This is a genomic window from Candidatus Delongbacteria bacterium (genome assembly GCA_041675285.1).
GTDB lineage: Bacteria > CAIWAD01 > CAIWAD01 > CAIWAD01 > CAIWAD01 > CAIWAD01.
This window is the reverse complement of record JBAYTZ010000006.1, coordinates 115,344-173,014: the sequence shown is the minus strand read 5'-3', so window position 1 is coordinate 173,014 and position 57,671 is coordinate 115,344. Positions and strand designations below refer to the sequence as shown.

Annotated in this window: 50 protein-coding genes (2 of these 50 cut by a window edge); 48 read left to right on the top strand and 2 right to left on the bottom strand. The window is 70.1% G+C overall.

What is annotated here, in order from left to right:
• The 9 genes from rpmF to WC326_07960 form a co-directional block, all read left to right on the top strand.
• Positions 1-70, top strand: the 3' end of a protein-coding gene (gene rpmF / locus WC326_08000) for a 50S ribosomal protein L32 (protein ID MFA7330999.1). 107 nt of this gene lie to the left of the window's left edge; only the last 70 of its 177 coding nucleotides appear in the window; its start codon lies beyond the left edge, outside the window; its stop codon occupies positions 68-70.
• A 79-nt stretch (positions 71-149) separates the two neighbouring features.
• Positions 150-1,139 carry a beta-ketoacyl-ACP synthase III gene (locus tag WC326_07995; protein ID MFA7330998.1) on the top strand — a complete coding sequence of 330 codons (990 nt, stop codon included), beginning with the start codon at positions 150-152 and terminating at the stop codon, positions 1,137-1,139.
• A gap of 1 nt (position 1,140) precedes the next feature.
• On the top strand, positions 1,141-2,076 hold the full coding sequence (gene fabD / locus WC326_07990) for an ACP S-malonyltransferase (GenBank protein MFA7330997.1): 936 nt from the start codon (positions 1,141-1,143) through the stop codon (positions 2,074-2,076).
• On the top strand, positions 2,073-2,807 hold the full coding sequence (gene fabG / locus WC326_07985) for a 3-oxoacyl-[acyl-carrier-protein] reductase (protein ID MFA7330996.1): 735 nt from the start codon (positions 2,073-2,075) through the stop codon (positions 2,805-2,807). The genes fabD and fabG overlap by 4 nt, the downstream gene beginning before the upstream one ends.
• Before the next feature lie 148 nt (positions 2,808-2,955).
• The gene (acpP, locus tag WC326_07980) at positions 2,956-3,195 is read left to right on the top strand and encodes an acyl carrier protein (GenBank protein MFA7330995.1); all 240 of its coding nucleotides are present in this window, start codon (positions 2,956-2,958) and stop codon (positions 3,193-3,195) included.
• A 102-nt stretch (positions 3,196-3,297) separates the two neighbouring features.
• Positions 3,298-4,551 carry a beta-ketoacyl-ACP synthase II gene (gene fabF, locus WC326_07975; GenBank protein MFA7330994.1) on the top strand — a complete coding sequence of 418 codons (1,254 nt, stop codon included), beginning with the start codon at positions 3,298-3,300 and terminating at the stop codon, positions 4,549-4,551.
• Positions 4,548-5,327 carry a ribonuclease III gene (rnc, locus tag WC326_07970; protein ID MFA7330993.1) on the top strand — a complete coding sequence of 260 codons (780 nt, stop codon included), beginning with the start codon at positions 4,548-4,550 and terminating at the stop codon, positions 5,325-5,327. Before fabF ends, rnc begins: the two co-directional genes overlap by 4 nt.
• The gene (locus WC326_07965; protein ID MFA7330992.1) at positions 5,317-5,943 is read left to right on the top strand and encodes a YigZ family protein; all 627 of its coding nucleotides are present in this window, start codon (positions 5,317-5,319) and stop codon (positions 5,941-5,943) included. Before rnc ends, WC326_07965 begins: the two co-directional genes overlap by 11 nt.
• Complete coding sequence (locus WC326_07960) at positions 5,931-7,169, top strand: hemolysin family protein (GenBank protein ID MFA7330991.1); 1,239 nt, start codon at positions 5,931-5,933, stop codon at positions 7,167-7,169. Before WC326_07965 ends, WC326_07960 begins: the two co-directional genes overlap by 13 nt.
• Before the next feature lie 11 nt (positions 7,170-7,180).
• Here the strand turns inward: WC326_07960 and WC326_07955 are convergent, their stop codons facing one another.
• Positions 7,181-8,350, bottom strand: a complete 1,170-nt coding sequence (locus tag WC326_07955) for a helix-turn-helix domain-containing protein (protein ID MFA7330990.1) — start codon at positions 8,348-8,350, stop codon at positions 7,181-7,183.
• Between the two features lie 289 nt (positions 8,351-8,639).
• Here WC326_07955 and WC326_07950 point away from each other — a divergent pair, with 289 nt between their 5' ends.
• The 22 genes from WC326_07950 (at position 8,640) to WC326_07845 (ending at position 31,605) form a co-directional block, all read left to right on the top strand.
• The gene (locus tag WC326_07950; protein MFA7330989.1) at positions 8,640-9,323 is read left to right on the top strand and encodes a M23 family metallopeptidase; all 684 of its coding nucleotides are present in this window, start codon (positions 8,640-8,642) and stop codon (positions 9,321-9,323) included.
• The gene (locus WC326_07945; GenBank protein MFA7330988.1) at positions 9,320-9,748 is read left to right on the top strand and encodes a polymer-forming cytoskeletal protein; all 429 of its coding nucleotides are present in this window, start codon (positions 9,320-9,322) and stop codon (positions 9,746-9,748) included. Before WC326_07950 ends, WC326_07945 begins: the two co-directional genes overlap by 4 nt.
• Positions 9,749-9,752: 4 nt before the next feature.
• Complete coding sequence (locus WC326_07940) at positions 9,753-9,980, top strand: AtpZ/AtpI family protein (GenBank protein ID MFA7330987.1); 228 nt, start codon at positions 9,753-9,755, stop codon at positions 9,978-9,980.
• The gene (locus WC326_07935; protein MFA7330986.1) at positions 9,977-10,300 is read left to right on the top strand and encodes a hypothetical protein; all 324 of its coding nucleotides are present in this window, start codon (positions 9,977-9,979) and stop codon (positions 10,298-10,300) included. Before WC326_07940 ends, WC326_07935 begins: the two co-directional genes overlap by 4 nt.
• Positions 10,297-11,403, top strand: a complete 1,107-nt coding sequence (gene atpB / locus WC326_07930) for a F0F1 ATP synthase subunit A (protein ID MFA7330985.1) — start codon at positions 10,297-10,299, stop codon at positions 11,401-11,403. The genes WC326_07935 and atpB overlap by 4 nt, the downstream gene beginning before the upstream one ends.
• 33 nt (positions 11,404-11,436) lie before the next feature.
• On the top strand, positions 11,437-11,658 hold the full coding sequence (atpE, locus tag WC326_07925; GenBank protein ID MFA7330984.1) for an ATP synthase F0 subunit C: 222 nt from the start codon (positions 11,437-11,439) through the stop codon (positions 11,656-11,658).
• Between the two features lie 53 nt (positions 11,659-11,711).
• Positions 11,712-12,215, top strand: a complete 504-nt coding sequence (atpF, locus tag WC326_07920) for a F0F1 ATP synthase subunit B (GenBank protein MFA7330983.1) — start codon at positions 11,712-11,714, stop codon at positions 12,213-12,215.
• Positions 12,212-12,742, top strand: coding sequence for an ATP synthase F1 subunit delta (gene atpH, locus WC326_07915; GenBank protein MFA7330982.1), 531 nt, complete (start codon positions 12,212-12,214; stop codon positions 12,740-12,742). Before atpF ends, atpH begins: the two co-directional genes overlap by 4 nt.
• A 70-nt stretch (positions 12,743-12,812) precedes the next feature.
• A complete protein-coding gene (gene atpA / locus WC326_07910; protein MFA7330981.1) occupies positions 12,813-14,354 on the top strand; it encodes a F0F1 ATP synthase subunit alpha in 1,542 nt (513 codons plus the stop codon).
• Between the two features lie 3 nt (positions 14,355-14,357).
• Positions 14,358-15,224: an ATP synthase F1 subunit gamma gene (atpG, locus tag WC326_07905; GenBank protein ID MFA7330980.1), complete on the top strand. Its 867-nt coding sequence runs from the start codon at positions 14,358-14,360 to the stop codon at positions 15,222-15,224.
• Positions 15,225-15,245: 21 nt separating this feature from the next.
• Positions 15,246-16,724: a F0F1 ATP synthase subunit beta gene (atpD, locus tag WC326_07900; protein MFA7330979.1), complete on the top strand. Its 1,479-nt coding sequence runs from the start codon at positions 15,246-15,248 to the stop codon at positions 16,722-16,724.
• Entirely contained in the window at positions 16,721-17,152 is a 432-nt protein-coding gene (gene atpC / locus WC326_07895; GenBank protein MFA7330978.1) for an ATP synthase F1 subunit epsilon, read from the top strand. The genes atpD and atpC overlap by 4 nt, the downstream gene beginning before the upstream one ends.
• 246 nt (positions 17,153-17,398) lie before the next feature.
• Positions 17,399-19,540: a tetratricopeptide repeat protein gene (locus WC326_07890; GenBank protein ID MFA7330977.1), complete on the top strand. Its 2,142-nt coding sequence runs from the start codon at positions 17,399-17,401 to the stop codon at positions 19,538-19,540.
• The gene (locus WC326_07885; protein MFA7330976.1) at positions 19,537-24,474 is read left to right on the top strand and encodes a tetratricopeptide repeat protein; all 4,938 of its coding nucleotides are present in this window, start codon (positions 19,537-19,539) and stop codon (positions 24,472-24,474) included. The genes WC326_07890 and WC326_07885 overlap by 4 nt, the downstream gene beginning before the upstream one ends.
• A gap of 49 nt (positions 24,475-24,523) precedes the next feature.
• Positions 24,524-24,826, top strand: coding sequence for a hypothetical protein (locus WC326_07880; GenBank protein ID MFA7330975.1), 303 nt, complete (start codon positions 24,524-24,526; stop codon positions 24,824-24,826).
• Complete coding sequence (locus WC326_07875) at positions 24,816-25,193, top strand: hypothetical protein (GenBank protein ID MFA7330974.1); 378 nt, start codon at positions 24,816-24,818, stop codon at positions 25,191-25,193. Before WC326_07880 ends, WC326_07875 begins: the two co-directional genes overlap by 11 nt.
• A 20-nt stretch (positions 25,194-25,213) precedes the next feature.
• The gene (locus WC326_07870) at positions 25,214-25,960 is read left to right on the top strand and encodes a MotA/TolQ/ExbB proton channel family protein (protein MFA7330973.1); all 747 of its coding nucleotides are present in this window, start codon (positions 25,214-25,216) and stop codon (positions 25,958-25,960) included.
• A complete protein-coding gene (locus WC326_07865; protein ID MFA7330972.1) occupies positions 25,961-26,596 on the top strand; it encodes a biopolymer transporter ExbD in 636 nt (211 codons plus the stop codon).
• Between the two features lie 9 nt (positions 26,597-26,605).
• The gene (locus tag WC326_07860; GenBank protein ID MFA7330971.1) at positions 26,606-27,157 is read left to right on the top strand and encodes a biopolymer transporter ExbD; all 552 of its coding nucleotides are present in this window, start codon (positions 26,606-26,608) and stop codon (positions 27,155-27,157) included.
• 10 nt (positions 27,158-27,167) lie between these two features.
• A complete protein-coding gene (locus WC326_07855) occupies positions 27,168-28,226 on the top strand; it encodes an AgmX/PglI C-terminal domain-containing protein (GenBank protein ID MFA7330970.1) in 1,059 nt (352 codons plus the stop codon).
• Positions 28,227-28,360: 134 nt separating this feature from the next.
• Positions 28,361-30,925: a sugar-binding domain-containing protein gene (locus tag WC326_07850; GenBank protein MFA7330969.1), complete on the top strand. Its 2,565-nt coding sequence runs from the start codon at positions 28,361-28,363 to the stop codon at positions 30,923-30,925.
• Positions 30,925-31,605 (top strand): RpiB/LacA/LacB family sugar-phosphate isomerase, encoded by a 681-nt coding sequence (locus WC326_07845; GenBank protein MFA7330968.1) that lies wholly within the window; start codon positions 30,925-30,927, stop codon positions 31,603-31,605. The genes WC326_07850 and WC326_07845 overlap by 1 nt, the downstream gene beginning before the upstream one ends.
• 179 nt (positions 31,606-31,784) lie before the next feature.
• Here WC326_07845 and WC326_07840 read toward each other — a convergent pair whose 3' ends face one another.
• On the bottom strand, positions 31,785-32,018 hold the full coding sequence (locus WC326_07840; protein MFA7330967.1) for a hypothetical protein: 234 nt from the start codon (positions 32,016-32,018) through the stop codon (positions 31,785-31,787).
• Positions 32,019-32,222: 204 nt separating this feature from the next.
• On the opposite strand from WC326_07840, the gene WC326_07835 reads away from it, so the two are divergent.
• The 17 genes from WC326_07835 to WC326_07755 all read left to right on the top strand — a co-directional run.
• Positions 32,223-33,833, top strand: a complete 1,611-nt coding sequence (locus WC326_07835) for a SpoIID/LytB domain-containing protein (protein ID MFA7330966.1) — start codon at positions 32,223-32,225, stop codon at positions 33,831-33,833.
• A gap of 20 nt (positions 33,834-33,853) precedes the next feature.
• Positions 33,854-34,970, top strand: a protein-coding gene (gene prfB / locus WC326_07830) for a peptide chain release factor 2 (GenBank protein MFA7330965.1) whose coding sequence is annotated in 2 segments (ribosomal slippage) — positions 33,854-33,916 and positions 33,918-34,970 — 1,116 coding nt in all. Because the reading frame shifts where the segments join, the coding sequence is not laid out codon by codon here.
• A gap of 10 nt (positions 34,971-34,980) precedes the next feature.
• The gene (gene lysS / locus WC326_07825; GenBank protein MFA7330964.1) at positions 34,981-36,483 is read left to right on the top strand and encodes a lysine--tRNA ligase; all 1,503 of its coding nucleotides are present in this window, start codon (positions 34,981-34,983) and stop codon (positions 36,481-36,483) included.
• Positions 36,480-37,715 (top strand): FtsX-like permease family protein, encoded by a 1,236-nt coding sequence (locus tag WC326_07820; GenBank protein ID MFA7330963.1) that lies wholly within the window; start codon positions 36,480-36,482, stop codon positions 37,713-37,715. The genes lysS and WC326_07820 overlap by 4 nt, the downstream gene beginning before the upstream one ends.
• Positions 37,705-38,385 carry an ABC transporter ATP-binding protein gene (locus tag WC326_07815; GenBank protein MFA7330962.1) on the top strand — a complete coding sequence of 227 codons (681 nt, stop codon included), beginning with the start codon at positions 37,705-37,707 and terminating at the stop codon, positions 38,383-38,385. The genes WC326_07820 and WC326_07815 overlap by 11 nt, the downstream gene beginning before the upstream one ends.
• Positions 38,386-38,422: 37 nt before the next feature.
• Positions 38,423-38,830: a hypothetical protein gene (locus WC326_07810; protein MFA7330961.1), complete on the top strand. Its 408-nt coding sequence runs from the start codon at positions 38,423-38,425 to the stop codon at positions 38,828-38,830.
• Positions 38,831-38,989: 159 nt separating this feature from the next.
• Positions 38,990-40,051: a hypothetical protein gene (locus WC326_07805; GenBank protein ID MFA7330960.1), complete on the top strand. Its 1,062-nt coding sequence runs from the start codon at positions 38,990-38,992 to the stop codon at positions 40,049-40,051.
• A gap of 230 nt (positions 40,052-40,281) precedes the next feature.
• Positions 40,282-42,369 carry a thioredoxin domain-containing protein gene (locus tag WC326_07800; protein ID MFA7330959.1) on the top strand — a complete coding sequence of 696 codons (2,088 nt, stop codon included), beginning with the start codon at positions 40,282-40,284 and terminating at the stop codon, positions 42,367-42,369.
• Positions 42,370-42,480: 111 nt separating this feature from the next.
• Positions 42,481-44,973 (top strand): ATP-dependent Clp protease ATP-binding subunit, encoded by a 2,493-nt coding sequence (locus tag WC326_07795; GenBank protein MFA7330958.1) that lies wholly within the window; start codon positions 42,481-42,483, stop codon positions 44,971-44,973.
• A gap of 60 nt (positions 44,974-45,033) precedes the next feature.
• Positions 45,034-46,437: a 23S rRNA (uracil(1939)-C(5))-methyltransferase RlmD gene (rlmD, locus tag WC326_07790; GenBank protein ID MFA7330957.1), complete on the top strand. Its 1,404-nt coding sequence runs from the start codon at positions 45,034-45,036 to the stop codon at positions 46,435-46,437.
• 551 nt (positions 46,438-46,988) lie between these two features.
• On the top strand, positions 46,989-47,972 hold the full coding sequence (locus WC326_07785) for a bifunctional ADP-heptose synthase (protein MFA7330956.1): 984 nt from the start codon (positions 46,989-46,991) through the stop codon (positions 47,970-47,972).
• A gap of 71 nt (positions 47,973-48,043) precedes the next feature.
• Positions 48,044-48,385, top strand: coding sequence for an SH3 domain-containing protein (locus WC326_07780; protein ID MFA7330955.1), 342 nt, complete (start codon positions 48,044-48,046; stop codon positions 48,383-48,385).
• Complete coding sequence (locus WC326_07775) at positions 48,372-50,894, top strand: S8 family serine peptidase (GenBank protein MFA7330954.1); 2,523 nt, start codon at positions 48,372-48,374, stop codon at positions 50,892-50,894. Before WC326_07780 ends, WC326_07775 begins: the two co-directional genes overlap by 14 nt.
• 68 nt (positions 50,895-50,962) lie before the next feature.
• On the top strand, positions 50,963-51,964 hold the full coding sequence (locus WC326_07770) for a FlgD immunoglobulin-like domain containing protein (GenBank protein MFA7330953.1): 1,002 nt from the start codon (positions 50,963-50,965) through the stop codon (positions 51,962-51,964).
• 113 nt (positions 51,965-52,077) lie between these two features.
• Positions 52,078-54,639, top strand: coding sequence for a TonB-dependent receptor (locus tag WC326_07765; GenBank protein ID MFA7330952.1), 2,562 nt, complete (start codon positions 52,078-52,080; stop codon positions 54,637-54,639).
• A gap of 10 nt (positions 54,640-54,649) precedes the next feature.
• Positions 54,650-57,613 (top strand): hypothetical protein, encoded by a 2,964-nt coding sequence (locus WC326_07760; GenBank protein ID MFA7330951.1) that lies wholly within the window; start codon positions 54,650-54,652, stop codon positions 57,611-57,613.
• A gap of 7 nt (positions 57,614-57,620) precedes the next feature.
• On the top strand, positions 57,621-57,671 hold the 5' portion of the coding sequence (locus WC326_07755; protein MFA7330950.1) for a PorV/PorQ family protein. It continues 948 nt past the right edge of the window; 51 of the gene's 999 nt are visible here — the first part of the coding sequence; it begins with the start codon at positions 57,621-57,623; the stop codon falls past the right edge of the window.

Here is a 57,671-nt window from a genome sequence, read left to right as displayed (position 1 = left end):
CAAGCTCTCCCACCGGGTCTGCCCCAATTGCGGCAGCTACAAGGGCCGGACCATCCTGGCCCGCGGCTAGCGACTTCGGGCCTTCAGGCCCCGACCGGATTGCCCGCAACCCGTCGTCGCTGGGCCTCCACTCAAGCAACGGAGGGCGCATGGCCCTGCGCGCCAAACTCTTGGGCACAGGTCGGGCCGTCGGTCCCACCTGTCTGACCAACGAAGACCTGTGCCGGATCGTGGACACCACCGACGAGTGGATCGTCTCGCGCACCGGGATCCGGGAACGGCACATCGTGGGTCCGGAGGACGGTCTCTGCACTTCCGACCTGTGCGCGGAGGCCGGCCGAAAGGCGCTGGCCGCCGCCGGCCTCGAACCCGGCGACGTGGATTTGATCCTGGTGGGCACGGTGACCGGGGACTGCAAGTTTCCGGCCACGGCCGTGTTCACCCAGGCCAAGCTGGGCGCGCGCAACGCCTCGGCCATGGACATCGCCGCCGCCTGCAGCGGGTTCGTCTACGGCCTGGAGCTGGCGGACGCCCTGATCCGCACGGGTCAGAAGAAGCACGTGCTGCTGATCGGCGCCGAGGTTCTGACCAGCATGGTGGATTGGACCGATCGCGGCACCTGTGTGCTCTTCGGGGACGCGGCGGGCGCCGCGGTCCTGGGACCCTCCGACGACGAGACGGGCGTGCTCTCCACCTACACCAAGAGCAACGGCGAACTGGCCGAGCTGCTCTGGGCGCCGGGTTGCGGCACGCTGCGCCGGCTCAGCCCCGAATCGCTGGAGAACAAGGATCACCTGATCCACATGCAGGGCCGCCACGTCTACGTGAACGCCGTCAAGTGCATGGCCGACGCCACCCAGCAGGCGATGGACCGCGCGGGCCTGACCCCCGCGGACGTGGATCTGCTGATTCCGCACCAGGCGAACATCCGGATCATCGAGGCCACCTGCGAGCGCTTCGGCTTCCCGCTGGAGAAGACCATGATCAACGTGGACCGCTACGGCAACACCTCGGCGGCCTCCATTCCCATCGCCCTGGACGAGGCCCTGGAGATGGGCCGCATCCACAAGGGCCAGGTGGCGCTGTTGACGGTCTTCGGCGGCGGCTTCACCTGGGCCGCCTCGGCCCTGAGGATCTGACATGCAGGCCGCCTGGATCTTTCCCGGCCAGGGAGCCCAGTACGTGGGCATGGCCGCCTCGCTGCTGGAATCTCACGCCGCCGCGCGCCGCCTCTACGACGCGGCCCGGGAGCGCACGGGCGTGGACTTCGCCACGCTCTCCACGCAGGGTCCCAAGGCAGAGCTGGTCAAGACCTCCAACACCCAGCCGGCCATCTACCTGCACAGCGTGGCCCTGGCCCTGCTGCTGCGCGAGCGCGGGCTGCGGCCCGCCGCCGTGGCCGGCCACTCCCTGGGTGAATACAGCGCCCTGGCCGCCGCGGGCTGGCTGGATCCGCTGGACGGACTGGCCCTGGTGCGACGGCGCGGCGAGCTGATGTATCAGGCCGGTCTCGATTGGGCGGGCACCATGGCCGCCGTCATCGGGGCCGAGCCCGAGCTGGTGAACCGGCTCTGTGACCAGGTGGTGGCCGAGGGCGAGGTGGTGCAGGCCGCCAATTTCAACTGTCCGGGACAGATCGCCATCTCCGGCTCGCTGGCCGGTGTGGAACGGGCGAGCGCCCTGTTGAAGGAAAACGGCGTGCGGCTGGTGAAGCGCCTGGAGGTCTCCGGCGCCTTCCACTCGCCCCTGATGGAAGCGGCCCGTGAGGGACTGCTGCAGGAGCTGGACCGGGTGGCCCTCCGGCCCGGCGACGCGCCGCTCTACTGCAACGTCAGCGGCGCGCGGGTGGAGGATCCCGAGGAGATCCGCCGCCTGCTGGGTCGCCAGCTGACCGAGACCGTTCGCTGGCAGTCGGCGATGGAGAACCTCCTGGCCGACGGGGTGGACGAGGTGTGGGAACTGGGTCCGGGGCGCGTGCTCTCGGGCTTGCTGCAGCGCATCGCGCCCACGGCGCGCAGTCGCGCCGCGGACAAGGCCGCCGAGTTGGACGCCCTGCTGGAAGGGGAAACGACATGAGTCGCAGGATTGTCTGGGTGACGGGCGGGTCCCGGGGCATCGGGCTGGAGATCGTGCGGGCCTTCGCCCAGCTGGGCGACAAGGTCTGGTTCAACGACCTGCGCGAAGACCAGGTCCGGGAGACCGAGGCTGCGCTGACGGCCGAGGGCTACGACGTGGCGGGCCGCGCCTGCAGCGTGACGGACTTCGCCGGCCTGGAGCGGCTGGTGGAGGAGATCGTCGCGCGGGACGGCCGGCTGGACGTGCTGGTCAACAACGCGGGCATCACGCGGGACGGCCTGATGATGCGCATGACCGAGGAGCAGTGGAGCCTGGTGATCCACACCAATCTCACCGGCTGCTTCAACACCATCCGGCACGCCATCAAGCCCATGATGAAGCAGCGCGGCGGGCGGATCGTCAACATCGCCAGCGTGGTGGGCGTGATGGGCAACGCGGGCCAGGCCAACTACTCCGCGGCCAAGGCCGGCGTGATCGGGCTGACCAAGACCATGGCCCGCGAGCTGGCCTCGCGCGGCGTGCTGGTCAACGCCGTGGCGCCGGGCTACATCGAGACCGAGATGACCGCCCAGCTCACGGAGGCGGCGCGCGGCGAGCTCACGCGCCAGATCCCGCTGGGCCGCACGGGCCAGGCCGCCGACGTGGCCGAGGTGGTGAAGTTCCTGGCCGGGCCGGCCGCGGGCTACATCACGGGCCAGGTTCTCCAGGTGGACGGCGGCATGCACATGTGATCCGCGCCGCGTGCGCCGGCGGACCCATGACGGGTCACAGATTGCGCGGAGCGGGTGCGGGGAGTTGGCGCCGGGTGATTGACCCCCAGCGCCCGGCGAACTAAGTTGAACGCAATTCCAGAGTGAAACCAGTCTAACAGGAGACATCATGTCCCAGCATTTCGACAAGGTCAAGACCATCATCCTCGAGGTCCTGGATCTGGATGACGCCTCCAAGGTCACCATGGACGCCTCCTTCGACAACGATCTGGGCGCCGACAGCATCGCCAAGTTCGAACTCATCGACATGCTGGAAAAAGAGTTCGACCTGGAGATCACCGACGAGTCGGCCCAGAGCCTGACCACGGTGGGCGCGGTCTGCAAGTTCCTGGACGAGCAGGTCGGCTGACCAGCGGGGCTGGAGATTCGCAGAATCATGGGGCGCTGACCACCGCGGCAGTGCCCCATTCCATTTCGCCCCGCGCCGCGCGGAGGCTGGAAGGAGGACAGGATGGGCAAGGCGGATCGTCGCCGGGCGGTCATCACCGGCGTGGGCGTGCTCAGCCCCCTGGGGCTGGACGTCGAGAGCTTCTGGCAGGCCCTGGTGGCCGGCGTGTCGGGCGCGGGGCCCATCACGCGCTTCGACGCCAGCGCGTTTTCCACGCGCTTCGCCTGCGAGCTGAAGGGCTTCGACGCGAGTCAGTGGCTGCGCAAGCCCGAGCTGCGCCGGATGGATCCTTTCTGCCAGTACGGCATCATCGCCGCGCAACTGGCGCTGGAGGACTCGGGCATCAACCTGGAGCAGGTGGACCTGGAGCGCTTCGGCGTGATCACGGCCTCGGGGATCGGCGGGCTGGTTTCCATCGAGGACGCCCACACCCAGCTGATGGAGAAGGGGCCGGGACGGATTCCGCCCATGTTCATCCCCATGATGATCTCGGACATCCTGCCCGGCCAGATCGCCATGAAGTGGGGCCTCAAGGGACCCAACTTCGGCACGGTGAGCGCCTGCGCCTCCTCGTCCCACGCCATCGGCTGCGCCCTGCAGGCCATCCGCACCGGCCAGGCCGACCGCGTGCTGACGGGCGGCGCCGAGGCTTGTATCACGGCGCTGGGGATCGGGGGCTTCAATGCCCTGCAGGCCATGTCCACGCGCAACGACGACCCCACCCGGGCCAGCCGACCCTTCGACCGGGACCGCGACGGCTTCGTGATGGGCGAGGGCTCGGTGATCCTGCTGCTGGAGGAGCTCGACGCGGCGCGCGAGCGCGGCGCCACCATCCTGGCCGAGGTCTGCGGGCTGGGCTTCACGGCCGATGCCCACCACCTGACGGCCCCCGCCCCCGAGGGCGAGGGCGCCCAGCGCGCCATGAAGTTGGCCATCCGCGACGCCGGGCTGACCCCGGAGGACGTGGACCACATCAACACCCACGGCACCTCCACGCCCGCCGGCGACATCGCCGAGATCCAGGGCATCGCGCGGGTTTTCGGCGAGCACGCCACCCGCCTGGCGATCAACAGCACCAAGTCCATGACCGGGCACCTGCTGGGCGCGGCGGGGGCCATCGAGTGCCTGGCCACGGCCCTGGCGCTCAAGCACGGCGTGGTGCCGCCCACCATCAACCTGGACAACCCCGATCCGGAGCTGACGCTGCCCGTGGTGGCCAACCAGGCGCTCACGCGCCCCCTGCGCCACGCCATCTCCAACACTTTCGGCTTCGGCGGCCACAACGCCAGCCTGCTGCTGGCCCGCTGGGACGAATGAGCCTCTTCGACTGGTTCTCCCGCCCCCGGCCCGCCCCGGCACCTCCGGCGCCCCCGGCGGATGGCCTGGAGGCCGGGATCGGCTATGTCTTCCAGCGTCCCGAGCTGCTGCGCCAGGCTCTGACCCACCGCAGCCACACGGGGCAGTACGAAGGCTCGCGCTCGGCCTCCAACGAACGGTTGGAGTTCCTGGGCGACGCCGTGCTGGACCTCTGCATCAGCCACCACCTCTTCCTGCGCTTTCCGGAGAAGAAGGAAGGGGAGCTGACCAAGCTCAAGTCGATCATCGTGTCCGGGCCCTTCCTGGTGCAGGTGGCGGGCGAGATCGGGTTGGGCCGCCACTTGCGGCTTTCCGAGTCCGAGGACCGCACGGGTGGCCGGCAGCGGGCCAGCATCCTCGAGGACGCTTTCGAGGCGCTGCTGGGCGCCCTCTACCTGGACGGCGGCATGTCGGCGGCCGAGGCCTTCGTGCGCCGGCACATCCTGGACGACCTGGATCTGACCCAGGCCAGCCGGGACAACCGCAACTACAAAAGCCTGCTGCTGGAGCTGAGTCAGGGCCGCGGTCTGGGCAATCCCACCTACCACGTGGTGGAAGAGATCGGCCCGGACCACAGCAAGTACTTCGTGGTGGACGTGCTGGTGGGCGAGCAGGTGCTGGGCCGCGGATCCGGCGCCAGCAAGAAGAAGGCCGAGCAGGAGGCCGCCCGGGAGGGCCTGGCCGCCCTGGAGGGTCGGCGCAGCGATCTGGCGGGAGCTTCCCCCCATGCAGACTGACGGCTCCTCCGACGAGTACCCGGCTCCCGTGGCGCCCGCCGAGCACGAGGAGCGCATCGAACGATCGCGCTTCCTGGCCCTGCTGCGGCCGGTGACGGAACCCGCGCAGGTGGCGGAGTTCCTGGATTCCCTGCGCAAGGAGCACCACAAGGCCACGCACCACTGCAGCGCCTGGCGCTGCGGGCCGCCCGGCGCGTCGCCGCGCTGGGGGGCGGCCGACGACGGCGAACCCTCGGGCTCCGCCGGTCTTCCCATCCTCAAGGCCATCGAGGGCAGCGGACTCTCCGACGTGGCGGTGGTGGTGGTTCGCTGGTTCGGCGGAGTCAAGCTGGGGACCGGGGGCTTGGTCCGGGCCTACGGCGGCGTGGCCGCGCAGGTCTTGGCAGCCTGTCCGCGCCGGACCGTGGTCTGCCGCTTGCCGCTCTTCGCACGCTTTCCCCTGCCGTTGATGACCCAGGTGCGCCGCCTGACGGCCCTGCACGGGGCCGTGGAGACCCGCCTGCAGCGCACGCACGAACTCTGCCTGGACCTCCAGGTGCCGGCCAGCCGCCTGGCGGAGCTGGAGCAGGCCCTGGGCCGCCTCTTCCAGGGCAAGGGGGACGTGTGGAGATCCTGATCCAGCTGGGCGGACTGCTGGCCACCCTGCTGGCCTCGGCCTTTTTTTCCGCCTCGGAGATCGCCTTCACGGGTCTGAGCCAGGCCCACGTGCTGGTCTGGAAGCGCGAAAAGCGCCTGGGCGCGGAGTTGACCGCGCGCTGGTTCCAGCGGCCGGACTCCCTGCTGGTGACCCTGCTGGTGGGCAACAATCTGGTCAACAGCGCCTGCGCGGCCTTCGCCACCCTGCTGGGCCTCCAACTGGGCTGGCCGGAGTGGCTGACCGCCCTGGCGGCCACGATCCTGCTCACCGTGGGCGGCGAATCCCTGCCCAAGACGCTGGCCCACGGGGCCTCGCACCGGCTCTTCCCGCGCCTGGCGCTGCCGCTGCGCGTGGCCCATTGGCTGCTCTGGCCGCTGGGCCTGCCCTTCACCCTGCTGTTGAGGGTTCTGCCGGAGCGGCGCAGCGCCGAATTGCTGCACCTGCGCTTGCACCTGCAGCACATGAGCGACGACCTGGAACGCCAGGGGCAGCTGGGCCGCCACGAGAGTCGGATGATCCGCCGGGCCCTGGACCTGCGCGAGCGCCGGCTGGGCGAGCTGATGACCCCGCGCACGGACCTGTCGGCCCTGCCGCTGGAGGCCACCCTGCGCGAGGCGGGCGAACGGATCACCCGCCACGGCAAGTCCAGCCTGCCGCTCTACCGCGGCGACCTGGACCACATCGTGGGCTACGTCACGGCGCGCGACCTTTTCCAGCAACCCGCCTCATTGAAGGAGATCCGCCGCGACCCGCTCTTCGTGCCCGTCTCCATGAAGGCCCGCGACCTGCTGGCCGCCTTCGGCCGGGGACAATCCCGCCTGGCCGTGGTGCTGGACGAATACGGCGGCACCGCCGGTCTGCTCACCCTGGAGGACCTCCTGGAAGACGTGGTGGGAGCCATCGAGGACGAGCACGACCAGAGTCTGCGGGAATGGGTCGCGCTGGCCGACGGCCGGGCCTTCGTGCCGGGCCGCCTGCGACTGGACAGCTTCGCGGAGCGCAGCGGCATCGAGCTGGCCTCGGAGAACGCCGACACGCTGGGCGGCTGGGTGGCCGAGCAGCTGGGGCGCATTCCGGCCGAGGGCGAGTGCATCCAGCTCGATCCGCTCACCATCTGGGTGGTCTCCGCCACGCCCGCCTTTCTGCGCCAGCTCATCGTGCAGCTGCCGAGCGCTCCAACCCAGCACGACGGCGACGAGAACTGAGAGCCCCGGCCTCACGCCCGTTCCCCTTCCAGCTCCTGGTTCAACTTGGTGTAGAGGGTCTGGCGTGAGATCTGCAACCGCTCGCAGGCCCGGCTCTTCACGCCGTTGTGCAGGCCCAGCACGTCCAGGATGTAGTGGCGCTCCACCTGGCGCACGAACTCCCGCAGCGGCAGCAGGCGGGCGCCCGGCTCCCGCGCCATCAGGTGCCGGCGCACCCATTCGGTGGCCTGCGGTCCCGCTTCCAGCCGGTTGAGGAACTCCCAGCCCGGGCCGGCCTGCTGCCGGACCACACAGAGCTGCCAGCCGGCCTCGCAAGCCTGGAGCGCCCACTGCTCCCAGCGCGCATCCAGCAGCCCCTCGCTGTGGAGGATGAGCAGGCCGCCCGGGCCGGGACCGGCGGGCTGGGACTCCGGCACGCTGCCCGCGTAGTGTTCCTGAAAGGCCAGGCCCCGGCCGCCCAGCAAGAAGGCCAGCCAGGGACGCAGGTGCATCCAGAGGCCGGGCGGCAGCACCAGGTCCAGCGGCCGACCCTGCTCCAGCAGCCGCAGCAGGCGCAGCCAGCGGGCGGGTTCCAGCATCTCCACGGCCCGCCGGAGCCCAAGCCAGCGCCGCAGCGCGCCGCCGGCCAGCTGGTCCGGATGGAAGAGCACGCCGCCCGCCCGGGCCCGCCGCGCGGCCTCCAGCGGGGAAAGCAGGGCACCGGTCTGCTCGCTCTGCCCGGCCAGGTAGAGCCACTTGGCCCGGTGGAAGTGCCAGTCCTCGGGCAGTGAGCTGCGCAGCAGCAGTTCTTGTTCCAGCAGGCGCCGCTGCCGCCGTCCCTGGCCCTCCAGGCGCTGGACCAGCCGGTGGAGGTGGTCCGCCTCGTCCTGCCGCTCCAGATCCCGGCGGGAGGGCGCCGGCGCCTCGTCCTCCACCCACTCCTCCGGGGCGGCGGCGGCTTCGTCCAGGCACAGGCCCAGCCAGGCCCGCATGGCGGGCCGGTCCTCGTCCAGCGGGGGATCCGATTGGGCCAGCGCCAGCCGCGCCCAGTCCCGGCGCGAACCGGGCGGCGACAGTTTCAGGCGGACCAGGGTCTCCAGCAGGGCGAGCTCCGGGGGAAGCCGACGGTTCAGGCGGGCGGCCTGGGCGGCCGGAGGGTGGAGTCCCGGGGCCGGTTCCAGGGTGTCGGACAGACTCTGCATGGTTCTTTCTCCTGTTGGGGCAACAGGAGGCACACGACGCGGGGGACAGTGTACTGCCTGAGGGAACCTGAATCAAGCTCAAGCGGACTTCGATGCGACGCTGGAGAACCCCTGTCAAGCAAGGTGGACAACTTCCCTTGCTGAATATTCCTCGGGGGGCCGGGTGGTGGGAAACCCGCACGGAATGGCGGGCGGAAGGGCCTGGGAGGGGGCGGGTTGGCGGCCGGCCGCATTGACTCTCCAGACGCTTTTTGGTTTAATAAACGGCTTCCAAGCACAGGCTGACCACATGAAAAACTGGCGGCCGGTCATCGTGCTGTTGGCGGTGGCGGCCCTTGCTCACTACAGCTTTCTTCTGGTGCGCAGCATGCGGGAGTGGAACCTGCAGCGGGAGAACCAGCTCCTTCGGCAGCAGCTGCTGACCGCCAGTTCGCTGCTGCGCGACGTGGCGGCCATGCGCGAATTGGCCAGGAAATTGAACGTCACGCTGGGTCCGCCCCCGGAAACGAGCGTGGGCGAGCTGGCCCGGGCGGATTCGACCCCGGCCCCCGCCGGCGTCAGTTGGGGCGCGCCGCTGTCCATGCCCGTCGCCGGCCGCAAGAGCCGCTCCTTCGAGCGGGCGGGCTGGCCCCGGCGGCTGGACCACGCCGGCCTGGACGTGGCCGCGCTGCCCGGTGAGCCCGTGATGGCCGCCGCGGCCGGCCGCGTGGTGTTTCGGGATTTGACGCAACGCCTGGGCTTCCTGGTGCTGGTCGACCACGGGAACGGCTTCGTGACCGGATACGGACACCTGTCCATGGCCCTGCCGGAGATCGGCGCGGCGGTCCGGCGCGGGGAAGTGATCGGTCGCGTGGCGCCCGGGGCCGTGGGCCAGGGAAGTCATTTGCATTTTTCCGCACAGCGGAACGGGATTCCGGTGGATCCAGCTCCGCTGCTCAGCGGCTGGACGGATAAGGAGAACGAGGATTCATGAACAGCGGGACTGCGCAGACCATCCTGTCCAAGGACGCCGTCTTTGAAGGCAAGATCATTTCCAAGGATTCCGTCCGCATCGACGGCCGCCTGGTGGGCGAGGTGCGCTCCGAGGCCACCATCGAGCTGGGCGAGACGGGCTCCGTCGAAGGCAACGTCACGGCGGCCCATGTGATCACGGCCGGCCACATCAAGGGCGCCATCAACGCCCGGGAGAAGGTCGAGCTCAAGGGCAAGAGCCGGCTCGAGGGCGACCTGATCACCACCCGTCTGGTGATCGAGGACGGGGCCCAATTCGAGGGCATGTGCAAGATGGGCGGCCGCCCGTCCGACGGCGCCGCGTCCGTCTCCACGCCGGCCGCCGCCGCCGAGGGTGGCGAGCCCGAGCGGCGCGGCCTGTTCGGGTCCAAGCCCGCCGGCCACTAGCCCCATGGCCGCCCCGGACTCATCCGGTCTGCGGGTTTCGGGCGAGCTGGCCGACGTCGGCCTGCGCTTCGCCCTGTTCCTGAGCCTGATGGTCTGGGGCGGGTACAAATTGGATCTGCGCTGGGGCTGCAAACCCTGGCTGACGCTGCTGGGCTCGCTGCTGGGTCTGGCCGTGGGCATGTACTGGCTGATCCTCAAACTGCGCCAGGTGGGGGAGAAGGACGAGTCATGAACCCCGCCCTGGCCGGATTGACCTCCGGCGTGGCCTTGTCCCTGCTGGGACTGTTGGTGATCTGGCCCGCCCTGGGGCGCGGTCTGCTGCCCGTGCTGGGCCGGCTGACGGCGATCTTCCTGGGCAAGCTGGCGGCCATCCTGGTGCTGGTGCTGGTGGTGCACGACCGCGCGCCCGCCGCCACCGCGCCCTTCGCCGTGAGCCTGGCGGCCACGGTGGTGGTGCTCCTGCTGGCCCAGGCCGCGTTGTTGGCCTGGCGGTTGAAGCAGGTGGAATCGAAGCAAACATCCGGCCCCGGGCCGGGGGAAGGAGCAGGGTGAGCCGACGGACAGGGTGGCGGATTCGCCTGGCGCACACGTGCCTGATTCTCGGCGGCCTGCTGGCCGTCCTGCTGGTTCCTGACCTCGTCCGGGCCAATCCGGCGCCGTCCGCGGCAGCGGTGGCCCCGGCGGCTCCCGGCGACAGCCTGGCCGGCCCGGCTGCGGTCGCGGACCCGCACGCCGTTCCCGCGGCCCACGGTTCCGACCCGGCCGCGGACGCCCACGGCGCGCCCGGCGCCGACGGCGGCGTGGGCGGAATCGTCAAGGGCGTGATGGAGCACCATCTCACCGACGCCACCCACTTCGAATTGCCCCTGCTGCCCGTGGATCTGCACAAGCTGCGGATCCGCCTGCCCTTCTTCGACGGGCTCTACCAGTCCACGCGGGAGGGCAATCCCCTGATCAGCTGGATGTCCCAGGATCCCGACGGCAAGGCCTACCTGCAGGTCACCAAGCACCTGGTCTTCATGAGCCTGGCCTTCGTGCTGGTTGTGGTGCTGCTGCTGGCCGCCCGGCGCAGCGCCGGGTCCGCCGCGCCCCGGGGCGTGGGCAACCTGGTGGAGGCCGTGATCGTCTTCCTGCGCGACGAGGTCATCCTGCCCAACACGGGTCCCGAGGGCCGGCCCTACCTGCCTTTCTTCCTGACGGTGTTCTTTTTCATCCTGAGCATGAACCTGCTGGGTCTGGTGCCCTTCGGCAGCAGCGCCACGGGCAATCTTTCCGTCACGGCCGGGCTGGCGCTCTGCGCCTTCGCCCTGATGCAGGTGGCGGGCATGCGCGCCCACGGCGTGGCCGGGCACTTCAAGGGCCTGCTGCCCCACGGCGTGCCCTGGCCCGTGCTCTTCATCCTGGCGCCCATCGAGTTCCTGGGCATGTTCACCAAACCCTTCGCCCTCTGCGTCCGACTCTTCGCCAACATGATGGCCGGACATGCGGTGATCGCCGCCTTCATGGGCCTGATCGTCGTGCCCGTGCTGGCGCTGGCCAACATTCCCGTGGCCGTGGCCATCGGGTTGCTGGAGTTGTTCGTGGCCTTCCTGCAGGCCTACATCTTCACCATGCTGACGGCCATCTTCACCGGGGCCTTCATTCATCAACACTGATCGACAATACCCCAACCCAAACAGGAGTACATGATGGAAACCATCGGACTGATCGGCGCCGGCATCGGAGCGGGACTGGTTTCGCTGGGCGCGGGCCTGGGCATCGGCCGCATCGGCGGCAGCGCCATGGAAGGCATCGCCCGCCAGCCGGAAGCCGCGGCCAAGATCCAGACGGCCATGATCATCTCCGCCGCCCTCATCGAAGGCGTGACTCTGTTCGGCACCGTGGTCTGTCTGCTGGCCGTGCTGAAGTAGTCCCCCGCGGCAGGCACCCCCCGTGGCGGGGGCTGAGCGAAAGGCGTTGGCGGATGAGTTTGAACCACATTTTCTCCGTGGATCCGGGCTCGATCCTCTGGACGATCATCAGCTTCGTGCTGCTGCTGCTCGTGCTGGGGAAACTGGCCTGGAAGCCGATCCTCGGCGCCCTGGAGGCCCGTGAACAGGGCATCCGGGACGACATCGAGGGGGCCCGGCGCGACCGTCAGGCCGCCGAGCAGGCCCGCGGCGAATACGAAGGCGCGCTGGGCGAGGCCCGGCGCCAGGCCCAGTCCATCCTGGGCGAAAGCCGCGAGCGGGCCCGGCTCTACGAGCAGGAGCAGCTCGAGGCGGCCCGGATCGAGGTCCAGAAGGCCCGCGAGCGGGCCGACGAGGAGATCGCCCAGGAAGCCCGCAAAGTGCGGCAGGGCCTGCAGGCCGAGCTGGTGGACCTGAGCCTGGCCGCCGCCGAGCAGGTGATGCGGCGCGGGCTGCGGCGCGAAGACCACGAGGCCATCGCGCGGGAGGCCCTGCGGCAGGCGGGATCCGCCCTGTGAGCCGGGCCGCCGTGGCGCGCAGCTATGGCCGCGCGCTCTTCGAGGCCGCTCAGGAGGCCGGTGAGACGCCGCGCCTGCTGACGGAACTGACGGCGCTGGAGTCGGCCCTGGGGACCGAGTTGCAGGGCCTGCTGCTCTCGCCGCGCGTGCCCATGGACAAGCGCCTGGCCATCGTGCGCGAGATTTTCAGCGGCGCCAGCCCGCTCTTCCTCTCCTTTCTGGTCCTGGTCATCCGACGCGGCCGGGCGGGCGCCCTGCCCGAGATGATCGAGGCCGTGCGGGCCCTCGACCACGCGGCCGCGGGCCGGGCCGTGGGCGAGCTCAGCAGCGCGGCTCCGCTCTCCGACGAGTTGAAAGAGGAAATCCGGGCCACCATGAGCCGGCTGACGGGCACGGACCTGCAGTTGACGGAACGGCTGGATCCCGACCTGTTGGGCGGCTTCGTGGCGCGGGTGGGGGACCACATGCTGGACATGTCCCTGCGCACCCGGCTGGAGCAGTTGCGCCGCCAGTTGAAGGCCGTCTGACGGCCGCGGCCCCACTTGTGCCGAGGGCGCCACGGGGCGCCGTCCCGGCAGCATTGACGAAGGAGTCCTGATGCAGATACGACCCGAAGAGATCACCTCGATCATCCGCCGGCAGATCGCGGACTTCACGGGGTCCGCCCACCTGGAGGAGATCGGGGAAGTGATCATGGTGGGCGACGGCATCGCCCGCGTCCACGGCCTGGAGAAGGTCATGGCCGGCGAGCTGGTCGCCTTCCCCGGCGAGGTCTTCGGCATGGCCATGAACCTGGAAGAGGACAACGTGGGCGTCGTGCTCTTCGGCGGCGAGACCACCATCCGCGAAGGGGACGTGGTGCGCCGGACCGGCCAGGTGGTGCGCATTCCCGTGGGCCGCGCCCTGCTGGGCCGCGTGGTCAACCCGCTGGGCCAGCCCATCGACGGCAAGGGGCCCATCGAGACGGCGGAGACCTACGCCGTGGAGCGCAAGGCCACGGGCGTGGTGACCCGCAGCCCGGTGAAGGAGCCCCTCCAGACCGGCCTCAAGGCCGTGGACTCGATGATCCCCATCGGCCGGGGCCAGCGCGAGCTGATCATCGGCGACCGCCAGACCGGCAAGACGGCCGTGGCCGTGGACACGATCATCAACCAGAAGGGCAAGGGCGTCACGTGCATCTACGTGGCCATCGGCCAGAAGGGCTCGACCATCGCCAAGGTGGTCAAGACCCTGCAGGACCACGGCGCCCTGGAGCACACGATCATCGTGGCCTCCACGGCCGTGGACCCCGCGCCGCTGCAGTTCCTGGCGCCCTACGCCGGCGCGGCCATCGGCGAGTTCTTCCGCGACAATGGCGAGCACGCCCTGGCCGTCTACGACGACCTGACCAAGCACGCCTGGGCCTATCGCCAGCTCTCGCTGCTGCTGCGCCGGCCGCCCGGCCGCGAGGCCTATCCGGGCGACGTGTTCTACCTGCACAGCCGCCTGCTGGAGCGCGCCGCGCGCCTGGCCGACCAGATGAACCCGGAGATGGTGAAGGCCGGCATCAAGAAGCCCGGCGGCTCGCTGACGGCCCTGCCGATCATCGAGACCCAGGCCGGCGACGTCTCGGCCTACATCCCCACCAACGTGATTTCCATCACGGACGGCCAGATCTTCCTGGAGAGCGACCTGTTCTACAGCGGTGTGCGGCCGGCCATCAACGTGGGCATCAGCGTCAGCCGCGTGGGCGGCAACGCCCAGACCAAGGCCATGAAGAAGGTGGCCGGCACCCTGCGGCTGGACCTGGCGACCTACCGCGAACTGGCGGCCTTCGCCCAATTCGGCAGCGACCTGGACAAGACCACCCAGGCCCAGCTCACGCGGGGCAGCCGCCTGGTGGAGCTGCTCAAGCAGGACCAGTACGTGCCCATGGCCGTGCAGGACCAGGTACTGCAGTTGATCCTGGGCGTCAACGGCCTGCTGGACGTGCTCGCGCTGGACAAGGTGCGCAGCTGCGCGGACCAGTTCGTCGAGCACTTCCGCACGGCCCACGCTGCGGACTACGAGCGCCTGCGCGACACGGGCCTGCTGCCCGACGACCTGCGGGACGTGATTCTCAAGGCGGGTCGGGAGTTCGTGCAGAACATGGCGGGCTAAGGCATGGCAAGCCTGAAGCAGATCAAGCGGCGCATCGGCAGCGTGAGTTCCACGCAGCAGATCACCAAGGCCATGAAGATGATCGCCGCGGCGCGGCTGCGCAAGGCGCAGGAGGCCATCGTGCTGGCCCGGCCCTACGCCCTGCGCCTGCAGGAGGCCCTCGCGGGCCTGGCCGCCAGCCAGAGTTCGCTGGCCCACCCGCTGCTGGCCCGGCCCTTGGCGGGCGCGGCCCCCCGGGTCTGCTATCTGGTGGTGACCGCGGACCGCGGCCTGTGCGGCGGCTTCAACGCCAACGTGATCAAGCGCACGCAGCAGTTGCTGGCGGAGGCGCCCGCCGGCCAGGAGAGCAAACTCTTCCTGGTGGGCAAGAAGGGCGTGGACTTCTACCGCAGCCGCACCATCCCCGTGGTGGGCCGGCGCGCGGGCATCTTCAACCGGATGAACTTCAGCGACGCCACCTCCATCGGCCTGGAACTCACCCAGCTCTTCGAGCGGGGCGAGGTGGACCGCGTGGTGCTGGTCTTCAACGAGTTCAAGTCGGCCATCCAACAGATCCTGCACACGGATCAGCTGCTGCCCGTGGTCCTGGAGGAGGGCGGTCCGGCGCACGCGCCGGAGGCGATCTTCGAACCCGGCCCGCAGGAGGTGCTGAGCCAGCTGCTGCCCATGTATGTGAACCGCATCGTCTGGCGCGTCTTGCTGGATTCCTTCGCCGCCGAACAGGGGGCGCGGATGACGGCCATGGAGAGCGCCACGGAGAACGCAAGCGAAATGATCGCCGATCTCACCCTGCAGTACAACCGCCAACGGCAGGCGGCCATCACCCAGGAGATCGCGGAGATCGTCGGCGGCGCCGCGGCCATTCAATAGCCCGGCAAGCAAGGAAGAGCCATGAGCAAGGGAAGAATTCTGCAAATCAACGGCGCCGTGCTGGACGTGGCCTTCCCGGACGGGGAGCTGCCCGGCATCTATCACGCCCTGCGCGTGCAGCGCGAAGGTCAGGACGACCTGATCCTCGAGGTGCAGCAGCACCTGGGCGAGAAGAAAGTGCGCACCGTGGCCATGGACGCCACCGAGGGCCTGATGCGCGGCATGGAAGTCGAGGACACGGGCCACCCCATCAGCGTGCCCGTGGGCGCCGCCACCCGCGGCCGCCTGCTCAACGTGATCGGCAACCCCATCGACGACGTGGGTCCCGTGGACCGCTCGCGCACCAATCCCATCCACCGTCCGGCCCCGGCCTTCGAGGACCTCAGCCCCTCCAGCGAGGTGCTGGAGACGGGCATCAAGGTGGTGGACCTGCTGGAGCCCTACGCCAAGGGCGGCAAGATCGGCCTCTTCGGCGGCGCGGGCGTGGGCAAGACCGTGCTCATCATGGAGCTGATCAACAACATCGCCAAGGAGCACAGCGGCCTGTCGGTGTTCGCCGGCGTGGGCGAGCGCACGCGCGAGGGCAACGACCTGCTGCGCGAGATGCTCGAGTCCAACGTGGTCAACTACGGCCAGGAGTTCCACGACCACTTCGCCAAGACCGGCGAGTGGGACCTCTCCAAGGTGGACCGCAGCAAGCTCGAGGAGAGCCAGATCGCCCTGGTCTTCGGCCAGATGAACGAGCCGCCGGGCGCCCGCGCCCGGGTGGCCCTCTCGGGACTGGCCATCGCCGAGTACTTCCGCGACGAGGAAGGCAAGGACGTGCTGCTCTTCGTGGACAACATCTTCCGCTTCACCCAGGCGGGCTCGGAGGTCTCCGCGCTGTTGGGCCGCATGCCCAGCGCCGTGGGCTACCAGCCCACCCTGGCCACGGAGATGGGCGCCCTGCAGGAGCGCATCACCTCCACGCGCAAGGGCTCCATCACCTCGGTGCAGGCCATTTACGTGCCCGCCGACGACCTGACGGACCCGGCGCCGGCCACCACCTTCACGCACCTGGACGCCACCACCGTGCTCAGCCGCAAGATCACCGAGCTGGGCATCTACCCGGCCGTGGATCCGCTGGACTCCACCAGCCGCATGCTGGACCCGCACATCGTGGGCGCCGAGCACTACAACGTGGCCGTGGGCGTGCAGAAGATCCTGCAGCGCTACAAGGACCTGCAGGACATCATCGCCATCCTGGGCATGGACGAGCTCTCGGAGGAGGACAAGATCGTGGTGGGCCGCGCGCGCCGCGTCCAGCGCTTCCTCTCCCAGCCCTTCCACGTGGCCGAGCAGTTCACGGGCATGCAGGGCCGCTACGTCAAGCTGGCCGACACCATCTCGAGCTTCAAGCGCCTGCTGGCGGGCGAAGCCGACCACCTGCCCGAGCAGGCCTTCGCCTTCGTGGGCACCCTGGACGAGGCCTTCGAGAAGGCCCGGAAGATCCAGGCATGAGCACGCTGACGCCGTCGGCCGCGGGCACCTTCCGGGTGGAGATCGTCACGCCCGCGGGCGGCGTGATCCTGTGCCGCGAGGCCCGGCACGTGCGGCTGCCCGGGCTGACGGGCTCCTTCGGCGTGCTGGCCGGCCACGCCAATCTGATGGCCGCGCTGGGCACGGGCCTGGCCGTGGTGGAGGAGGAGCAGGGCACGACGCGCCTGGCCATGTCCGGGGGCTTCGCCCAGGTCAACCAGGGCCGCTTGCTGGTGCTGGCCGAATCCGCCGAGCTGCCCGAGCGCATCGATGCGGCCCGGGCCAAGGCCGCCGCGGAGCGGGCCCGCCGCCGCCTGCACGGGGGCGAGGCGGTGGACGTGGAGCGCGCCCAGGCCGCCCTGACCCGCGCCCTCAACCGGCTGCAGCTCCTGGGCGGCAGCGCCACCTGAGACTCGATTCCAGCCAACCAGACGGGCGCCGGCGACGGCGCCCGTTCTCGTTCACGCGGGAGCGCGCGGTCGGCCCGGGCCCTGCGGAGGGGGCCGTGCCACAAAAACAGGCCGGGACTCACCTGTTCAAGCGATTGACATGGGAGGGGGTGATTCCTACTTTTTCCCTGCACGGCTGGCCTTCCCGACCATCGCAAGGCCAGGCAGAGACCCCCCACGCCAAGGACAATTCGGACAGGTATGCAGGTGAATCGAACACGAAGCCGGCACCGGATCCGTTTCCTCTTGGGTGTATGTTCCATCCTGGTGCTCCACGCCGCACAGGTTCACGCCACAGCGCCCTCGACTTCCACGGACAGCCCGACCGATTCCATCTCCTACGAGCAGGCCCGGGAGGGCTGGGAGCGCGACCGCATGCGCCGCCTCACCCGCAAGCTCATCCTGCAGGAACAGGTCCTGACGGGCCGCCTGCAGGGCATCCTGGAGGAAGGGCAGCGCACGGGTCTGACGGACCTGCCGCTGGAGACCCTGCTGCAGGAGGAGCCCGGGCACCTGCTCAGCGCGCCCCAGCCGCCGGCCGCCGGCGCCGAGCTCGCCGACCGGATGGAGTATTGGATCCTCCGCCAGCAGGAGATCCTGGCCACCAAGCTGGCCAGCTCCGAGACCATCCGCCGCCGCCTGGCCGCCACCGCGGGACCGGGCGCCCTGGAAGAGATGTTCCGCCGGGACCTGGGTCGCGCGGTGGACGCCTACGTCGCCGGCCAGTACGACCTGGCGGGCGCGCGCTTCCAGGACATCCTGGACCTCTACACCTATCAGAACCTGGACGACGTGCGCTTCTTCCGCGCCGAGGCCGCGCTGGCGGACGGCGCCTGGGACACGGCCGTGCAGCACTACCTGGTGCTGCTGCGCACCCAGCCCGGCAGCGCCTACCGGCCCCAGGCCTTCCGTCACCTGATCTACCTGCGCGCCATGTTCGGCCAGCACGCCACGGCGGTCTCCGAGTGCGACGAGTTCGCCGCGGACCTCGAGGCGGCTGGCGGCGACGTGGCCTACCTCTGCGGCCGCGAACTCTTCCTCAGCCAGCGCTATCCCGAGGCGCGCCGCGTGTTGGCGCGCGTGCCGGTGAAGGACCCCGCCCTGCTGCGCGCGCGGCATCTGGACGGGCTCTGCCTGATCCTGGAGAACCGCTACGAGGACGCCATCGGCGCCTTCGAGGCCCTGTTGACCCTCTCCGAGCGCTCCGCCGAGGACGCGCGGACGGACCAGGCCTTCCGTGAGGACAGCCAGCTCAAACTGGGCTATCTCTATTTCGAGGCCGGACGCTTCAGCCAGGCGGCGGAGATGTTCGAGGCCGTGGCCAAGGCCGGCAAGCGGCATCCGGAAGCCCTGCTGGGGCAGGCCTGGAGCGGGCTCAGCCTGGCCGACCACGAGCGCTCGCTGGCCCTCTCGCGCCAGTTGGTGGAGCACTTCCCCGCCTCGCCCTTCCGTTACGAGGCCATGACCCTGGCCGGCTACGCCTCGGAGCAGCTGGAGCGCCGGGACGAATCCCGCGAGTGGTACGGCAAGGTGCTCGAGGAGGCCGAGCGCAGCGAGGCGCTGCGCGAACTGGCCGTGGAGCGCCGGCAGATCCTGGTCATGATGCGCCGGCTGGTGGAGATGGAGCCCCGCGTGTTCGGCGAGGGCCGCTCCGAGCAGTTCGGCGAGTACTTGGACCTGCGGGCCCGCAGCCGCGTGCTGATGAACCGCGTCAAGTACACCGAGCTGCAGACGGCCAACCGCTCCATGGACGAGTACATCGCGGAGCGCCGGGAGATCGGCAACCTGGCCCGCCAGCTCAAGGGCCTGGCGCGGCGTGCCCAGGCGGCGGCCAGCCCGGCCGAGCAGCAGGAAGTGGCGCTGCTGGACCGCGAGGTCCGCGGCCTGATGAAGCGCATCCGCCTCTCGGGCCTGATGGAGATCCAGCGCCAGCCCCTGATGATCCACGAACGCACGCTGGCCTCGGTCAACTCCATGCTCGATTCCCTGGCCATGTCCTCCACGGTGGAGTTCAACCGGCTCGAGCAGCGCCGGGAAGGCTTAAAGGAGAATGGTACGGAAGCGGGCGACTTCACCCGGGCCCTCTACCGCGAGCGCTTCCAGCGCCTGGGCGGCGAGGTGGAGCAGCTGCGCAGCCGCGCGGCCAACCTCAAGCGCCGGCCGGTCACCAGCAACCTGCCGCGCTGGAGCGAACTGGCCTTCTCGCGCCTGGCCATCGGCGACATCGACTTCGAGGAGTTGCAGCGCATCGAGGAACGGCTGCACGAGCTGGATGGATATCTGGAACGGATCGACGGGCTGCTGAGGGACGGAACTCCCACCGCCGGGGCCGAAGGAGTGCAGCCATGAGATCGATCCTGCTGCTGTGGATCCTGTGGCTCGGCTGCGGCGCCCTGTCCGCCCAGGAGGCTCCGGCCCTGGGCGAGCGCGTGCGCATCGAGGACGAGGTGCTGGCGCGCTGGAACACCATTTCCCGGCTCGAGGTCGGGGAGAAGAGCAAGGCCTGGATCGCCGAGGGCCGCGAGGTGCTGGCCCGCTACCAGGAGCTGCTCGCTCTGGAGTCCAAGGCGGACGCTGACGAGCGCGGCGAGCTGAACATCGAGATCAGCAAGCTCAAGTTGAAGCTGATCCACCTGCTGCGCTCCATCGAGGAGGCGCGGCTCTTCGACATGAGTCCGGCCCAGTTGGAGGCCCTGCGCCAGCAGTACGAGACCGAACGCGGCCAGCTGCTGGCCCGGCGCTCCCTGGTGCGGGACTCGGTCCTCGAGGAGGGCGAGCGCTTCCTCACCACCTACCGGCGCGACCGCAACCTGCAGAAGTTCAGCCAGCGCGACGTGGTGGCCAAGCTCTGCCTGCAGCTGGCCGAGTTGTATTACAGCCGCGCCGAAGAGGAGTACTTCGGCGCCCAGGACAGCCTGCTGGCCCGCGCCGAACGCGGCCTGCCCGCCGGGCTGGAGCCGGTGAAGAACTTCGAGGACGCCGTGCGCAAGTACCAGCGCGTCATCGACGAGTTCCCCTTCTCCGACTTCATGGACGACGCGCTCTACAACGTGGCCTACATCCGCGAGAATTCGCCCAATCCCGTCGAGGTGGAGGAGAGCCGCCGGCTCTACGAGCACTTGGTGCGCGACTTCCCGGCCTCCGTCTACGCGCCCGAGGCTTGGATGCGGCTGGGCGAATACTGGTTCCGCCAGGACGGCGAGGAATCCCTCCGCTCGGCCATCGCCGCCTATCAAAAGATCCTCGACTACCCGGATTACCCGTCGCGCGAGAAGGCGCTCTACAAGCTGGGTTGGTGCCACTACCGCCTCCAGGAGCACGAGACCAGCGTGCAGTTCTTCGCCGAGGCGGCCAAGTACGCGGCCCGCAAGCAGGAGTCCGGCGACGCGCTGGGCGCCGACCTGCTGGACGAGTCCATCGCCTACATGGCCGTGAACTACGCCGATCCCAACTGGGCCGACGCCAACATCGGCCAGCTCGCGCAGCGCGTGCGCCAGGACGAGGAGCTGCGCCGCACGGTGGGCTTCCGCCTGCTGGACCGCTACGGCGACCTCTTCCGTCAGGAGACCCAGGACTTCCCACGGGCCGTGACGGCCTACGACAGCCTGCTGGTGCTCTATCCCGACAGCCCCCAGGCGCCCTTCATCCAGGAGAAGGTGATCGAGTGCTACGCGCCCGGCGCCCTGGCCGACGCGCAGATCGCCTACCAGGAGAAGAACCAGCTCTTCGAACTCTACGGCGGCGCCGGCCCCTGGCAGGGCGCGGGCGCGGACAGCTCCAAGGTCACGGCCCTGCTCGAGCAGCACCTGGAGGAGAACGTCCGGATCGCCATGAACCACGCCTACGCGGGCAAGCGCCGCGAGGCCTTCGACGAGTACATCCTGCAGAGCCGGCGCTACCTGGGCTCTTTCCCCCAGGACAGCGCGGCCTTCCAGATCCACTGGAACCTGGCCAAGACCCTCGAGGCCGAGCTGCAGGACTACGGCACGGCCTACGACGAGTACCTGAGCATCAGCCGCGGCTATCCGGAGCGCGACCGCCACGACGCGGCCTACAACGCCATCGTCATCTCGCAGATCCTGGTGGACCAGGAAGGCGCGCCGGCGGCGGCCCCGGACAGCGCGCTGACGGCCACGCCGCTCACCCCGATGGAGGAGAAGAAGCGCGCGGCCCTGCAGAACTTCGTCAGCCTGTTCGCCGAGGACACCCGCTCCCCCGGCTACAGCCTGCTGGAGGGCAAGCTCTTCTACGCGCACCATGACTTCGACCAGGCCACGGCGGTCTTCGACACGCTGATCACGCGCTGGCCCCAGGCGCCGGAAGTGGCCGAGGCCTACCAGCTCAAGTTGGAGGGCCTGTTCGCCCTGGGCCGCTTCCCCGAGGCGGAGGCCATCGCGCGGGAGATCCAGGGCATGGACTTGCCGGCGGAGGCCCTGCAGCGGGCCCGCACGCGCCAGGCGGAGTCGGTCTACTCCAACGCGGCCAACCTGAAGAAGGGCGAGGATCACCTCAAGGCGGCCCAGGAGTTCCGGCGCATGGCGCTGGACGTGCCCGACGCGCCCTTTGCCGACGCCTCCCTGCTGGACGCGGCGGCGGAGTTCACCCTGGCCGGCCAGCCCGGCGAGGCCTCGGACACCTACCTCTACCTGGCCGACCACTACCCGCAGAGCCAGTACGCGGACCAGGCCCTCTCCCAGGCCGGCTTCCTGGCGCTGAACGAGAGCAAGGACCTGGCCAAGGCCGGCGCGATCTTCGAGCGGCTGGCCAACCAATACCCGGAGTCCCAGTACGCCCGCTCCTCGATCACCAACGCCTCCTACTGTTACGGCAAGGTCGAGGACTGGAGCTCCACCATCCGCATGAACGCGCTCTACGTGGAGCGCTACCCCGACGCGGACGACGCCTCGGCCGTGCTGTTCGAGAACGCCGGCCTCTGGCTCAAGCTCAACAACGTGCCGGCGGCCAACGCCATCTACGCCGACTTCGCCGCCCGCTATCCCGACGATTCCCGCACCGTGCAGGCCTTCGTGGAGCGCGCCGAGTACTTCACGCGCCAGCAGGACGAAGCCGCGGCCCGGGTGGAGTACCGCCAGGCCGTGGAGCGCAACCGCCAGCTGCTCAACCGCGGGACCGAAGGCAACGCCATCTACGCCAGCCGCGCCCTGCGCAAGCTGGTGGGGTGGCGCTTCGAGGAATACCGCGCGTTAAACCTGCTGCAGCCCGCCGGGCAGTTCGAGCGCGATCTGGCGGCCAAGAAGGCCGCGCGCGACGGCCTGCTGGCCGAGCTGAACGAACTGGCCCAGCTGGGTACGGGCGACGTGTTCTACGCGCGTCACCTGATCGCCGCCACCCACGAGGAGTTCGCGCGGGCCTACCGCGAGCAGGAGCGTCCCGCCTGGCGCAGCCCGGAAGAGCGCGTCAAGGGTGAGGTGACCCTGCAGGACGCCGCCCACGAGCTGGCCCGCGTGGCCGCGCGCTCCTACATCGGCACCACCCAGGAGCTGGATCTGGCCGTGGAGAGCCTGCGCAAGGAGAAACTGCTGGTGGCCCGCCGCCTGGAAGGGCTGGACGCCTGGCTGGCCGCCGGCCCCGACAGCGGCGCCACGCGCGAGGGGCTGGACGACAGTCTGGCGGCCAAGCTCGCGCTCACCCGGGCCGCGGACCTGCTGGACAGCTCGCTGACCGAGAGCACCGTCTGGACGGGCCGCAGCCGCGAACGCGTGCCGGAGCTGATGCTGGCCTCGCTGGCGGTGTTCGAGCAGCGCGTGGACCAGACGCTGGTGCTCAAGAGTCAGCAGACCGGGGACGTGTTCCTGCGGCTGGCCGACACGGACCGCAACCTGCTGGGCGGCGCCTCCATGGTGGCCCTGCAGAGCGTGATCGGCGCCTACCGCGAGGCGCTGGAGATCATCGGCCAGGTGGGTCTGGACCGCCTCTGGCGCTCGCGCCTGGAAGAGCGGCTGCGCGTGCAGGTCCTCAAGCTGCCCCAGGCCGCCCAGGCGTTCCGGGCGGAATGTGGCGGCGAGTTCGACACCCAGGTGCGGCGCTTCCTGGAGACCGTGGACAAGGGCGAGAATTTCGTGGACCGCGCCGGGCTGACGGAGGAGGACTACGGCAGCGACGTGTTGGACATGGCCGACTTCAACCAGGGCTATGCCATCAACAGCCTGCTGCTCACCGACCGCATCCTGCAGAGTCTGGACGAGAACGAGTTGGCGGGCAACCTGGCCGGCGAATTGAGCGACACCCTGGCCAGCCACGCCCTGCGCTTCTCCCAGGAGACCAACACGCGCCGCGCCGGCATGCTGGGCATGAAAGAGGACTACTGGAAGCGCTTCGAGCAGTCCGCCAGCTACGTGCATCGCGACGCCCACACCACGCTGGATGACGCCTCCTACTTCCTGCTCCAGACGGCCAAGGAAGTGCTGGTGCAGTCCGAGCCGCTGGTCTCCCGCATCCGCGCGGGCAGCGTGCCGGCCCGCCGCATGCTGCTGGCGCTGGCCGAGCTGGATCCCGCCACTTTCGGCAACCGCTTCGGCCTGAGTGAGGAGACGCTGGCCCTGCCGGGCCTGGCGGCCTGGAAGTCCCACCGCGGCTATGTTGAAGGCTTCGAGAAGCCCGACTATCCGGACATGGACTGGGACGCCGCGCGCAGCACGAGCCTGCCCGGGCTGGGCGGACTGGGCGCCGGCGCCACCACGGTCTGGACCGCCACGCCGCTGAGCGCGCCCCAACGCCTGGACACCCTGGCCCTGGCGCTGGGCGACAGCACGGGTCTGGCCGGCGCGCTGGCCGCGGGCGCCACGCCGCTGGACACCCTGGCCGCCGCCGACGGCACCTGGCTGCGCCTGCTGCAGGCCGCGGCGGGAAGTTCGGCCACGGGCACGCCGGATACCCTGTTCTTCCGTTATACTTTCGACCTGCCGGGCACGCCGGTGGGCGCCACCATCCAGGTGGCGGCGGACGACGCCTTCTTCCTGTTCTTCAACGGCGAGTACATCGACGAGCAGGCGGGCGGCGCCGAAGAGCAGCCGGGGCTGACGGAACTGAAGACCTACACCTTGAACGAGTTCCTGCGCACGGGTCGCAACGTGCTGGCCGTCGAGGCGCGGGACCGGGACGGCTCCGGCGGCGGCCTGGCCGTGGATCTGCAGGTGCGGCAGATCGCGCGCCTGACGCCGGAGATGCTCGAACAGCAGATTCAACGCGAACTGGAGGAGCAGCGCAAGCTGGACTTCCAGCGCAAAGTGAGCCGGATCCATGTCAAGAATCGGATGGATTAGCCTCGTCCTGTTCCTGGCGTCGGGCTTGGCCGCCCAGGAAGATGTGTTCATGCTCGACGAGTTGGAGATCACGGGCAAGGTGAAGGAACCGGCCGTGGCGATCATCTCGGCGCGCATGATGCCCCAGATCTCGGGCTTCCGGCTGGAGAAGTCCTTTTTCGACCAGGTGCGGGCGCCGGACGAGGAACTGGTGGACCTGGACCGGGAGATGGCCCGCGAGGCGCGCATCCTGGACCGCGAGGCGCTGCTGGCCCGCGCGCGCGTGTTGCAGACGGCGGCCTGGCCGCTCAAGGGCGGGCCCGCGGCGACCGATGATGTCAAGTCAGGTGGGGAGGGTCAGCGTGGCAACTGACAAAACGGATCCCGTTGCGTCCAACATCCGCCACATCGGCGAACGCCTGGTTGAGTGCTGCCACGATCCGGCCCTGTTCAGCGCGGAGCTGAAAAAGCTCAAACCACGCGAAGTGCTGGAGGCCCAGGTCTTCCTCTGGAGCTTCCTGCTCAGGCTGGCCCAGGAGAAGTCCCTGAATCTGTCACGCGATGAGATCACGGCGCGCATGATGCCCACCACCACGTACCAGTACAACGTGGGTTGCAACGAGCGCCTGGACTACTGCCGGGCCAACATCTGCGTCTACACGAACCCGGTGTGCGCCTCCAACAAACTGCGCGGGCAGATGGAGGCCATTCGTCACCTGATCTCGCAATTGTTGGGTTAATGGATAGCGGAGGATTTGACATGCGGCACAAGCTTGCGACTCCCATGCTGGCGCTGGCCGGCCTGCTGATGGCTGGATGCGCGGCGGCACAGGAGACGGGACAACAACTGGTCAACCCCATGGTCGTGCTGCTCAAGGCCACTGCGGACACGAGCCAGTCCGGCTTCTGGTTCTACTGGCTGATCTGGCTCTGCGGCCTGGCGATCATGGTGATCTTCGTGGAGCGGCTGATTTCCGTCAACTTCAAGTCGAACATCGATTCGGCGAAGTTCTCCGCGGACATCTTCAAGCTGATCAAGAGCGGCGAAGTGGGCAAGGCCTACAAGCTGGCGGAGAGCATGTCCGAGAAGGCCCTGGCCTACATCTACGCCCGTGCCTTGAAAGAGGCGGCGGAGCGCGAGGTGGTGGACTACCGCAACATCCAGAACGCGGTGGACGAGGCCGCCCTGGAGATCATCCCGCGGCTGGAGAAGCGCACGGGCTGGTTGCAGACCCTTTCCAACGTTGCCACGCTGCTCGGTCTGATGGGCACGATCTACGGTCTGATCCAGGCCTTCACGGCCCTGGAGAACGCCGACGCCGCCAGCAAGGGCGCGCTGCTGGCCAAGGCCATCGGCACCGCCATGCTCACCACCCTGCACGGTCTGGTGGTGGCGGTTCCCGGCACCCTGGCCTTCGCGTTCATCAACAACAAGACCAAGTCCATTCTCAACGACGTGGACGAGTACTCGGTGAAGCTCATCCACCTGATCACCGGGAGCAAATAAGTGGCCTTCAAGCCCAGCGACAAGCGGAAGTACGTGTCGGAAGAGGCGGAACTGAATCTCCTCCCGATCCTCAACATGATCGTGGTGTTGATTCCGCTCTTGCTCACTTCTTCCGAGTGGGTCAGGCTGGGTCTGCTGGAGACCCGCCTTCCCCCCGCGGCCGCCGGCGGCGGCGGCGGCATGGCGACCGAACAGGAACAACCCCTGCCCAAGCTCTCCCTGCTGGTGGCGGTGGATCAGGAAGGCGTGGCCGTCTCGGTCTTCGGCGCCACCTCCACCACCACGGAGCCGGGCCGCTACAAGTACTTCCCGCGGAACCCGACGGGAGAGCTGGATTTCGCCGGGGTCAATCAAGAGCTGCTGCGCATCCGGCGCGAGATCGTCAAGCCCAGCATCAAGGGCAAGGAGCAGGCCTTCGACGCGGCGGGCAACCTGCGCTACAACAGCGACGGCTCGCCCATCATGGTCGACGCCTACGGCTTCGACGACGCGGAGACGGTGATCATCAGCGCGCCGAACGAATTGCCCTTCCAGCAACTGGTGTCCCTGCTGGATGCCACGCGCCGCTGGAAGGACCCCAATTCCAACGAGATCGAAAAGCTCTTCCCCACCCCCATGATGGGCAAGATCAACTAGGAGCGCGGGATGGCGGCACCCACCAACATGCGGAAGCTGTCCGCGCGGAGCGCCAAGGAGGAGAACATCCCCCTGGCCTCCATGATGGACATCTTCACCAACATGCTGCTCTTCCTGATCATGAGTTACTCGGCCACCGGCCTGCTCGTGAACCAGGTGGACCAGCTGGAGCTTCCGCAATCGAACATCGACACCTCGCCCCGCTCCACGGTCTCCATCGTGGTGGACTCGGGCCAGCTCAGCGGGACGCCGGGCGTGTACGCGGAAGACAAGGGCAAACGCGTGCAGCTGCTGGACGAGGGGAGCACGCTGCTGGCCGTGGCCAGCGGCGCGGCGGCCCAGGATCCGGCGGCCATGACCCTGCCGGGCCTGCAGCAGTACCTGCGCGGCGTGGCTGTCGAGTTGCGGGTCCGCGAGCAGCAGCTGGGCATCCCGTTTGACGGGCAGATCACCATTCAGGCGGATGCGGCCGTGGACTACAACTCGATCCTCAAGGTCTTGAAGACCTGCGGGGACGAGCAGTTCGCCATGACCCAGTTCGTCGTGATCAAGAGCGAATAGGAGGGCCAGCGTGTCCACTTCCCACACGGCCCTGGCCGACTACCGACGCAAGCCCTTTGCCAACCTGGACGGGCTGACCATCGGGCTGGCGGTCCTGTTCGGCCTGATCGAACTGGTGCTGATCTATCTGGGCAGCCAGATCGAGATTCCGGAACTCAGCCAGAAAGACATCCAGGAGCTGTTCGCCGCGCGCTACAAGATGCTCAAGGTGGAGATGGCCCCGGTGGAGACGGCGGCCGAACCCCTCACCACGGCCACGGACGTGGCCGAAGAGGGCGGACCCGCCGAAGAGGAGGCCGCGCCGGCCCAGCAGGAAGCCCGCGAAGAGCTTGAGCGGCCCGCAGAGCGGCAGCAGGGCAGTGCCCAGGCTTCGGCCGAACGGCGCTCCGCCGCCTCCGAACGGCGGGCCAACCGGCGTGCGGCCATCAGCCAGCAAGTGATCAATTCCACCGGCGGCATCTCGCTGGTGACGGGTTCCAGCGGCGGCAGCGCCGCGCGCGGCCTGGTGGACGCCGCCCAGGTGACCTCCGGCGGATCCGTCAGCACCAAGGGCCTGGTGGGCATGGTGACGGGCAAAGCCGCCGAGAACGTCAAGCGGCTGAAGACCGACGGCGCCAAGGCCGGCTCGGGCGGCTCGGGCGGCGTGGACCTGCAGGGCGCGCTCACTGACGTGGACACGCGCGCCGGCGGCGGCGGGACCGTGGGCGCCCTGCTGGAGGGCGCGGTCCAGACCTACGACCGCAGCGGCAAGTTCGCAGGCGAGAGCGCGCGCAGCAGCCAGGCCTTGCGGGCCGTGATCAACGGCTACTCGCCCGGCCTGAAGGACTGCTACGAGCGCCAGTTGCAGCGCGACCGCGGCCTCAAGGGCTCGGTCCTGGCCAAGTTCACCATCAAGCCCGACGGCAGCGTGACCGACGTGGAGATGAGCCAGTCCAACTGGTCCGATCCCAACGCCGGCCGCCGTGTGGAGAGCTGCCTCAAGCAGAAGATCTCCAGCTGGCGCTTCGATCCCATCGACCCCAAACTGGGTGACTTCAAGATGGGACAGAAGATGGCCTTCGGCGCCTGATCCCGGTGGGCGGCCCAGCCGCCGCCGGTCCGACCTGAAACCCCACGCAGGCGGAGGCCCTCTCCGCCTGCGTCGTTGAACCGCAATCCGCCGCCGCCCCCCCGGGCGCCGGCCCCAGCGTGAACGGACATCCGGTGCTTCGGCCGCTCCTTTGGCTGCTCGTCCTGGTCTGCAGCGGACTGCTGCAGGCCGCCCCAGTCTTCCAGCCCGCTTCGTCCCAGCCGCCGGCCCCCGCTTGGCGACCGCGGCTGGACAGCCTGGATGCCCGCCTGCACGAACTGGGCGGCACCTGGAGCTGGGAGACGGAGAATGGCCAGAGCGGCACCTGCCGCGTCCCCTCCTGCTGGTCGGGCCACCCGGGCGAGGTGCGCTTCCGGCGCGTCTTCACCCTGCCCGACGCGGGCGTGCAGTCCGTCTGGCGGCTCTGGTTCGGCGGCGTCTCCTATTCCTGCCGCATCCACATCAACGGCAAGTTCCTCGAGCGCCACGAAGGCAGCTCGGGCTCCTTCCAGATCGAGATCCCCGAGCGCTTCCTGCACTTCGGCGGGCAGAACGAGCTGGACGTCCGGGTGGACAACCGGCTCTCCGCCCACCAGACCGTGCCCCTCAAGACCCAGAGTGGCGACCCGCGCAACTACGGCGGGATCTACCGCGAGGTCTACCTGCTGGAGGGTCCGCGCCTGCGCTGCGAGGACGTCCAGTGGCAGCTGCGGCGTGGCGCCCAGGAGGCGCTGGACCTGAACCTGCGCGTGCGCAGCACCGAGCTGCTGGGTCTGGACAGCCTGCGGGCGGCGCCGGACGTCTGGCTGGACGCCATCCTGCGCCGGCCGGAGGGCGCCGTGCTGGCCGCGGGCCGGCTGGCCGTGCAGGTGAAGCAGCAGGAGAGCGTGCCCCTGCGCTTCAGCATCGCCGGCGCTTCGCCCCTGCCGCGCTGGTCGCCCGAGCAGCCCGAGCTGCTCGAGTTGGTACTGGTGCTCAGCCAGGGCGGCCAGGTGGTCCACCGGACGCGCAAGACGCTGGGCATCAAGGAAATCAGCGGCGGACCGGAGGGCTTCCGGCTCAACGGCCAGCCCTACTTCCTGCAGGGCATCAGCTACGTGGCCGACCATCCCGCCACGGGCATGGCCATCTCCGTCCAGCAGCTCCAGCGCGACCTGGAGACCATCAAGAACATGGGCGTCAACCTCGTGCTGCACATGCGCGGGGCGCCCCATCCCGCCCTGGGGGAGATCTGCGACCGGCTGGGCCTGCTGGTGATCAGCGAGCTGCCCGTCTGGCAGATCCCGCCGCGGCTGGTGGCCCGCGAGGCCTTCCGCCAGGCGGCGCTGGCCCAGGCCACCGAACTGGTGCGCCAGTCCCGCGGCTCGGCCTCCTGGCTGGGTCTCAGCCTGGGCAGCGGGCTGGACTTCAGCGAAGGCGCGGAGTCCTGGATCGCCGAGATGCAGACCCTGCGGACCGAAGGTCCCCTGTTGCTGGGCGCGGGCGGCTTCTTCTCGCGCCGGGTGGGTGACGAGGCCGCCGCGGTCAAGGGGCTGGATTTCCTGCTGCTGGAACCCTTCGGCTCGCGCAGCCACCAGGATCTGCCCCGGGCCGGCGTGCCCGTGCTGCTGGCGCGGGTGGGCTGGGCCGTGGAAACCGGCAATCTGGAAGGCTACGAGAATCCCTGGGGCGAACTGCACCAGGCCTGGGCGATCCAGACCACCGTGTTGGGCGCCCAGCGCGCTTGGGCGGCGGGCGGCTCCCTGCGGCCGGCGGGCACCATCGTCCACTCCTTCGCCGATTGGCGCGGCGGCCGGCCCCAGCTGGCCTCGCCCCCCGGCCAGGAGCCCTCGCTGGTCACCTTCGGGCTGCACAACGAGGAGCGCGTGGCCCGCGGCTCGGCCAAAGAGCTGGCCAGCCTCTATTCCGGCGCGGCACCCTCCACCCTCAGCCGCGGCGAGTACTCGCCCCAGCACCCCGCCGCCTTCCCGCTGACGGGTTTCGCGCTGCTAATCCTGCTCCTGATCGGCTGGAAGCAGAACAACGTCTTTGGCCAGAACCTGCGGCGCTCCTTCATCCACTCCCACGGCTTTTTCACGGACATCCGCGACCGGCGGGTCTTCCAGTTCGGCCAGGCCCTCTTCCTGCTGGTGCTGGTCTCGGGCACCCTGGCCCTGCTGGGCAGCGGCTGGCTGCACCTGTTGCGCAAAAGCCCGCTGATGGACCGCATGCTCGGGCTGGTGGTGGTGCTGGATCCCTTGCAGCAGTGGATCCACCGCCTGGCCTGGACGCCGCTGGAGAGCATCCTGCAGTTGGGCCTGGCCCTGCTGGGCGGGCAGGTGCTGTTCGCGCTGGGCCTGCGCGTGCTGGGCCTCTTGACCAACGCGCGCTTCACCTACCGCCAGGCGGTCACGCTGCTGGCCTGGAGTTCCACCAGCCTGCTGTTCGCCATCCCCGTCGGGATCGTCTTTCAGCCCTTGATGCAGTCCCCGGCGGCGCGGATTCCCACCGTGATCCTGCTGGTGCTGCTCGGGCTCTGGTATCTGGCGCGCCTCTTCAAAGCCCTGCGCATCGCCTTCGAGCGTCGCTTCTGGGGCATGTTCGCCCTGATGTCCCTGCTCGGGCTGGTCCTGCTGGTGCTGGTGATCGTCTGGTACGAGCGCAGCCAGAGCCTGTTCGAGTACCTGGACTACTACCGCCACGTCTACGGGGGCGTCTGATGGCCCGCCGCTTGATCGCCGCCGAGCAGGTGCGCCGGGCGGCGCGCGCGCCCAAGGGTCAGGCCAGGCTGGTGCTGGTGAAGGGCCGCTGCGTGTTGACCGACGAGGCGCGCGATCTGGCCGTCCGGCTGGGCGTGCGGCTGGACTGGGTGGAGGAGGCCAGCCTGCTAGCTCCCGCGCAGGCTCCCGGCCGCGCGGCGGGGCTGACCGTCGAACCCGCCGGGCGCGAGCGCGTCCAGCTGGCCCTGGCCAGCGACCACGGCGGCTATCCCTGCCGGCGTCATCTGGCGGCAGAGCTGGAACGAGCCGGCTTCAGCGTGCTGGATCTGGGTTGTCCCGATCCCGGCCCGACGGATTATCCGCACTGGGCCCGGCTGTTGGCCGAGTGCGTGGCCCGGGGCGAGGCGGCCCGCGGGATCATGCTGGACACGGTGGGCGTGGCCTCGGCCATGGTGTGCAACCGCGTTCCCGGGATCCGGGCGGCGGCCTGCGAGTCCGTCGCCGCCGCGCTCTCCAGCCGCCGCCACAACGACGCCAACGTGCTGACCCTGGGCGGACGCCTGGGGGAGGAGCTCTGCCTGCAACTGGCCCTGGCCTGGCTGAAAGAGCCCTACGAGGGCGGCCGCCACCAGCGGCGGGTGGAGATGATCATGGCGCTCGATTCCCCGCGCCGGCCCTGACCTTCCTGCGCTGCGCCTTGCTTTACTGCGCTGCGCGGGCTTTAGCACGAAGACTCAAAGACTCAAAGCAAGAAGGGACGCAATACAAAGGGAGTATTCATTCCCGTGCTACCAAAGAGTCCATTCCTCTTTGAGTCTTCGAGTCTTCGTGCTCCAAGAATCGACCCTCGTGCGCTGAATCAGAGGTCGGCGCTCAGGTCCAGGTAGCCCAGGCCCTGGCCCAGGGCGGCCGCCACTTTGGCCAGGATGGCCTCGGCGTGGTCCAGATCCTCCCCCAGGTTGACCATCTGCTCCTCCCGACCCTTGAGGAACAGGCCGAAGCACTCGCTGTGGGTGATGGGCCGCACCTGGATGGAATCCAGCCGCGCGGGGTGCGCGCTGATCAGCCGATGTCGTCCCGCCTGAATCCACATCTCGCCGCCTCCCGGCTAAGGCCCCCTGGGGGCCGCTTCCTTGTTTCCCATCCGTACGCAGGCTAAATTACTGGCACGCAGGCGTATCCACCAGCGTTCGCCGGCTCCTGCGGTCAGAATTCCTCGATTCTTCGTCTCCACGAACCAGGATGAAGGACTGAGGGATTTTCCGGATGAGCAGCTTGCAAGGAGGCAGGAGCCCCGATGTCCCGCACCCCGTCCGCTTCCCCGTCACCGGCCTCGCCCTGGACGCAGGCCCCCCTGCTGCGCATCCTGCTGGCGGAACGCCTGGGCAAGATCGAGTTCCGCGTCAGCGGCCCCTTCCGGCTGGAAAGCCTGGACGGCACCCTGCTGCTGGAGTCGCCGGGCTCCGAGCTGCGCTGGATGGCGCGTCCCCTGCACTGCACGCCGGCCCGCCTGCGTCACGCCGTGATCGTGGCGGCGTACGCCGACGCCAAGGCCGCGCGCAAGCTGGTGGCGGAACTGGAGACGCTGGGCTACGCGCCCCGGGTGATGGAGCTGGGCGTCCGCCAGCAGGCCGAGGGCGGCCTGCGCTTCGGCAAGCTGCGCCACCGCGTGCTGGTGGGCGGTTTCGACGAGATGGCCGAGGCCGCGGAGCTGATGACCCACTTCCAGAACCGCTGGCGCCCGCGCCTGGTGCGCGAACGGGTCGAGGCCCCCGCCGGCTGCGTGGAGATCACCAACGCGGGCTTCGCCTTCGACCGCGAAGTCCAGCAGGGCGTGCGCCTGCTGCCCGCGCCGGGCGGCCAGGTGACGCTGTTCCGCCTGCCCTGCGAGCGCTGGCCGGACAGCCCGCTGGAGGATCGCAGCTTCGAGGGCGGGCTGGAGTTCCGGGTGGACAACCAGGGCCGGCTGGCCGTGGTCAACGAACTGGACGTGGACGCCTACCTGCGCGGCGTGCTGCCCTGCGAACTGGACTGCGGCTTTCCGGCCGAGGCCCAGCGCGCCGTGGCCGTGGCCGTGCGTTCGATGGTGCTCTCCATGCGCGGGCTGCGCCACGTCACCGAGGACTGGCACTTCTGCGCCGGCGGACACTGCTTCCACTACAGCGGCCTGACCCGCAGCCGCGAGGCCACCGAGGCTGCCGTGCGCACCACGGCGGGCGACGTGCTGCTGATCCGCGACGAACTCTGCGACGCCGTCTCCCACGCCTGCTGCGGCGGCCACGGGGAGAACAAGGAGCACATCTGGTCCACGCCGGCCGAGCCCGTGCTGAACGGCCGCCCGGATCTGCCCGTGCGCCGGGCCCGCAAGCCCGCCCTGAGCGAGGAGGCCGCCGCCCGGGAGTGGATCCTCAACCCGCCCGACGGCTGCCTCTGCCGCGTGACCCGCAGCGCCTATCCGGCCCTGCTGGAGCGCTCGCGCAAGGGCTTCCGCTGGAAGGAAGTCTACAGCCGCGGGGAGCTGGAGGAGATCATCCAGCGCAAGACGGGCGTGGACCTGGGCACGCTCTACGAACTGGTGCCCGTGCGCCGGGGCGTCTCCGGGCGGATCATCGAACTGGAACTGATCGGCAGCCGGCGCAACCTGCGCCTGCAAAAGGAACTCAAGATCCGCGAAGCCCTCTCGCCGGGCCGCCTCTTCAGCAGCGCCTTCGTGGTGCACGCCGAGAAGGACGACGAGGGCCTGCCCCAGCGCTTCACGCTGACGGGCGCCGGACAGGGCCACGGCTGCGGGCTCTGCCAGGTGGGGGCCGGGGCCCTGGCCGAGGCCGGGCTGGACTGTCGCGGCATTCTGGAGCACTACTTCCCGGGAACGGCCCTGCATCGGGTCTATGCGCCGCGGGAAGCCTGAAAGGAGCACGAGGGATGGGTCTGCAAAAGAGCGATCTGCGCCGGGTGGTGAAGTTGGGCGAGGAGCGGCTGGAGCATCTGCGGAGGGGCCTTTGACGTCGAGAACCGCCGCTCGCGCGCCACGGAACTGGACTCCCTAAGCTTGGTCGCGGATTTCTGGGACCAGCCGGAGAACGCGCGCACCGTGCTGCAGGAGGCCGCGCGCCTCAAGCAGGTGGTGGAGCGCTTCGACCGCGTGGCGATGGAGTGCCGCGACCTGACCGAGCTGCTGGAGCTTTCCGCCGAGGAAGAGCTGGAGGACATCGCGCCGCTGATCGGCACGCTGGAGCAGGACCTGGACAGCCTCGAGCTGGCCACCATGCTCTGCGGCCCGGACGACTCCAAGAACGCCATCCTCACCGTCCATCCGGGCGCCGGCGGCTCCGAGTCCGAGGACTGGGCCGGCATGCTGCTGCGCATGTTCAAGGCCTTTGTCGAGAAGCAGGGCTGGAAGCTGGAGATCCTGGACGAGCAGCCGGGCGAACTCTCCGGCATCAAGAGCGCGTCCATCGAGATCGACGGCGACAACGTCTTCGGCTACCTGCGCAGCGAGATCGGCGTGCACCGCCTGGTGCGCATTTCGCCCTTCGACAGCCAGAGCCGGCGCCACACCAGTTTCGCCAGCGTCTTCCTCTATCCCGTGGTGGAGGAGGAGGACAACAGCGAAATCGTCATCGACCCCTCGGAGATCCGCGTGGACACCTACCGCGCCTCCGGGGCCGGCGGTCAGCACGTCAACAAGACCGACTCGGCCATCCGGATGACCCACATCCCCACCGGCATCGTGGCCCAGTGCCAGAACGAGCGCAGCCAGAGCCGCAACCGCGCCACGGCGCTGAAGATGCTCAAGAGCCGCCTCCTGGCCAAGAAGCGCGAGGAGGAGGAGGTCAAGCGCGCCACGCTGGAGGGCACCAAGCTCGACAACGCCTGGGGCTCGCAGATCCGCTCCTACGTGCTGCACCCCTACAACATGGTCAAGGACCACCGCACGGGCGTCGAGACCAGCGACACCACGGCCGTGCTGGGCGGCGAAATCCTGCGCTTCGTGCGCGGGTTCCTGCTGGACCCCGTCCTCAATCGGCCCCGCGCCGCGAAGTGAAGGAACACCCATGACGCACGAGCAGGAGGGGACGAAGCGTCCCCCGGTGGTGCAGGAGCGCCTGAACAAGCTGGAGAGCCTGCGCGGCCTGGGGGTGGATCCCTGGCCCGTGGGCTTCGTGCGCGAACAGCGCGTGGCCGGCGTATTGGCGGAGTTCGCGGCCCTGCAGGAGAGCGGCGCGGCCGTCTCCCTGGCCGGGCGCCTGATGGGCCTGCGCCGGATGGGCAAGGCAACATTTGCCGAATTGCGCGACGGCGGGGAGAAAATCCAGCTTTACGTCCAGCGCGATCAGGTCGGTGCCGATACCTACGATGTCTTCAAGCTCTTTGACATCGGCGACATTGTCGGCGTGACGGGACGAGCCTTCACCACGCGGACGGGCGAGCCTTCCATCGAGGTCAACCGCATCCAGCTGCTGGCCAAGAACCTGCAGCCGCTGCCCGCCAGCAAGGAGAAGGACGGACAAGTTTTCGACGAATTCAGCGACAAGGACCAGCGCTACCGCCAGCGCTACGTGGACCTATTGGTGAACCCGGCCACCCGGACGGTGTTCGAGCAGCGCAGCCGGATCGTGTCGGCCATCCGCCGGCACCTGGAGGGCGAGGGCTACCTCGAAGTGGAGACCCCGGTGCTGCAACCCATTTACGGGGGAGCGGCGGCCAAGCCTTTCGTCACCCATCACAACGCGCTGGACATGCGTCTGTACCTGCGCATCGCCAACGAATTGTATCTGAAGCGCCTGATCGTGGGCGGCTTCGACCGTGTGTTCGAGTTCGCGCGCGACTTCCGCAACGAGGGGATGGACCGCTTCCACAATCCCGAGTTCACCCAGGTCGAGTGCTATGCGGCCTATCAGGACTACCGGGACATGATGCGGCTCGTGGAGACTCTCATTGCCGGAATCGCCGTGGATCTGCACGGCGGCACCAAGGTCCTGCTCAAGGGCCACGAGGTGGAGCTGGCGCCCCCCTGGCGCCGGGCCACCATGATGGAGTTGTTGCAGGAGGCCACTGGCGAAAACCTGCTGGAACTGGACGAGCCCGCGCTGCGGACCCTGGCCAAGCGGCTTCACGTGGAGGTGGAGCCCTCGGACGGCTGGAGCCGCATCGTGGACGAGATCTTCGGGGCTCTCGTGGAGCCCACCCTGATCCAGCCCACCTTCGTCTGTGACTACCCGCGGGAGATGAGCCCGCTGGCGCGCCGCCACCGGAGCGACCCGAGGCTTGTGGAGCGCTTCGAGGCCGTGGTGGCGGGCAAGGAGCTGTGCAACAGTTTCACCGAACTCAACGACCCCCTCGACCAGCGCCAGCGCTTCGAGGAGCAGAACCGCCTGATCCAGCGCGGCGACGCGGAGGCCCACCCCATGGACGAGGATTTCATCCGCGCCCTGGAGACGGGCATGCCGCCCACCGCCGGCCTGGGCATCGGTGTGGACCGCCTGGTGATGCTGCTCACGGGGGCCGAGTCCATCCGCGACGTGATTTTCTTTCCCACCATGCGGCCCCTGGCATGAGGGGGAACTGGGAGTGGGCCGTGGCCCTGCGCCACCTGCGCGGGCGGCACCAGACCGGCTTCATCTCGGTGGTGACCTGGTTTTCCGTGCTGGGGATCTTCCTCGGCACCGCGGCGCTGATCCTGGTGCTGGCCGTGATGAGCGGCTTCGAGAGCGAGGTGCAGGGCCGGATCATCGGCCTGGACGCGCACCTGCGCATCCGCAGTTGGCACGAGCGCGGCATTCCCGACCCCCAAGGCCTGACCCAGAAACTGGCCGGCCTGCCCCACCTGAAGGACATGCAGCCCTACATCCTGGAAAAGGGCATGCTGCGCTTCCGGGGTGAGAGCGAGGGCGCCGTGGTGCGCGGCAACACGGCGGAAGGTCTGGCCACGGTGCTGGTGCGGCCCGAATCCATCCTGGAGGGGCAGGGCACCACGGCTCCGGTGATTCCGGGCGGCCTGCCCGGCATTCTGGTGGGCCGCTACCTGGCGGCCGGGCTGGGCGTGGTGCCCGGCGACACCCTGCTGTTCGTCTCCCCCTCGGGCATTGTCTCTTCCTTCAGCCAACCCCTGGTGCGCCGTTTCCTGGTGCGCGGCATCTTCGAACTGGGCATCTACGAATTCGACGACGCCATCGCCTTCATCGACTTGAAGGAGGCCCAGTCGCTCTTTCGGATGGGCAGCCTGGTTACCGGCCTGGAAGTGCGGCTGGATGACGTGGAGCGGGCGCCCGAGGCCAAGGAATGGCTGGCGGACCGGCTCGAGTACCCGCTGGGCGTCTGGACCTGGTACGATATGCACAAGAACCTGTTCAGCATGATGAAGCTGGAAAAGTGGATGATGTTCATCATGCTCAGCTTGATCGTGCTGGTGGCGGCTTTCAACATCATCTCCGTGCTCACCATGGTCACCATGGAGCGGCGCAAGGAGATCGGGATCCTCAAGTCGCTGGGCGCGGACCCGGCCTCCATCCGGCGGATCTTCGTGCGCGAAGGCCTGCTGCTGGGCGGCACGGGCACGCTGCTGGGCGCCCTGCTGGGCCTGTTCATCTGCTGGCTGCAGATCCGCTTCAAGATCCTCAGCCTGCCTCCGGACGTGTACTTCATCAGCACCTTTCCCGTGGAATTGCGCTGGCCGGACATCCTGGCCGTGGTGGGCAGCGCCCTGCTGATCAGCCTGCTCGCCACCCTGTACCCGGCCTGGCGGGCGGCGTCCCTGCATCCCGTGGAGGTGATCCGCCATGAGGGATGAAGTCCTGCTGGAAGCCCGCGGCCTCTGCAAGAGCTACCCCCATCCGGGCGGCGTGGTGGACGTGCTGCGCGACGTGGATCTGACGGTGCGCGCGGGCGAGGTGCTGGCCGTGGTTGGGCGCAGCGGGGCGGGCAAGAGCACGCTCCTGCACGTGCTGGGCGGGCTGGAGGCTCCCAGCGCGGGCACGGTGACCCTGCTGGGACAGGCCCTCTGGGAGGGCGGCGAGACCGCGCGGGCCCGCCTGCGGGCGCGGCACGTGGGTTTCGTCTTCCAGTCCCACCACCTGCTGCCGGATTTCGACGCCCTGGAGAACGTGGCCCTGGCCGGGCTGATCGCCGGCCTGGACCCGGCCGAGGCCGAATCCCAGGCCCGGGGCTGGCTGGAACGCTTCGGCATGACCCATCGCATCACTCATCATCCTGTGGAACTGTCGGGCGGCGAATGCGCCCGAGTGGCCCTGGCCCGGGCCCTGGTTCCTTCTCCCGCCGTGTTGCTCGCCGATGAACCCACCGGCAACCTGGATCGCCAACAAGCGGACCGGGTGCTGGAGGACGTGCTGGGAATCATGGCCGAATCAGGCAAGTGCCTGATCATGGTCACCCATGATCCCCATCTGGCCAGGATCGCCGGCCGGGTCCTGGAATTGGATGAAGGTCGAATCAGCGGATAGCGGCGGGACACCCCCGCCGCGCACGTGGAGGTGTCCGATGATTTGCCAGGTCTGCAACGAGCGCTCCGCCGCCTTTGAACGGGGGGCGGGCTCTCACGCCCTGCGCATTTGTTATTCCTGCTTGAGCCGATCCGGCATGCACCTGCTGGGGGGGTGGCGCCTGCTGCCCGTGGGGGTCATGCCGCCGCCCTGCCCGGACTGCGGGCAGAGTTGGGAGGCCTTCGCCCGCAGCGGCCGCTACGGCTGCCCCGGCTGCGCGACGCGCTTCGCCCCGGCCTTGCTGGCCCTGCTGGATGCGCCGGCCGAGGCGCCGCGGACGGGAAATCCCGTGCCGGCCCGGGCCCGGGAAGCTCTGGCCTCGCCCCAGGAGGCGGAGTTGTCGCTGGCCTTGCTGCTGGAGGACTACGAGCTGGCGGCCAAGATCCGCGATCGCGCGGGCGGCTGATGCGCTCGAACTTCCAACACAGAGACACAGAGCCACAGTCCGGAAGTTGATGGATGTGTCACGCAGTGGACGTGATGCGTCAATAGCTCCTCGATCATGCTTCTCTGTGCCGCTGTGTCTCTGTGGTGAATTGGCAACGCGCGAAAGGTGAAGAGCGGAGTGGACGAACTCATCACGCTCCTGTCCGCCGCGGACCCCGCCTGGCTGCCGGGGGACGCCTCCATCCTGCTGTTCGGGCGACTGCAGCTCGGACTCAACCTGCGCGGCCTGACTTTTCCCGCCCAGCTCTCCGAGGATCAGCGCGGCGTGTTGCTGCCCTCGCTGCAGCAGCGGCTCTGGCCCGCGGAACTGCCCGCGCACAAGGCCCGGCTTAAGGGCCTGGGCGACTCCCACTGGGAATTCCTGAGTGAACGCTGGCTGCTGGAGCCGCTGGAGCTGCGCCACGACGACGCCCGGCTCTTAGTGGACCGGGACGAGCGCCGCAGCTGGCTGTTGCTGGCGGAGGACCACCTGCGGCTGGACTGGCGCGGCGACGAGGCCGGCCTGCGGGCGGGCGCCCAGGAACTGGACCAAACAGCCGCCCGGCTGGAGGCCGAACCCGGCCTGGCGCTGGGTCCGGGCGGCGAACGTCTCACGGCCAATCCCTTCCTCTGCGGCAGCGGCTGTCACGTCACCCTGGTGCTGCACCTGCCGGCGCTGGCCTGGTGGGGCCAGGTGGAGGACAGCCTGGATCCGCTCTACGAGCGCGGCCTGAGCTACCGCACCTGGCAGGAGGGCTTCGGCGATTTCCTGGTGCTGGAGAATGTCCGCGGCGAGGATTGGCCGGATCCGGCCGGCCGGGCCGCGGGACCGGCCCAGGCCACGCTGGAGCGACTTTTGGCGGCCGTGGCGGAGCTGGACCACCTGGAACAGGCGGCGCGCGAACAGTTGCGCCGCCACCGCCGGTTGGAGCTGGAGGACAAGCTCCACCGAGCCCTGGCCGCCTGCCGCTCCGCCCGCCTGCTGGGTTATCCTGAGCTGGTGGAACATCTCTCGCTGCTGCGGCTGGGTGCCCAACTGCCGGCCGCCGGCTGGAACCTGCCTGAGCTGCCCGTGCCGGTCACGCCCCTCTTGCTGCGGCTGGCCCCGGCCCACCTGGCGGCGCGCTCCGACGCCGGCCTGGGCGGCAAACAGGCCTCCGCCTTGCGCGCCCGCCTGCTGCGCGCCACGCTGGCCGGCTGACCTCTCCGGCTCTGCTTGATTCACGGGAAGACGCGAAGAAGTCCAAAGTGGAGTGGATGGAATGGCTCATCCGAGCCAGCTGTTTCACTTCCTCCTTCTCTCTTTGGATTTGTTCGCGTCTTCCCGTGCGAATCCCAACCCCCGACCAGACGCTTCCATGACAGGCGGGGCGTCTTCGCGGCCTACCTTGGCGCTGCAGACCGGCAGGCAATCCATGTGGAAGGGATCCGATGAGCACGACGCCGACCAACCGCCTGGCCGGGGCCGCCAGCCCCTACCTGCTGCAGCACGCCCACAACCCCGTGGACTGGTGGCCCTGGGGCGACGAAGCCTTTGCTGAGGCCCGCCGGCGTGACTGCCCGGTCTTTCTCTCCATCGGCTACGCCACCTGCCACTGGTGCCACGTGATGGAGCGCGAGTCCTTCGAGGATGCGGGAATCGCCGCGCGGCTCAACGCGGCCTTCGTCTGCGTCAAGGTGGACCGCGAGGAGCGGCCGGACGTGGACCACGTCTACATGAGCGTCTGCCAGAGCCTGACCGGCTCGGGCGGCTGGCCGCTGACCCTGCTGCTGACGCCGGAGCGCCAGCCCTTCTTCGCGGGCACCTATTTTCCCCCCGTCGGGCGGGGCGGCCGCCCCGGGCTGCAGGACCTGATTCCCCGGGTGGTCGAGCTGTGGGACGGGCAGCGCGGGCGCCTGCTGGAGAGTGCCCGGGCCATCACGGCCGAGCTGGCGCGCGCCGGCGAGTGGGAGCCCGCCTCCGGCCCCAATGCCACGCCCGCGGCCTGGGCCGGGCAGCTGCGCAGCGGACTGGAGCGTTTGAAGGCCCGCCACGACCCGCGCCACGGCGGCTTCGGGCCGGCGCCCAAGTTCCCCATGCCCCAGCACCTGCTGCTGCTGCTGCGCGCCGGACGGCGCGGCGACGGCGCGGCCGGGGAGATGGCCCGCCACACCCTGCTGGCCATGGGCCGGGGCGGCCTGCAGGACCAGCTGGGCGGCGGCTTCCACCGCTATTCCACCGACGCGCGCTGGCGCGTGCCCCACTTCGAGAAGATGCTCTACGACCAGGCCCTGCTGGCCCTGGCGCTCTGCCAAGCGCTGGAGGATCCGGCGGGGACGGGGGACGAGCGGGCCGAGCTGCGCACGAGCCTGGGCCGGCTGTTGGAGTACCTGCGGCGCGATCTGCAGCTGCCCGGCGGTGGCTTTGCCTGCGGCGAGGACGCGGACAGCGAGGGCGAGGAGGGGCGCTTCTACCTCTGGGGCCTGGCCGAGCTGCGCGAGCTCCTGCCGCCGGACGAGCTGGCCGTGGCCGTGCCGGCCTGGCAGGTGAGCGAGGACGGCAATTGGAACGACGAGGCCAGCGGCCGGGCGGACCCGCGCAACATCCTGCACCGCGTGCCGGACGCGCACCCGCTGTCGGATTCGTCTCACGAGCTGTTGGAGTCGGCGCGGAGCCGGCTGTTGGCGGCGCGTGCGCTGCGGGTGCGCCCCCAGCGCGACGACAAGGTGCTGGCCGACTGGAACGGCCTGGCCGTGGCCGCGCTGGCCCGGGCCGCCGCCTGTCCGGCCGCCGGGGAGGCCGGGATGCGCCTCGAGTGGCGACGGGCCGCGGAACAGGCGGCGCGCTTCGTGCTGGCCGAATTGGACGGCGCGGCGGGCCTGCGGCACCGCTGGCACCGGGGCCGGGCGGGCGTGGAGGGTCAGCTGGACGACCACGCCTTCCTGATCTGGGGCCTGCTGGAGCTGGCCGCCCACGCCGGCGGCGGCGCCTGGCTGGAGCAGGCCCTGCGCCTGCAGGCGGAGCAGGACCGGCTCTTTCTGGACCCGGCCGGCCTCTACCGCATGACCCGGCCGGGGGGCGACCTGCCGGTGCGGCCGCTGGAGGTGACGGACGGCGCCCTGCCCTGCGGCAACTCGGTCAGCGCCCACAATCTGATCCGGCTGGCCCGCCTGCTGGACCGCGACGAGTTCCTCGGGCAGGCCCAGCGTTTGTTGGCCGCGCTGGCCGGCCGGCTGGCGCTGGATTCGGGCGGCCACAGCTGGGCCCTGGCGGCCTGCCAGTTGCTTGAAGAGGCCGGTCGCCGGCTGATCTGCGTGGGCCGTCCGGAGGACCCGCGCTTGGCCGCCTTGTTGGAAAGCGCCTGGGCTGGCCGGGGGGCCGGCCTGGAGCGGCTGACCCTGGATCCCGCCCAGGCGGCTCGGCTGACGCCTGGCGTGGGCCTGCTGGAGGAGCGCCCCGCCGCCTGGCTCTGCGACGCGGCGGGCTGCCGGCCGCCCACGGAGGATCCTCGTCAGCTGCAGGCCTGGCTGGGGAGCTGAAGCCGGGCGGGTCCGGGGACTTCCGCCGGACGGCGCGATTCAGCATCTTCCGACACCACGCAAAGCCGCGTGCCGCGCGCCATTCGCGCCGGCCGCAGAAAAGGAATCGGCATGCACAGCAAGTTTTCGGCCCACGTGCAGAAGGTGATCCAATACTCGCGCGAGGAGGCGCTGCGCCTGGGCCACGACAACATCGGCACCGAGCACATGCTGCTGGGCATTGTGCGGCTGGGTGAAGGGGTTGCCGTCCAGATCCTGCAGAACCTGGAAGCCGAGCCCGGCCTGATCCGGGAGCGCATCCTGGAGCGGGTGGAGTCCAACGAGAACCTGATGAAGATCGGCAACATCCCCTTCACCAAGAAGGCGGAGCGCGTGCTCAAGGTCACCTACCTGGAGGGGCGGAGCTTCAACGCCGAACAAGTGGGCACGGAGCATCTGCTGCTGGCCATTTCGAAGGAGGACGACGGGGTGGCCGGCGAGGTGCTGGGCTCCTTCGGCATCACCTATTCGGCCATCCGCGAGCAGGTGGAGGCGCTGAGCGGCGGCGCGGCCGCCGAGGCGGCGGAAGGCAAGCCGGCCTCCAAGAGCAAGACCCCGGCGCTGGACCACTTCGGCCGCGACTTGACCCAGATGGCCCGCGAGGGCAAGCTGGACCCGATCATCGGCCGCGAACATGAAATCGAGCGCGTGGCCCAGATCCTCAGCCGGCGCAAGAAGAACAACCCCGTGCTCATCGGCGACCCGGGCGTGGGCAAGACGGCCATCGCCGAGGGCCTGGCCCTGCGGATCATCGAGCGCAAGGTCAGCCGCGTGCTCTACGACAAGCGCGTGGTGGCCCTGGACCTGGGCGCCCTGGTGGCCGGCACCAAGTACCGCGGCCAGTTCGAGGAGCGCATCAAGAGCGTGATGACCGAGCTGGAGAAGAACCGCAACATCATCGTCTTCCTGGACGAGCTGCACACCATCGTTGGCGCCGGCTCGGCCTCGGGCAGCCTGGACGCCTCCAACATGTTCAAGCCCGCCCTGGCCCGGGGCGAACTGCAGTGCATCGGCGCCACCACCCTGGACGAGTACCGCCAGCACATCGAGAAGGACGGCGCGCTGGAGCGCCGCTTCCAGAAGATCATGGTGGAGGCCACGGGCGTGGAGGAGACCGTGCGGATCCTGATGGGCCTGAAGTCCAAGTACGAGGAGCACCACGGCATCCGCTACACGGACGAGGCGATCCAGCAGGCCGTGATCCTCAGCGACCGCTACATCAGCGACCGCATGCTGCCCGACAAGGCCATCGACGTGCTGGACGAGACGGGCAGCCGCATCCACCTGGCGCACGTGGTGGTCCCTGAGGGCCTGGTGGAGCTGGAAGAGCGCATCGAGCAGCTCAACCACGACAAGGAAGCCATGGTCGAGCAGCAGAACTACGAGCGTGCCGCGGAGATCCGCGACCAGAAACACAAGTGCGAGGCCGAGCTGAAGGTCGTCCGCGAGGAGTGGGAGCGCGAGCGGATCGCCTGCGCCGTGGAGGTGGGGCCGGAGGACGTGGCCGCCGTGGTCAGCCAGATGACGGGCATCCCCGTCGAGCGGGTCACCCTGGACGAGTCCGGCCGCCTGCTCAAGCTGCACGAGGCGCTGGGCCGGCGGATCATCGGCCAGGCCGACGCCATCGACCGCCTCTGCCGCAGCATCCGGCGCAGCCGCGCGGGCTTCAAGAGCAGCGAGCGCCCCATCGGCAGCTACCTGTTCCTCGGGCCCACGGGCATCGGCAAGACCGAACTGGCCAAGGTGTTGGCCGAGGTGATGTTCGGCGACGAGAACGCGCTGATCCGGGTGGACATGAGCGAGTACATGGAGAAGTTCGCCGTCAGCCGGCTGATCGGCGCGCCCCCCGGCTACGTGGGCTTCGAGGAAGGCGGCCAGCTGACGGAGAAGGTCCGCCGCCGGCCCTACTCGATCATCCTGCTGGACGAGGTGGAGAAGGCCCACCCGGAGGTCTTCAACCTGCTGCTGCAGGTGCTGGACGACGGGCGCCTGACGGACTCCACCGGCCGCAAGGTGGACTTCCGCAACACGATCATCATCATGACCTCGAACATGGGCACGCGCGAGCTGGTCAAGGAGACGTCCATCGGCTTCGGCGGCGAGGGCCTGGACCTGCCGGGCTACGAGTCCATGAAGTCCGACATCACCAAGGAAGCCAAGCGCCACTTCCGGCCCGAGTTCCTCAACCGGCTGGATGAGCTGATCGTCTTCCGCATGCTGGACCGCACGGACGTGAACCAGATCGTCCGCCTGATGATGGACGACCTGCGCCGGCGGATGGGCGCGCGAGGTTTCCAGATCGTGCTCAGCGACGAGGCCATCGACCTGCTGGTGGTGGAGGGTTGGAGCCCGGCCACGGGCGTGCGCCCGCTGCGCCGGATCATCGAGCGCCGCATCGAGGACCCCATCGCCGAGGAGGTGCTCAAGGGTGAGTTCACCGCCGGCGGCACGGTGCTGGTCAGCGTGCGCGACAACGAGCTGGTCTTCCGCGAGTCCCGCCTGCAGGCCCCGGACGCCGAGGGTCCGCGGATCCTGCCGGCCCCGGAAGAGCCCGTGGCGGGCTGAGCGCACCCACTCAACGATCGTTTGCCGGCGGCACCAGCCGCCGGCTTGCGTTGGAGACCCATGAGCACGAGCGGCGAGACGGAAATCCTGCGCATCGAGAGCGTGGCCTTCGGGGGCCAGGGCGTGACCCGGGCCGCCTCCGGCCGCGTGCTCTTCGTGCGCGGCGGCCTGCCCGGCGACCGGGTGGAGGTGCGGGTGGGCAAGGGCCGGCGCCGGCATGCGGAGGCGCGCCTGCTGCGGCTGGTGGAGCCCTCCCCCGAGCGCGTGGCGGCCCGTTGCGCGCACCAGGGCGTCTGCGGCGGCTGTCCGCTGCAGGGGCTGGACTACCAGGCCCAACTGCGCGAGAAGCAGGCCATGGTGACCGACGCCTGGCAGCGCATCGGCGGGTTGGCCGTGGAGCGCGTGGATCCCATCCTGCCCGCGGAGCGGCTCTTCGAGTACCGCAACAAGATGGAGTTCGGCTTCTCGGACCAGGCCTGGACAGAGACGCCCGACCCGGAGCGCCCGGCGGAGTTCGGGCTGGGCCAGCACGTGCCCGGCATCTACAGCAAGGTCTTCGATCTGCTGGAGTGCCACCTGCAGAGCCCCTGGACGGCCCGCCTGCTGGCGGAGATCCGCGCCTTCGTGCGCACGGAGGGCGGCGGCTCCGAAGCGGTCTGGAACGTGCGCACCCAGCAGGGCTACTGGCGCTTCGTCGTGCTGCGTGAATCGCGGGCCACGGGCGAGCGCCTGCTCAACCTGGTGGTGAACGCGGCCGGCGACCTGCGGGTGGAGGCGCTGGCCGCCCGGTTGCTGGAGCGCCTGCCCGGCGTACTGAGCGGGATCGTCAGCACGGTGCACGCGGGCAGCGGCATGGTGGCCACGGGCCGGCTGGACCGCGTGCTGCACGGGGATGGCCTGCTGCGCGAGCGGCTGAGCGGGCTGACCTTCGAGCTGGCGCCCCAGGCCTTTTTCCAGACCAACACCGAGCAGGCCGAGCGGCTCTTCGCCCTGGTGCGCGAACACGTGGGCGCGGAGCCGGTGCGGACCCTGCTGGACCTCTACTGCGGCACCGGGGCCATTGCCCTGCTGCTGGCGGACCGCGCCCAGCACGTGACGGGCGTGGAGCTGGTGCCCGAGGCCGTGGCCTCCGCCCGGCGCCAGGCGGAACTCAACGGACTGGCGGAGCGGGTGGAGTTCCACTGCGGCGACGTGCTGGACCTGCTGCGCAGCCAGGCCCTGCCGAAGCCCGAGGTGGTGGTGGTGGATCCGCCCCGGGGCGGCCTGCACGCCAAGGTGGTGGCGCACCTGCTGGAGTTGGCGCCGCGCCGGCTGGTCTACGTGAGCTGCAATCCGGCCACCCAGGCCCGGGACGCGGCCCTGCTGGTGGCGGGCGGCTACCGCCCCCTGCGCCTCTCGCCCGTGGACATGTTCCCGCACACCTTCCACGTGGAAGCGGTGGCGACCTTCGAGCGCGTCGGGTAGCGCCGGGGAGAGCCACCACAGAGGCACAGAGGCACAGTGATTGGATTGGATTTGCTTGGGTTGGAGATGACTTGTCCGAGCGCGTCGGGTAGCGCCGGGGAAGAACCACCACAGAGGCACAGAGGCACAGAGATTGGATTGGAATTGCCTGGGTTGGGCGTGACTCGTTCGAGCGTCTGGTTGAGCACCAAGGCTCAAAGGCTCGAAGAAGATTGTGTCATGTGAGGTGAAGGCCTTCAGGCCTGAACCAGAACCAGGTGGTGACGCCGTCAGGCGGAACCAACTACGTGGTTTCAGGAAGTCCAAACGCCGGCTAGCGGAAGGCCGCCGCGAGGTGGCCTGACTCTAGCCGCTGAGAAAAAGCGCCTCTTTGGCTCCACCTTTCTGGCGCCAGCAGAAAGGTGGAAAACAAGGCACCCGGCAGATGCCTGGGACGCGGTGAACCCCCGTCCCAACCTTCCCCCTGCAGGGGGAAGGGGCGCTGCCGGGATGACGAACGGGCGATTCGCCCGTGGCTGAGCCAGGAAGAAGAGAGTGGGGAGTGGAGCCCGATGTACCTGCAACACCTGGATAAGCTGCTGGAGGGCTGCGCGGACAAGCGCGTTGCCGTAGTGGGCGACCTGATGCTGGACCGCTACATCTGGGGCAAGGTGGAACGCATCAGCCCGGAGGCGCCGGTGCCCGTGGTCAACGTGGTGCGCCGCAGCCACAGCCTGGGCGGCAGCGCCAACGTGGTGCACAACCTGCGGGCGCTGGGCGCCGTGGCCATCCCCTTTGGCGTCGTGGGAGCGGATCCCGCCGCCGAGCTCGTGCTGGGCCTTCTGCGCGAGGCGGGGATCTCCACCCAGGGCGTGCTCAAGGACGAAGCGCGCCCCACCACCTCCAAGACACGGATCATCGCCCACGAACAGCACGTGACCCGGATCGACGAGGAGAGCACCTCGCCCTTGCGCGACAGCCTGCGCCAGGAGCTGGTGGCCCGGCTGACGGCCCTGCTGCCGGAGCTGGACGCCCTCATCTTCGAGGATTACGACAAGGGCGTGCTGGATGCGGAGTCCATCGCCGGGCTGCGGGACGCGGCCCGGGCGGCGGGCGTGCTCACCAGCGTGGATCCCAAGCACCGCCAGTTCCACGCCTACGGCGCCGTGGGCCTGTTCAAGCCCAACCTGAAAGAGTTCCTGGGCGCGTTGGGCGCCTCCCGGGTGAGCGAGTCCGAGCTGGAGACCCTGGGCCGCGACTTCCAGCAGCGCAGCGCCTGCACCGAACTGGTGGTGACGCGGGGTTCCCAGGGCATGTCGCTGTTCGACGAGGAGGGCCGCCACAGCACGCTGCCCGCGTTGCGCGGGGCCATCGTGGACGTCTCCGGCGCGGGGGACACGGTGATCGCCGCGCTGACCCTGGCCCGCTGCCAGGGCTACAAGCTCAGCACCGCCGCGCGCTTCGCCAGCCTCTGCGCGGCCCAGGTCTGCGGCGAGCTGGGCGCCGTGCCCGTCAAGACGGACGAGGTCCTGAAGCTCAACGAGTTTCTCGGATAGTCTGGATCGGAATTGGACGGCGCGCCGCGCCAAGTCCCACATTGGCCCGGTCAACACAGAAAGACCACACCATGAATCGTCAGATCTTCCTGCGCGGGAGTTTCCTCCTGCTGGTGCTGCTGTTGCTGGGCTGCGGCGGACGGCCGGAGCCCGCCCCCCTGCCCGCCCTCGAGGACTGGGTGGGCAAGCTCGTCTTGGCCGAGGCGGCCCAGGACCTGCTGGGCGAACCGCTGGGACCCCGCATCGGCCAACTGCCCGCCGGTCAGCCCGTCCCCGTGCTCGAGCGCAAGGCCGACGAGGCCGGCCAGATCTGGTTGCGCGTGTCCGTGCCGGCGGACTCCCTGACGGGCTGGCTGCCCCAGGAGCGCGTCCACGGGGTCCAGGGGGAGGACGGCCGCATTGCCACGCACTAGCCGCCTTTTTCGGCTGGCCGGGCTGGGCGGCCTGCTGCTCCTGCTGGCAGCCCTCCCCGGCGAAGCAGCCCTGCCTGAGCCGGACCTCTACCTGGAACTGGCCCCGGGAGGCGCCGCCGGCCTGGCCCGGGACTTCCCGGAATTGCGAATTACGCCCCTGCTGCCCGCGCCCCTCATGCGGAAGCTGGGCCTGCCCGACTGGGTCCGGGCCCGCCCGCCGGCCGGCGCGCCGGACCTGCTGGCGCGCCTGCGCGGACACGCCGCCGTGCGGCTGGCCGAACCCGTCCCGCTGTTCCGCACCTCCGCCTGGGTGGCCGACGACCCCGCCCTGCGCGCCCAGTGGCATCTGGAGCGGCTGGGGGCCGTGGCGGCCTGGCAGCGCTCCCGGGGTGGCCCCGCCGCGGTGGTGGGAATCGTGGACACGGGCGTGGACTGGCGGCACCCGGACCTGGCTGCCGGCATCCACGTCAACCCGGGGGAGGACCTGGACGGGGACGGCCGCTGGAGCGAGTCCGACGGGAACGGCCTGGACGACGACCTGAACGGCCTGGTGGACGACGGCGTGGGCTGGGATCTGGTGGACCTGCCGCCCGAAGTGCTTTGGCCCGGCGAGGACGGCGAGCCCGCGGACAACGACCCCGCGGATTTCAACGGCCACGGCACCCACTGCGCGGGCGACGCCGCCGCCGTGGGCTACAACGGGCTGGGCGTGGCCTCGCCGGCCCCGGCCGCCCGGATCCTGCCCATCCGCGCCGGCTATACGGGCACCGACGGAATGGGCTACGTCAGCCATGGCCTGGAGGGCATGCTGCTGGCGGCGGCCTCGGGTGCCCGGGTGATCTCCATGAGCTTTGGCGGGCCGGGCGGCGGGACGCTCTGGCAGCAGGCCGTGACCACGCTGCACGCCCAGGGCGTGGTGCTGCTGGCCGCGGCGGGCAACGAAAACAGCACCCAGCGCAGCTACCCCGCGGCCTTCGACGAGGTCATCGCCGTGGGCGCCACGGATCCGGCCGACCAGCGCGCGGACTTTTCCAACTACGGCAGCTGGGTGGATCTGGCGGCCCCGGGAGTCGCGATCCTCTCCACGGCGACCGGCGGCGGCTACACGGTCATGCAGGGCACGTCCATGGCCACGCCCGTGGCGGCCGGCGTGGCTGCGCAGGTCCTGGCGGTCCATCCCGACTGGGGCGCTGGCGACGTGCTGGCCCGGCTGGCGGCCACGGCCGAAGCGCTGCCCGGTCAACAGTTGGGCGCGGGCCGGGTGGACGCCGCCCGGGCGCTGGCGCCCGAGGCCTGGGTGGAAGCGCTGGGCGTGGCGGGCAGCGGGCGGCTGCCGGTGAACACGCCGGGCCGGCTGCGGCTGGCCGTCCATGCCGGGGAGCGCGCCCTGGCGCAGGGCGTGCTGGAAGTGACGGGACTGGATCCGCGCCTGCCCTTCGCCACTGTCAGCCTGGAGCTGGGCCAGCTGCGCGCCGGGGAATCGGACACGCTGGAGTTGGAACTGGAGCCGCTCTGGACGGAGCCTGGACTGGCCGAACTCCGCCTGCAGGGGCGGTTGCGGGACGGGGGCGAGGACCACTGGCAGGGCGAGCTGCCGCTGGCCTGCGGTGTCACGGAATTGCTGCTCCTGGAGGGAGATTCCTCAGACAACTGGAGTCTGCTTGGCTGGTATGTTGAGGCCTTGACAAGCCAGGGTCGGGCGCCCGAAGTCCAGCAGTTGGCCTGGAGTTCCGCCGCCGAGCTGCCCTGGAGCCGGGCGCGCCTGCTGCTGCTCTTCAGCGGATCGGACTTGGAGCCCCAGTTCGAGCCGGCCCTGGAGGACAGCCTGCGCGCCTTCCTGACGCGGGGTGGGCGGGCCGTGCTGAGCGGCCAGCGCCTGGCGGGGGCCTTCAGTCCGGCTTTCCTCCAGGAGGCGGCCGGGGCGGGGCTGACGGAAGAGGCGGCGGCCAGCGTGCAGGTCTGGGGCGCCCCCGGGGCGCCGGACGTGGCGGACCTGCACCTCTTGTTGACGGGTTCCGGCGGCGCGGGCAACCAGAGCGACCCGCAGGTGCTGGAGGCCCTGGGCGGCACGCCCCTCTTCACCTGGAACAGCGGCGGCACGCCGCGTCTGGCCGGCCTGCGCGCGCCCGACGGCCGGCTGGACCTCTTGGCCTTCGGTCTGGAGGCCGTGAACGGCGATCCCGAGTGGGGCGCGGATCTGGCCCAGGTGCTGGAGATCCTGCTGCCCCAGGCCACGGTGCTGCCACCCAGGGAACGGCCCCGGGCGGCGGATGGACTGGCCTGCTGGCCCAACCCCTTCAACCCCGCGCTGCAGCTGCGCAACACGGGGTCCCGCCCGCTGCGGCTCAGCGTCCACAACGCGCTGGGCCAGCGCGTGGCCGAGTTGGGGGCGCTGGGGCCCGGAGAGTTTCGCAGCTGGCGGCCCAGTGGGTTGGCCGGCGGACGCTACTGGATTCGTGCGGCGGCGGACGGGCGGGAAGCGAGTCATCCCGTGCTGTGGCTGCCCTGAGGGATGGAAGGGAACACGGGCGCAGCGGCGTCCGGTCGTGAACGGAAGGGAAGGGAAAGGGAGACGCGATGTTGAAGAGTGTTGTACTGGGCCTGCTGCTGCTGGCGGCGGGCGCGCGGGCCGACGTGCTGCATCAGGAGCAGTTCAGCGAGGGCACGGCGGACCTGAGCTGGTTTTCCTCCTGGGGCGAGAGCGCCGATCAGGTGGCCGTGGACTGGATGACCGGCAACCCGTCCGCCGACGGCTTCATCGGCACGCTGGGCAACGGCCTCTCCGGCGGCGGCGTGGGCACGGCGCTGGTGGACGCGCCGGACCTGACGGACTATCAGCTCAGCGCCCAGGTCTACCTTGTGCCGGGTACCACGCACTACCGCGGCATCGTCGGCCGGGCCACGGAATTCACCACCGACACCACCAGTACCTGGGGGTTCTACGCCTTCGTGGCGGACCTCTCGGAGGGCACGGGCATGGGCGACGAGCGCCTGATGCTGCGAAAGTGGCTGCCCGGCGGCACGGCCATGACCACCATCAAGGTTTGGACCCGCGCCGAGCTGGGCGACCTCTACCCGGCGACCGAGGGCTGGTACAACCTGGGCATGGCCTTCGCAGGCAGCCAGATCACCTGCTCGCTCAACGGCCAGACCCTGCCCGACGGCACCAGGAGCGACGACGCCTTCACGGGCGGCGGCTTCGGCGTCTACTACTTCGACTTCGCCGACATGGACGGCCACCTGAGTTTCGACGACGTGCTGGTGGAGGGCGAGACCCGCGTGGACCGGCCGGTGACGCCCGCCGGGCTGGCGCTGGGCAACCCCTGGCCCAATCCCTTCAACCCCTCTGTCCGGGTGCCCGTGCAGCTGGAGCGCGCCGCGCGGCTCACGGCCCGGGTCTACGATCTGGGCGGACGGCTGGTCTCCACGCTGGCGGACGGTCAGTGGGCCGCCGGCCTGCACGAGCTGCACTGGAACGGCCAGGACGCCGCCGGCCGCCCCGCGGCCAGCGGGCTCTACCTGCTGCGCGTGGAGTCCGCGGGCACCACCCGTGAGACGCGCCTGACCCTGCTGCGCTGACGCCGGCGCCGCGCCGCTGCCCCGCTGGGCCGGGGAGCCACGTTCGACATGCATTCCGCTGGACCCGGGGGCCGTGCGCCCCCGGGTTTCCCCCACATCCGGAGCGACCCGCCATGCCGGGAGCCCTGCTGGTCCTGTTGATCCTGCTGGCCGCGCCCCTGCGGGCGGCGGAAACCGGCAAGCTGCTGCTGAGTGTCACCAGCCAGGGCCAGGCCCTGCCCGGCGCCAACGTCTGCTGTCTGGAGCCGCGGATGGGCGCCGCCACGGATCTGGCGGGACAGGCCGTGCTGCTGGGCCTGCCGCCCGGCCGGCGCCGGTTCCGCGTCACCTACGTGGGCTGCCAGCCCGTGCTGGCGGAGGCCTGGATCGTCTCCCACCTGACCACGCGCCTGAACGTGGAGCTGGTCCCGGCCGTGCTGGAGGCCGAGGAACTGGTGGTGCGGGCGGACCCGCGGGCCCTGCCCCTGGACCGCACGGCGCACATGGCCGTGATGGACGGCGAGGGTCTGCAGGACATGGCCCTGCGCGGCCTGTCCGCGGCCCTGACCCTGGAGGCCGGGATCACGCGTGACGAGAGCGGCGGCCTGCACGTGCGCGGCGGGCGCGCGGGCGAACTCAAATTCCTGGTGGACGGCGTGGAGGTGCAGGATCCCTGGTCCGGCACCTTCCAGGGGCTGGTGAACGAGGACGAGGTCCAGGAGCTGGTGCTGGTGGCCGGCGCCTTCAACGCCGAGTACGGCGACGCCATGAGCGGCGTGGTGAACATCGTCAGCCGCCAGGGCGCACCCCGGCCCGGCGTCCGCGTGCGCCACGAGAGCGTGGGGCTGTTGGCCTCGCCCTGGCGCCGCGCCCAGCCCTTTGCCGCCGTGCGCGACGAGGAACTCTACCGCGAGCGCCGGCTGGCGGACTGGAGCGCGCCCCGCGCCTCCGACCTGCTGCTGGACCTGCCGGGCCGTACCCAACTCAGCCTGTTCGGGCCGCTGGCCGCCGGCTGGGAGGGCCGGGCCGCCTGGCTCAACCACGCCGAGTCCAGCCACCTGCCCCACGGCTACCTGCGCGAAGGCGACCTCCGGCTGGGCCTGGGCCGGGCCCTGCCCAGCGGCGGCCGGCTGGACCTCGCCTGGGAGCGCGCACGGGCCGAGGAGCTGGAGTACGACCACCGCTGGAAGTACCTGCCCGGGAACCAGGCCCGCCAGCGGCGCAGCCAGGACCGTGCCCAGGCGGTCTGGACCCGCTCGTGGTCCGCGCGCCTGCTGGGCAGCGCGCGCCTGTCCTGGCAGCGCCACGCCGCCTGGTCGGGCGTGCTGGACGCCACGGGCGCGGCCCTGGATCCGGGCTTGCTCGAGCGTCCGCTGCTGCGCGCCCAGCAGGACTTCTACCAGTCCGGCCATTCTCCCGACCAGTCCGACCGCACGACGACCCAGTGGCGCCTGGGCCTGGACGCGCTGCTCCAGGCGGGCACGCACCACGAGTGGAAGGCCGGGCTGGACCTGCGCCGGGACGACCTCGAGCAGGTGGCGCGGCACAATCTCTGGAGCCGGTCGACGGACTTGTCCGAGATCTACCTGGAGGATCGCGTGCGGGCCCGGCCGCTCCAGGCGGCCCTCTTCCTGCAGGACAAGCTCGAGTACCCGCACCTGGTGGTGAATGCCGGGCTGCGCCTGGACTGGCGCGACCCCGACACGGACTGGCTGCCCGATCCGCTCCAGCCCTGGGTGGAGGAGGCCGGCCAGGTGGAGCTGGCGCGCGCCACGGCCGTTCCGGCCCAGTGGGCGCTCTCGCCCCGGCTGGGCCTGGCCTTCCCCTTCGCCGACGAGGCCGTGCTCCACGCGGCCTGGGGGCACTTCCTGCAGTTCGCCCCGCTCGCGGCCCTCTATTCCAACCGCGGGCTGAACCTCGACTACACGCTGGTGCCGCTGATGGGCAACCCGCGCGTCCAACCCCAGCGCACCACGGCCTGGGAGCTGGGCCTCAACCGCCGGCTGCCCGGCGGCGGCGAGCTGGGCCTCTCCGCGTGGTACAAGGACCTGCGCCACCTGCTCTCCACCCGCCAGGTGATCCAGTACACGGAGCCCTTCTTCGTTTACGCCAACACGGACTACGCCAACGTGCGCGGCGTGGATCTGAGCTGGAGCCGGCCGCTGGCCCTGGCCCGCGGGGCGCGCCTGAGCCTGGACTACACCTGGATGAGCGCGCGGGGCAACGGCGCCGAGCCCGAGAGCGGCGTTATCCGGGCCCGGGACGGCCAGGAGGAGGAGTTCAACGAATTCCCGCTGGACTACGAACAGGCCCACGACCTGGCGGCGCGCCTGAGCGTGACCCTGTCCGGCGGACTGTCCGCCGAGCTGGCCGCCCAGGCCGGCAGCGGGCTGCCCTACACGCCCTACGTCGACGTGGGCGTGGAGGTCCCCACCAATTCGGCGCGCCGGCCCTGGGTGCTGCGCACCGACGCGGCCCTGCGCTGGTCGCGGCCGTTTGGCCGCCTGCGCGCGGAGGCCTGGCTGGCGGTGGAGAATCTGCTGGACCGCCGCAACGTGGTGCGCGTCCATCCCAGCACGGGCAAGCCCTTCGACGATCCGCGCGGGCTGATCGGCTCGACGCTGGACGCGCTGCACGACCCCTCCCGCGTGGAGGCGCCCCGGCAGATCCGCCTGGGCCTGGATCTTTCCCTGTGACGGAGGGCCCATGAACCGCTTCCTGCCCGTCGGCCTGCTCTTTCTGGCCCTGTCCGCCCGGGCCGAGGACTGCCTGCGCTGCCACGCCTTCATTCCGCAGGTCTCGCGCAAGGCCCTGCACGAGGCCCGCGCGCGCGGCACGGCCGAGTTGGGCGACAACGCCATCTCGGTCCAGGACCGCGGCCAGCTGAGCAACTTCGGCTCCAACTTCGGCGACATGAGCGACTACCACGTCTGGAGCACGGAGAGCCTGCACTGGCCGCGCGAGGCCAACAGCGAGACGCACTACGGCTTCGGACTGGGTCTGGTGGTGGCCGCCCGGGACAACGTGGTGGAGAGCTGCATGAACTCCATCGCCGGGATCCGCGAGTGGACGCCGGTGGCCGGCAGCCTGGGCGGCCTGTTCAGCGGGGCGCTGCGCGCCAGCGACGAGACCCCCTACATGGCGCACTCCCACCTGCCCGAGACCTGGCCCGCCCCGGGCTGGCCCGGACCCTGGCGGCAGGAGTATCGCTTCGTGCCCGTGCCGGGTTCGCCCACCCAGGCGGTACCCGGCGAGTTCACCAGCGACAGCGACAGCTGGTGCCGCTTCGACGACCGCCAGAACCCGCGCGGCGCCCTGGGCCTGGAGGTTGCCCAGAGCGGCTTCAGCTACGGCCGGCCCTACGCCGACGACCACCTCTTCTGGCGCAGCGTGATCCACAACCGCTCGGGGCAGCGGCTGGATTCGCTCTACGCCGGCTACTACGTGGCCTTCCGCCCGGACTTCGACTTCGTGGACCGGATCGGCACGCTCTCCACGGCCGAGCTGGGCCTGCCCTACGGGCGCGCGAACGACGTGGTCTACGTCTGGGACGTGAACGCGCAGAACGACGGCGCCTGGGCCGGCAACGACCTGCCGCCCGGCATCCCGGCCCTGCTGCTGACGGAGACGCCGCGCGACCTCGGGGTGACGGACTTCCACTGGTTCAAGGCCGATCAGCGGCCCCAGACCGACGAGGAGCAGTGGGCCGTGATCAGCTCCCAGCCGGAGCTGGCGGACAGCGCTGCGCTCTGGTTCCACTCGCCGAATGGCCGCGGACGGCTGGACTCTTGCGACGACGGCGAGCAGGAGCAGGCCTTCGGCGCCGGCACGCGGCTCAACTTCCTGGTGATGAGCGGACCCTTCAGCCTGGACCCCGGCGACAGCGTGGTCAGCGCCTGCGCGGCCGTGCTGGGGGAGGGCGGCGCGACGCCCGGCCAGCCGGACCTGGCGGACCTGCGCGCGAACCTGGCGGACGCCTGGGACATGTACTGGCGCACGCGCTACTCCGGCCCGGGCGCCCCGCCCCAGCCCGAGCTGGGCGGCCGCGCCCTGCCCGGCGGGGCCCGCCTCTGGTGGGGCGCCGACCCCAGCGAGAGTGCCGCCGACTTCGAGGGCTATCGCGTCTACCGCAGTCTGGACGGCGGCCAGAGCTGGGGCGACCCCATCACCGACTCCCGCGGGCGGCGCGTGGCCTGGGCGCCCCTGGCCACCTTCGACAAGGTGGACGGCATCCAGGGCGAGGATCCCAACGGCTTCACCTTCCTGGGCCGCGACAGCGGGCTGGCCTACTCCTACACGGACCCGGGCCGGACGGAGGGCCTGGAGACCTGGTATTGTGTCACGGCCTACACCACCGGACGCGAGGACGACGCCGAGGACGTGCACGTGCCCTCCATCGAGAACCCGCTGGGCCGCTCGGCGGAGGATTCGCACACCGTGGTGCTGCGGCCCGGCGCGCCGGCCTCGGACCTGGAGCCCCTGCCGGAGGACGTGCAGTGGCTGCTGCCCACGGGCGGGCGGCTCTGCGACGCCCGGGTGGGCCTGGACCTGCTGGATCCCTGGCTGCAGCGCGCGGCGGACTGGCGCCTGGACTTCGCCGCACCCGCGGCGGGGGACTCCGTGCCGCGCTTCCAGCTGGTCTGCGAGAGCACGGGGGACACGCTGCTGCGCGACCTGCGCGTCCCCGCGGCCGGCGATCCGCCCCTGCCCCAGGTGGACGGGTTCCGGCTGGTGATCGAGGATGTGACGCCGGGCGCCGCCGCGCTGGGCTGGAACGTCGGCAGCCCCTGCACCTTCGATTGGTGGATGGACGACCGCACCGGGCTGGTCAACGAGTACCCCGAGTACGTGCTGGGCGCGGACGACTGGCGCCTGGAGGTGCGCGAGCCGGGCGACACGGTGGACCTGCCCGTCTACCTGTACTACTACCTGGGTCAGGACACCACGCTGAGCGGACCGCCCAGCCCGGCGCCGTTGCGCGCCTGGCGCCGGCCGCTGGACTCGGAGGAGTGGCTGGACGTCTCCACCCACGTCTGGGCCGAGGATCTGCGCCTCTACTTCCCCGACCTGGAGACCTTGAGTCCGCTGGGCTGGGATCTCATTCCCGGCGGGCTGGCGGGCAGCCGCGAGCACGCCAACTGGGAGACCTACTCCGACGCCCTGGTGCTGCGCGACTCCGACGCCATCCCCTGCGCTTCCGAGATCCTGATCAAGACCAACAATTTCGACTGGGTGCAGGACGCGGCGGGCGACACCCTGCGCGGCGTGGCGCCCAATCCGGGCGACCAGTTCACCGTGCTGACGCGCAAGCCGCTGCGCGCCGGCGTGAGCTACCGCTTCCACACCGCGCCCCCCGCCCGGCAGGCCCAGGCCCCGGCCCTGCGCGTGCGCACGGTGCCCGATCCCTACGTGGCCAGCCACGCCGGCGAGGCCGGGACGGGCGGCCACCGGCTGCAGTTCACGGGCCTGCCCGGCCGCTGCACGATCCGCATCTACACGCCGGCCGGGGACTGGGTGCGCACGCTGGAGCACGCCGACCCCACCCGCGACACGCTGGACTGGGACCTGCGCAATGCCGACCGCCAGCACGTGGCCTACGGGCTCTATGTGTTCCACGTGCGCGACGAGCACGGCCGCGAGCAGACCGGCCGCTTCCTGATCATCCGCTGAGGTCACCATGCGAGGACGGCTCTTCATCCTGTTGCTGCTGGGTCTGGCCCTGAGCCCG

Excerpts from the sequence above, each read along its gene's own strand:
- WC326_07935 (MFA7330986.1), top strand. The coding sequence starts at position 9,977 with ATGAACCCCGCCCTGGCCGGATTGACCTCCGGCGTGGCCTTGTCCCTG.
- WC326_07965 (MFA7330992.1), top strand. The coding sequence starts at position 5,317 with ATGCAGACTGACGGCTCCTCCGACGAGTACCCGGCTCCCGTGGCGCCC.
- WC326_07860 (MFA7330971.1), top strand. The coding sequence starts at position 26,606 with ATGGCGGCACCCACCAACATGCGGAAGCTGTCCGCGCGGAGCGCCAAG.
- WC326_07810 (MFA7330961.1), top strand. The coding sequence starts at position 38,423 with ATGATTTGCCAGGTCTGCAACGAGCGCTCCGCCGCCTTTGAACGGGGG.
- fabG (MFA7330996.1), top strand. The coding sequence starts at position 2,073 with ATGAGTCGCAGGATTGTCTGGGTGACGGGCGGGTCCCGGGGCATCGGG.
- WC326_07955 (MFA7330990.1), bottom strand. The coding sequence starts at position 8,350 with ATGCAGAGTCTGTCCGACACCCTGGAACCGGCCCCGGGACTCCACCCT.
- WC326_07820 (MFA7330963.1), top strand. The coding sequence starts at position 36,480 with ATGAGGGGGAACTGGGAGTGGGCCGTGGCCCTGCGCCACCTGCGCGGG.
- WC326_07885 (MFA7330976.1), top strand. The coding sequence starts at position 19,537 with ATGAGATCGATCCTGCTGCTGTGGATCCTGTGGCTCGGCTGCGGCGCC.
- WC326_07760 (MFA7330951.1), top strand. The coding sequence starts at position 54,650 with ATGAACCGCTTCCTGCCCGTCGGCCTGCTCTTTCTGGCCCTGTCCGCC.
- atpD (MFA7330979.1), top strand. The coding sequence starts at position 15,246 with ATGAGCAAGGGAAGAATTCTGCAAATCAACGGCGCCGTGCTGGACGTG.
- WC326_07815 (MFA7330962.1), top strand. The coding sequence starts at position 37,705 with ATGAGGGATGAAGTCCTGCTGGAAGCCCGCGGCCTCTGCAAGAGCTAC.
- WC326_07945 (MFA7330988.1), top strand. The coding sequence starts at position 9,320 with ATGAACAGCGGGACTGCGCAGACCATCCTGTCCAAGGACGCCGTCTTT.
- atpG (MFA7330980.1), top strand. The coding sequence starts at position 14,358 with ATGGCAAGCCTGAAGCAGATCAAGCGGCGCATCGGCAGCGTGAGTTCC.
- atpA (MFA7330981.1), top strand. The coding sequence starts at position 12,813 with ATGCAGATACGACCCGAAGAGATCACCTCGATCATCCGCCGGCAGATC.
- WC326_07840 (MFA7330967.1), bottom strand. The coding sequence starts at position 32,018 with ATGTGGATTCAGGCGGGACGACATCGGCTGATCAGCGCGCACCCCGCG.
- WC326_07950 (MFA7330989.1), top strand. The coding sequence starts at position 8,640 with ATGAAAAACTGGCGGCCGGTCATCGTGCTGTTGGCGGTGGCGGCCCTT.
- WC326_07995 (MFA7330998.1), top strand. The coding sequence starts at position 150 with ATGGCCCTGCGCGCCAAACTCTTGGGCACAGGTCGGGCCGTCGGTCCC.
- WC326_07880 (MFA7330975.1), top strand. The coding sequence starts at position 24,524 with ATGCTCGACGAGTTGGAGATCACGGGCAAGGTGAAGGAACCGGCCGTG.
- WC326_07800 (MFA7330959.1), top strand. The coding sequence starts at position 40,282 with ATGAGCACGACGCCGACCAACCGCCTGGCCGGGGCCGCCAGCCCCTAC.
- acpP (MFA7330995.1), top strand. The coding sequence starts at position 2,956 with ATGTCCCAGCATTTCGACAAGGTCAAGACCATCATCCTCGAGGTCCTG.
- WC326_07765 (MFA7330952.1), top strand. The coding sequence starts at position 52,078 with ATGCCGGGAGCCCTGCTGGTCCTGTTGATCCTGCTGGCCGCGCCCCTG.
- WC326_07770 (MFA7330953.1), top strand. The coding sequence starts at position 50,963 with ATGTTGAAGAGTGTTGTACTGGGCCTGCTGCTGCTGGCGGCGGGCGCG.
- WC326_07780 (MFA7330955.1), top strand. The coding sequence starts at position 48,044 with ATGAATCGTCAGATCTTCCTGCGCGGGAGTTTCCTCCTGCTGGTGCTG.
- fabD (MFA7330997.1), top strand. The coding sequence starts at position 1,141 with ATGCAGGCCGCCTGGATCTTTCCCGGCCAGGGAGCCCAGTACGTGGGC.
- WC326_07835 (MFA7330966.1), top strand. The coding sequence starts at position 32,223 with ATGTCCCGCACCCCGTCCGCTTCCCCGTCACCGGCCTCGCCCTGGACG.
- lysS (MFA7330964.1), top strand. The coding sequence starts at position 34,981 with ATGACGCACGAGCAGGAGGGGACGAAGCGTCCCCCGGTGGTGCAGGAG.
- WC326_07785 (MFA7330956.1), top strand. The coding sequence starts at position 46,989 with ATGTACCTGCAACACCTGGATAAGCTGCTGGAGGGCTGCGCGGACAAG.
- fabF (MFA7330994.1), top strand. The coding sequence starts at position 3,298 with ATGGGCAAGGCGGATCGTCGCCGGGCGGTCATCACCGGCGTGGGCGTG.
- rlmD (MFA7330957.1), top strand. The coding sequence starts at position 45,034 with ATGAGCACGAGCGGCGAGACGGAAATCCTGCGCATCGAGAGCGTGGCC.
- atpC (MFA7330978.1), top strand. The coding sequence starts at position 16,721 with ATGAGCACGCTGACGCCGTCGGCCGCGGGCACCTTCCGGGTGGAGATC.
- WC326_07940 (MFA7330987.1), top strand. The coding sequence starts at position 9,753 with ATGGCCGCCCCGGACTCATCCGGTCTGCGGGTTTCGGGCGAGCTGGCC.
- atpE (MFA7330984.1), top strand. The coding sequence starts at position 11,437 with ATGGAAACCATCGGACTGATCGGCGCCGGCATCGGAGCGGGACTGGTT.
- WC326_07870 (MFA7330973.1), top strand. The coding sequence starts at position 25,214 with ATGCGGCACAAGCTTGCGACTCCCATGCTGGCGCTGGCCGGCCTGCTG.
- WC326_07795 (MFA7330958.1), top strand. The coding sequence starts at position 42,481 with ATGCACAGCAAGTTTTCGGCCCACGTGCAGAAGGTGATCCAATACTCG.
- rnc (MFA7330993.1), top strand. The coding sequence starts at position 4,548 with ATGAGCCTCTTCGACTGGTTCTCCCGCCCCCGGCCCGCCCCGGCACCT.
- atpF (MFA7330983.1), top strand. The coding sequence starts at position 11,712 with ATGAGTTTGAACCACATTTTCTCCGTGGATCCGGGCTCGATCCTCTGG.
- WC326_07845 (MFA7330968.1), top strand. The coding sequence starts at position 30,925 with ATGGCCCGCCGCTTGATCGCCGCCGAGCAGGTGCGCCGGGCGGCGCGC.